51 protein-coding genes (2 of these 51 cut by a window edge) are annotated in these 56,901 nt (G+C 67.7%); 10 read left to right on the top strand and 41 right to left on the bottom strand.

The features are described from left to right. The 6 genes from ACTG4X_RS06685 to ACTG4X_RS06660 all read right to left on the bottom strand — a co-directional run. A protein-coding gene (locus ACTG4X_RS06685) for a 3-deoxy-7-phosphoheptulonate synthase (RefSeq protein WP_093173032.1) crosses the window boundary here: on the bottom strand, positions 1–757 show its 5' portion. Its footprint begins 362 nt before the window's first position; only the first 757 of its 1,119 coding nucleotides appear in the window; it begins with the start codon at positions 755–757; the stop codon falls past the left edge of the window. A 235-nt stretch (positions 758–992) separates the two neighbouring features. After that, on the bottom strand, positions 993–1,532 hold the full coding sequence (locus tag ACTG4X_RS06680; RefSeq protein ID WP_093056225.1) for a hypothetical protein: 540 nt from the start codon (positions 1,530–1,532) through the stop codon (positions 993–995). Positions 1,533–1,574: 42 nt separating this feature from the next. After that, on the bottom strand, positions 1,575–3,035 hold the full coding sequence (gene tldD, locus ACTG4X_RS06675) for a metalloprotease TldD (protein WP_097200124.1): 1,461 nt from the start codon (positions 3,033–3,035) through the stop codon (positions 1,575–1,577). 58 nt (positions 3,036–3,093) lie between these two features. Continuing rightward, on the bottom strand, positions 3,094–4,248 hold the full coding sequence (rodA, locus tag ACTG4X_RS06670; RefSeq protein WP_093056229.1) for a rod shape-determining protein RodA: 1,155 nt from the start codon (positions 4,246–4,248) through the stop codon (positions 3,094–3,096). Positions 4,249–4,280: 32 nt separating this feature from the next. Next, positions 4,281–6,131 (bottom strand): sensor histidine kinase, encoded by a 1,851-nt coding sequence (locus ACTG4X_RS06665; protein WP_440533492.1) that lies wholly within the window; start codon positions 6,129–6,131, stop codon positions 4,281–4,283. 6 nt (positions 6,132–6,137) lie between these two features. Continuing rightward, on the bottom strand, positions 6,138–6,884 hold the full coding sequence (locus ACTG4X_RS06660; RefSeq protein ID WP_093056233.1) for a response regulator transcription factor: 747 nt from the start codon (positions 6,882–6,884) through the stop codon (positions 6,138–6,140). A 385-nt stretch (positions 6,885–7,269) separates the two neighbouring features. Between ACTG4X_RS06660 and ACTG4X_RS06655 the strand changes: the two genes are divergently transcribed. From ACTG4X_RS06655 to mtgA, 5 genes are read left to right on the top strand one after another with little or no spacing between them, the layout of a single operon-like run. After that, complete coding sequence (locus tag ACTG4X_RS06655) at positions 7,270–7,863, top strand: YqiA/YcfP family alpha/beta fold hydrolase (protein WP_093056235.1); 594 nt, start codon at positions 7,270–7,272, stop codon at positions 7,861–7,863. 47 nt (positions 7,864–7,910) lie between these two features. Beyond that, positions 7,911–9,977: a ribonuclease catalytic domain-containing protein gene (locus ACTG4X_RS06650; protein WP_097200126.1), complete on the top strand. Its 2,067-nt coding sequence runs from the start codon at positions 7,911–7,913 to the stop codon at positions 9,975–9,977. 49 nt (positions 9,978–10,026) lie between these two features. Next, positions 10,027–10,881 (top strand): energy transducer TonB, encoded by an 855-nt coding sequence (locus ACTG4X_RS06645; protein ID WP_093056238.1) that lies wholly within the window; start codon positions 10,027–10,029, stop codon positions 10,879–10,881. Between the two features lie 30 nt (positions 10,882–10,911). Then, positions 10,912–11,760, top strand: coding sequence for a shikimate dehydrogenase (gene aroE / locus ACTG4X_RS06640; protein ID WP_097200127.1), 849 nt, complete (start codon positions 10,912–10,914; stop codon positions 11,758–11,760). Further along, the gene (gene mtgA / locus ACTG4X_RS06635) at positions 11,757–12,500 is read left to right on the top strand and encodes a monofunctional biosynthetic peptidoglycan transglycosylase (protein ID WP_097200128.1); all 744 of its coding nucleotides are present in this window, start codon (positions 11,757–11,759) and stop codon (positions 12,498–12,500) included. Before aroE ends, mtgA begins: the two co-directional genes overlap by 4 nt. Here mtgA and ACTG4X_RS06630 read toward each other — a convergent pair. After that, complete coding sequence (locus ACTG4X_RS06630; RefSeq protein ID WP_093056389.1) at positions 12,466–12,885, bottom strand: DUF2809 domain-containing protein; 420 nt, start codon at positions 12,883–12,885, stop codon at positions 12,466–12,468. The two genes, mtgA and ACTG4X_RS06630, sit on opposite strands and share 35 nt — an antisense overlap. Before the next feature lie 9 nt (positions 12,886–12,894). Between ACTG4X_RS06630 and ACTG4X_RS06625 the strand changes: the two genes are divergently transcribed. After that, positions 12,895–13,773 (top strand): lysophospholipid acyltransferase family protein, encoded by an 879-nt coding sequence (locus ACTG4X_RS06625; RefSeq protein WP_097200129.1) that lies wholly within the window; start codon positions 12,895–12,897, stop codon positions 13,771–13,773. Positions 13,774–13,777: 4 nt separating this feature from the next. Beyond that, the gene (locus tag ACTG4X_RS06620; protein ID WP_093078616.1) at positions 13,778–14,767 is read left to right on the top strand and encodes a phosphatidate cytidylyltransferase; all 990 of its coding nucleotides are present in this window, start codon (positions 13,778–13,780) and stop codon (positions 14,765–14,767) included. A gap of 6 nt (positions 14,768–14,773) precedes the next feature. Here the strand turns inward: ACTG4X_RS06620 and ACTG4X_RS06615 are convergent, their stop codons facing one another. Further along, a complete protein-coding gene (locus ACTG4X_RS06615; RefSeq protein WP_097200130.1) occupies positions 14,774–16,837 on the bottom strand; it encodes a tetratricopeptide repeat protein in 2,064 nt (687 codons plus the stop codon). 150 nt (positions 16,838–16,987) lie between these two features. Between ACTG4X_RS06615 and ruvC the strand changes: the two genes are divergently transcribed. Next, positions 16,988–17,536 carry a crossover junction endodeoxyribonuclease RuvC gene (gene ruvC, locus ACTG4X_RS06610; protein WP_440533491.1) on the top strand — a complete coding sequence of 183 codons (549 nt, stop codon included), beginning with the start codon at positions 16,988–16,990 and terminating at the stop codon, positions 17,534–17,536. A gap of 1 nt (position 17,537) precedes the next feature. Here the strand turns inward: ruvC and glyA are convergent, their stop codons facing one another. Then, positions 17,538–18,860, bottom strand: coding sequence for a serine hydroxymethyltransferase (gene glyA / locus ACTG4X_RS06605; protein ID WP_440533490.1), 1,323 nt, complete (start codon positions 18,858–18,860; stop codon positions 17,538–17,540). Between the two features lie 117 nt (positions 18,861–18,977). Between glyA and ACTG4X_RS06600 the strand changes: the two genes are divergently transcribed. Further along, on the top strand, positions 18,978–19,937 hold the full coding sequence (locus ACTG4X_RS06600) for a LysR family transcriptional regulator (protein WP_097200131.1): 960 nt from the start codon (positions 18,978–18,980) through the stop codon (positions 19,935–19,937). A gap of 6 nt (positions 19,938–19,943) precedes the next feature. Here ACTG4X_RS06600 and ACTG4X_RS06595 read toward each other — a convergent pair whose 3' ends face one another. From ACTG4X_RS06595 to dksA, 22 genes are all read right to left on the bottom strand, one after another. Then, entirely contained in the window at positions 19,944–20,423 is a 480-nt protein-coding gene (locus tag ACTG4X_RS06595) for a hypothetical protein (protein WP_097200132.1), read from the bottom strand. A gap of 69 nt (positions 20,424–20,492) precedes the next feature. Continuing rightward, positions 20,493–20,669: a hypothetical protein gene (locus tag ACTG4X_RS06590; RefSeq protein WP_179830483.1), complete on the bottom strand. Its 177-nt coding sequence runs from the start codon at positions 20,667–20,669 to the stop codon at positions 20,493–20,495. A gap of 23 nt (positions 20,670–20,692) precedes the next feature. Then, on the bottom strand, positions 20,693–21,616 hold the full coding sequence (gene lpxC / locus ACTG4X_RS06585; RefSeq protein ID WP_176928810.1) for a UDP-3-O-acyl-N-acetylglucosamine deacetylase: 924 nt from the start codon (positions 21,614–21,616) through the stop codon (positions 20,693–20,695). Positions 21,617–21,871: 255 nt separating this feature from the next. Continuing rightward, positions 21,872–23,086, bottom strand: coding sequence for a cell division protein FtsZ (gene ftsZ / locus ACTG4X_RS06580; protein ID WP_093056258.1), 1,215 nt, complete (start codon positions 23,084–23,086; stop codon positions 21,872–21,874). A gap of 170 nt (positions 23,087–23,256) precedes the next feature. Further along, positions 23,257–24,486, bottom strand: coding sequence for a cell division protein FtsA (ftsA, locus tag ACTG4X_RS06575; RefSeq protein ID WP_007832444.1), 1,230 nt, complete (start codon positions 24,484–24,486; stop codon positions 23,257–23,259). Positions 24,487–24,516: 30 nt separating this feature from the next. Next, entirely contained in the window at positions 24,517–25,305 is a 789-nt protein-coding gene (locus ACTG4X_RS06570; RefSeq protein WP_093078611.1) for a cell division protein FtsQ/DivIB, read from the bottom strand. A 2-nt stretch (positions 25,306–25,307) separates the two neighbouring features. Then, the gene (locus ACTG4X_RS06565) at positions 25,308–26,279 is read right to left on the bottom strand and encodes a D-alanine--D-alanine ligase (RefSeq protein ID WP_093056262.1); all 972 of its coding nucleotides are present in this window, start codon (positions 26,277–26,279) and stop codon (positions 25,308–25,310) included. Then, the gene (gene murC / locus ACTG4X_RS06560) at positions 26,276–27,745 is read right to left on the bottom strand and encodes a UDP-N-acetylmuramate--L-alanine ligase (RefSeq protein ID WP_440533489.1); all 1,470 of its coding nucleotides are present in this window, start codon (positions 27,743–27,745) and stop codon (positions 26,276–26,278) included. The genes ACTG4X_RS06565 and murC overlap by 4 nt, the downstream gene beginning before the upstream one ends. Beyond that, a complete protein-coding gene (gene murG, locus ACTG4X_RS06555; protein WP_440533488.1) occupies positions 27,742–28,803 on the bottom strand; it encodes an undecaprenyldiphospho-muramoylpentapeptide beta-N-acetylglucosaminyltransferase in 1,062 nt (353 codons plus the stop codon). Before murG ends, murC begins: the two co-directional genes overlap by 4 nt. Beyond that, entirely contained in the window at positions 28,800–30,098 is a 1,299-nt protein-coding gene (gene ftsW / locus ACTG4X_RS06550) for a putative lipid II flippase FtsW (RefSeq protein WP_440533487.1), read from the bottom strand. Before ftsW ends, murG begins: the two co-directional genes overlap by 4 nt. Beyond that, positions 30,095–32,203 (bottom strand): UDP-N-acetylmuramoyl-L-alanine--D-glutamate ligase, encoded by a 2,109-nt coding sequence (gene murD / locus ACTG4X_RS06545; protein WP_440533486.1) that lies wholly within the window; start codon positions 32,201–32,203, stop codon positions 30,095–30,097. Before murD ends, ftsW begins: the two co-directional genes overlap by 4 nt. A 7-nt stretch (positions 32,204–32,210) precedes the next feature. Then, positions 32,211–33,389, bottom strand: coding sequence for a phospho-N-acetylmuramoyl-pentapeptide-transferase (mraY, locus tag ACTG4X_RS06540; protein ID WP_093056272.1), 1,179 nt, complete (start codon positions 33,387–33,389; stop codon positions 32,211–32,213). A gap of 15 nt (positions 33,390–33,404) precedes the next feature. Then, positions 33,405–34,841, bottom strand: a complete 1,437-nt coding sequence (locus tag ACTG4X_RS06535) for a UDP-N-acetylmuramoyl-tripeptide--D-alanyl-D-alanine ligase (protein WP_440533485.1) — start codon at positions 34,839–34,841, stop codon at positions 33,405–33,407. Next, entirely contained in the window at positions 34,838–36,397 is a 1,560-nt protein-coding gene (locus ACTG4X_RS06530) for a UDP-N-acetylmuramoyl-L-alanyl-D-glutamate--2,6-diaminopimelate ligase (protein ID WP_440533484.1), read from the bottom strand. The genes ACTG4X_RS06535 and ACTG4X_RS06530 overlap by 4 nt, the downstream gene beginning before the upstream one ends. Positions 36,398–36,399: 2 nt before the next feature. Further along, positions 36,400–38,154 carry a peptidoglycan D,D-transpeptidase FtsI family protein gene (locus ACTG4X_RS06525; protein ID WP_093056277.1) on the bottom strand — a complete coding sequence of 585 codons (1,755 nt, stop codon included), beginning with the start codon at positions 38,152–38,154 and terminating at the stop codon, positions 36,400–36,402. Next, positions 38,151–38,507: a cell division protein FtsL gene (gene ftsL / locus ACTG4X_RS06520; protein WP_440533483.1), complete on the bottom strand. Its 357-nt coding sequence runs from the start codon at positions 38,505–38,507 to the stop codon at positions 38,151–38,153. The genes ACTG4X_RS06525 and ftsL overlap by 4 nt, the downstream gene beginning before the upstream one ends. Positions 38,508–38,509: 2 nt before the next feature. Then, complete coding sequence (gene rsmH / locus ACTG4X_RS06515; protein WP_093078604.1) at positions 38,510–39,433, bottom strand: 16S rRNA (cytosine(1402)-N(4))-methyltransferase RsmH; 924 nt, start codon at positions 39,431–39,433, stop codon at positions 38,510–38,512. A gap of 8 nt (positions 39,434–39,441) precedes the next feature. Next, a complete protein-coding gene (gene mraZ, locus ACTG4X_RS06510; RefSeq protein WP_081270207.1) occupies positions 39,442–39,870 on the bottom strand; it encodes a division/cell wall cluster transcriptional repressor MraZ in 429 nt (142 codons plus the stop codon). A 271-nt stretch (positions 39,871–40,141) separates the two neighbouring features. After that, positions 40,142–41,464, bottom strand: a complete 1,323-nt coding sequence (hslU, locus tag ACTG4X_RS06505; protein ID WP_093056283.1) for an ATP-dependent protease ATPase subunit HslU — start codon at positions 41,462–41,464, stop codon at positions 40,142–40,144. 2 nt (positions 41,465–41,466) lie between these two features. Beyond that, positions 41,467–42,012 (bottom strand): ATP-dependent protease subunit HslV, encoded by a 546-nt coding sequence (hslV, locus tag ACTG4X_RS06500; protein ID WP_042578379.1) that lies wholly within the window; start codon positions 42,010–42,012, stop codon positions 41,467–41,469. A 56-nt stretch (positions 42,013–42,068) separates the two neighbouring features. Then, a complete protein-coding gene (locus tag ACTG4X_RS06495; RefSeq protein WP_440533482.1) occupies positions 42,069–43,751 on the bottom strand; it encodes an STAS domain-containing protein in 1,683 nt (560 codons plus the stop codon). 49 nt (positions 43,752–43,800) lie between these two features. After that, on the bottom strand, positions 43,801–44,775 hold the full coding sequence (gene dksA / locus ACTG4X_RS06490) for an RNA polymerase-binding protein DksA (RefSeq protein WP_256216869.1): 975 nt from the start codon (positions 44,773–44,775) through the stop codon (positions 43,801–43,803). 383 nt (positions 44,776–45,158) lie between these two features. On the opposite strand from dksA, the gene ACTG4X_RS06485 reads away from it, so the two are divergent. Further along, positions 45,159–46,676, top strand: a complete 1,518-nt coding sequence (locus ACTG4X_RS06485) for a YdgA family protein (protein WP_440533481.1) — start codon at positions 45,159–45,161, stop codon at positions 46,674–46,676. 76 nt (positions 46,677–46,752) lie between these two features. Here the strand turns inward: ACTG4X_RS06485 and ACTG4X_RS06480 are convergent, their stop codons facing one another. The 10 genes from ACTG4X_RS06480 to ACTG4X_RS06435 form a co-directional block, all read right to left on the bottom strand. Beyond that, on the bottom strand, positions 46,753–47,805 hold the full coding sequence (locus tag ACTG4X_RS06480; RefSeq protein ID WP_093056291.1) for a CobW family GTP-binding protein: 1,053 nt from the start codon (positions 47,803–47,805) through the stop codon (positions 46,753–46,755). Positions 47,806–47,935: 130 nt separating this feature from the next. Then, complete coding sequence (locus ACTG4X_RS06475) at positions 47,936–49,150, bottom strand: class I SAM-dependent rRNA methyltransferase (protein ID WP_440533480.1); 1,215 nt, start codon at positions 49,148–49,150, stop codon at positions 47,936–47,938. Between the two features lie 10 nt (positions 49,151–49,160). Next, positions 49,161–50,177, bottom strand: a complete 1,017-nt coding sequence (locus tag ACTG4X_RS06470; RefSeq protein WP_097200905.1) for a tyrosine recombinase XerC — start codon at positions 50,175–50,177, stop codon at positions 49,161–49,163. Continuing rightward, positions 50,161–50,796, bottom strand: coding sequence for a YdcF family protein (locus ACTG4X_RS06465; RefSeq protein WP_440533479.1), 636 nt, complete (start codon positions 50,794–50,796; stop codon positions 50,161–50,163). Before ACTG4X_RS06465 ends, ACTG4X_RS06470 begins: the two co-directional genes overlap by 17 nt. Next, positions 50,793–51,497, bottom strand: coding sequence for a DUF484 family protein (locus ACTG4X_RS06460; protein WP_093056297.1), 705 nt, complete (start codon positions 51,495–51,497; stop codon positions 50,793–50,795). Before ACTG4X_RS06460 ends, ACTG4X_RS06465 begins: the two co-directional genes overlap by 4 nt. Then, entirely contained in the window at positions 51,494–52,369 is an 876-nt protein-coding gene (gene dapF / locus ACTG4X_RS06455) for a diaminopimelate epimerase (protein ID WP_097200145.1), read from the bottom strand. Before dapF ends, ACTG4X_RS06460 begins: the two co-directional genes overlap by 4 nt. A gap of 72 nt (positions 52,370–52,441) precedes the next feature. Then, the gene (locus ACTG4X_RS06450) at positions 52,442–53,263 is read right to left on the bottom strand and encodes an alpha/beta fold hydrolase (RefSeq protein WP_440533478.1); all 822 of its coding nucleotides are present in this window, start codon (positions 53,261–53,263) and stop codon (positions 52,442–52,444) included. A gap of 53 nt (positions 53,264–53,316) precedes the next feature. After that, positions 53,317–54,918, bottom strand: a complete 1,602-nt coding sequence (locus ACTG4X_RS06445) for an MFS transporter (RefSeq protein ID WP_093078593.1) — start codon at positions 54,916–54,918, stop codon at positions 53,317–53,319. Next, complete coding sequence (locus ACTG4X_RS06440) at positions 54,911–55,309, bottom strand: DoxX family protein (RefSeq protein ID WP_093056393.1); 399 nt, start codon at positions 55,307–55,309, stop codon at positions 54,911–54,913. The genes ACTG4X_RS06445 and ACTG4X_RS06440 overlap by 8 nt, the downstream gene beginning before the upstream one ends. Positions 55,310–55,311: 2 nt before the next feature. After that, positions 55,312–56,901, bottom strand: the 3' portion of a protein-coding gene (locus tag ACTG4X_RS06435; RefSeq protein WP_440534368.1) for an amidohydrolase. 306 nt of this gene lie beyond the right edge of the window; the window shows 1,590 of its 1,896 coding nt (coding positions 307–1,896); its start codon lies off the right edge, out of view — the gene reads right to left on this strand; the stop codon is at positions 55,312–55,314.

Below are 56,901 nucleotides of genomic sequence, written 5' to 3'. Positions count from 1 at the left end.
CGCGCAGGATCACGTGGCAGTCGCGGTTGCCGTTGGTCTGCACGATCGCGACCTGGCCATTCTTGTGCACCGACAGGAAGTGATGGCCGCGCGCCGCCGCCTGGATGGCGTCGGTGGCGATGCGGATGTTGCCGTCGGTGCCGTTCTTGAAGCCGATGGGCGCCGACAGGCCCGAGGCCAGCTCGCGGTGCACCTGGCTTTCGGTGGTGCGCGCGCCGATGGCGCCCCAGGAGATCAGGTCGCCGATGTACTGCGGCGAAATCACGTCGAGGAATTCGCTGCCCGCCGGCAGGCCGATGCGGTTGATGTCGATCAGCAGCTGGCGCGCGATGCGCAGGCCTTCGTCGATGCGGAAGCTTTCGTCGAGGTACGGATCGTTGATGAGCCCCTTCCAGCCGACAGTCGTGCGCGGCTTCTCGAAGTACACGCGCATCACGATTTCCAGCGTGCCGGCGTATTTCTCGCGCTCGACCTTGAGGCGGCGGGCATATTCGAGCGCGGCAGCCGGGTCGTGGATCGAGCAGGGACCCATGATCACCAGCAGCCGGTCGTCCTTGCCGGCCATGATGTTGTGGATGTTGCGGCGCGTGCCTTCGATCAGGGTTTCGACAGGCGTGCCGCGGATCGGGAAAAAGCGGATCAGATGTTCGGGAGGGGGCAGCACGTTGATGTCCTTGATGCGTTCGTCGTCGGTCTTGCTGGTTTTTTCGACGCTCGCATACCAGCTGTCGCTGGCGGGGGCTGTGTTCGTGCTCATGGTTGCTTCCTTGTCTGTCGGGTTTGAGTGGATATCGCAGGGGCAAAAAAAAACCGCCGGGGCTCAGGGCACCGGCGGTTTTGGGAGGGTGTTCGTTTGCTTTACGCGCTCGCCTCTCGTCCGCCGGAAACCGGGAACCAAAAGTAGGCAAAGAAATAAGCGCGGAGGGCGGACATGTGCGCGAAATGTAGCACGGAAAGCAAAAACCCGGTCAAGCGGCCGGGTGCGGTGTTGTTTACCGGTAGCCCGACTCGTTGGCGTTGTGGATGATCCAGATCAGGTTGCCGCTGGTGTATTCGCCCATGCCGCCGCCCGCGAAGATGAGGCGGCCCTGGCCCTTGTAGGTCATCTCGAAACGATGGCGGTCGCTGCCGAAATAGAACGGAATGAAGGCCTTGCCCGTCACGTACGCGCCCTGATCGGTCGGCGGCCCCGCGAGGTCGGTGACCTGCCTGGCGCTCATGCCGATCTGCAGGCGCGCGAACTTGCTGTTGCGCGCCGGGTTGCCGGTGATCTCGCCTTCGTAGCCGTTCAGGCCCTTGACGGTGCGGCCGCTGCCGGCTTCGACCTTCGACGAGTCGACCACGTTGCCCTGGGCATCCATGCCGGCTTTCGCGCCGCCGCGCGCCGGTGCCGCGGGGGCGGCTGCGGGTGCCGGCGCAGCCGCGGGCTGGCTGCCGCCGGAACCGCCGCGCGACGCGCAACCTGCGCTTGCCAGCACCACCACGGCAGTCACGGCCCACAGAGCCGCGGACGAATTGATCCTGATCCTCATCGAACGCTCCTTGTTGTGAAAGGAGCGCAGCTTAACAAGCCCTCAGGCCGTACCGCCTACGGTCAAACCATCGATGCGCAACGTCGGCTGGCCGACGCCCACGGGCACGCTCTGGCCTTCCTTGCCGCAGGTGCCGACGCCCGAGTCGAGCGCCATGTCGTTGCCGATCATGGTCACACGGGTGAGTGCGTCGGGGCCGTTGCCCACGATGGTCGCGCCCTTCACCGGGTACTGGATCTTGCCGTTCTCGACCCAGTAGGCCTCGCTGGCGGAAAACACGAACTTGCCGCTCGTGATGTCGACCTGCCCGCCGCCGAAGTTGGTGGCGTACAGGCCCTTCTTGATGCTCGCGACGATTTCCTTCGGGTCCTTGTCGCCGCCGAGCATGTAGGTGTTGGTCATGCGCGGCATCGGCACGTGGGCGTAGCTTTCGCGGCGGCCGTTGCCGGTGGGCTTGACCTTCATGAGGCGCGCATTGAGCGCGTCCTGGATGTAGCCCTTGAGGATGCCGTCCTCGATCAGCACGTTGCGCTGGCTGGCGTTGCCCTCGTCGTCGACGTTGAGCGAGCCGCGGCGGTCGGCGATGGTGCCGTCGTCGAGCACCGTGACGCCCTTGGCCGCCACGCGCTGGCCGATGCGGCCCGAGAACGCGCTCGAGCCCTTGCGGTTGAAGTCGCCCTCGAGGCCGTGGCCGATGGCTTCGTGCAGCAGGATGCCGGGCCAGCCGGAGCCGAGCACCACGGTCATTTCGCCGGCCGGTGCCGGGCGTGCGTCGAGGTTGGTCAGGGCGGCCTTCACGGCATGGTCGACGTACTCGGCGATCTGCTCGTCGGTGAAATAGGCCAGGCCGAAACGCCCGCCACCGCCGCCGGAGCCGATTTCGCGGCGGCCATTCTGCTCGGCGATCACGGTGACCGACAGGCGCACCAGCGGACGCACGTCGGCGGCCAGCGTGCCGTCGGCACGTGCCACGAGCACCACGTCGTACTCGCTCGCCAGGCCCGCCATGACCTGCGCCACGCGCGGATCGCGCGAGCGGGCCAGCTTTTCGACCTTTTCGAGCAGCTTCACCTTGGTGGTGCTGTCGAGTGTGGAAATGGGGTCGATGCCGTCGTAGAGCGAGCGGCTCGATGCGATCTTGCGGGCCGGCGTCTTCACGCGGCCCATGCGGCCTGCGGAGGAAATGGAGCGCACCGTGCGCGCCGCGTCGAGTAGCGAGGCCTCGGAAATGTCGTCCGAATAGGCAAAAGCGGTCTTCTCGCCACTGACCGCGCGCACGCCGACGCCCTGGTCGATGCTGAAGCTGCCGGTCTTGACGATGCCCTCTTCGAGGCTCCAGCCCTCGCTGCGCGTGTACTGGAAGTACAGGTCGGCGTCGTCCACCCGGTGCGCGGTGATCTCGGCCAAGGCCTTGCTCAGGTGCGATTCGTCGAGGCCGAACGGCGTGAGAAGGAGCTGTTGCGCCGTGGCGAGGCGCTCGATGGTGGGTTCGCGAGAGATCATCGCGACATTCTAGGCAGCCGCCCTCTTCCGCGCTGCCCCAAAGGGCACTCGGGCGCTACTAGTTCTGCGCCAGCTTCCTTGCCCGGGCGATCGACATCAGGATCCCCAGCCCCAGCCCCAGCGTCACCATGGCCGTGCCGCCATAGCTGATGAACGGCAGCGGCACCCCCACGACCGGCAGGATGCCGCTCACCATGCCCATGTTCACGAAGGCATAGGTGAAGAAAATCATGGTGACCGCCCCCGCCAGCAGGCGCGAGAACAAGGTTGCCGCATTGGTCGCGATCACCAGTCCCCGGAAGATCAGCAGGATGAAGGCCGAAATCAGCGCCAGGTTGCCCATCAGCCCGAATTCCTCGGAATAGGCGGCAAAGATGAAGTCGGTGGTCCGCTCGGGAATGAATTCGAGGTGCGTCTGCGTACCCTGCATGAAGCCCTTGCCGCCCACCCCGCCCGAACCGATGGCGATCATCCCCTGGATGATGTGGAAGCCCTTGCCCAGCGGGTCTTTGCTCGGGTCGAGCAGCGTGCACACGCGCTGCTTCTGATAGTCGTGCAGCACCCGCCAGTCGACCCCGTCGGCGCACAGCCTCGACTCGAAACCCACGATCAGCGTCACGGCCACCGCGCCGATCAGCACCGGCGGCACGATCAGCTTCCACGGCAGCCCGGCAAAGAAGATCACCGCCAGCCCGGCGGCCAGCACCAGCAGCGAGGTGCCCAGGTCGGGCTGTTTCATGATGAGCCCGACCGGCACCGCCAGCAGCACCGTCGCCACCACGAAGTCGAGCGGCCGCAACTGGCCTTCTCGTCGCTGGAACCACCAGGCCAGCATCAGCGGCATCGCGATCTTCAGGATTTCGCTGGGCTGGATCACCACGCCCACGTTGATCCAGCGCTGTGCGCCCTTCTTGGTGATGCCGAACAGCGCCACCGCCACCAGCAGCGCCACGCCCATCGTGTAAAGCGGCACGGCGGCCAGCATCAGCCGCTGCGGCGGCACCTGCGCCACCACGAACATGATGAAACCGGCCAGCAGCATGTTGCGGCCATGGTCGACGAAGCGCGAGCCATGGTCGTAGCCCGAGGAATACATGGTCAGCAGCCCGGCGAACGCGAGCAGCAGCACGGCGAAGGCCAGAAAGCCGTCGAAGCCCTGGAAGATGGGCGCAATGCGACGCGCCAGGGAGGGCTGATTGAACACGGCAGACATGGGGGCGGATTATCCCCGCCCTGCCTGCGACCTCAATCGAATTCGAGTTGAACGACCGTGCGTCCAGGTCGGCTTTCAACCGTCAGCCGGGCCCCGATGGCCCCCGAGCGCTCCGCCAGCGACCGCGGCCGATGCTTCACGGCGTCGAAGCCCTTGCCGTTGTCGATCACCCGCAGTTGCACCGTCGTGCCCTGCATCCCGGCCTCGAATCGCAACACTGTGGCCTGGGCGTGCTGCAGCACGTTGGAGATCGCCTCGAACAGCAGGAACTGCAACTGCCGCATGCCTTGCGCGCCGAGCCGCTCTACCGGCTCCACCTCGTCCACCGCCCATTCGAACTCGATGCCCGAAGACGCCAGGCGGGGTTCCAGCCGGTAGCGCGCCGCCGCCAGCAGCGCACCCACGTCGCCCGGCGGCAGGTGGATCGAATCGATCTGCAGCTTGAGCTGGTCCAGCGAATCGCGCAGCGTGCGCAGCAGGTCGCCCGAGCTGGTCTGGCCCGACTGCAGCTGCCGGATCGCCGAAGTGATGTGCGAGCCCATGCCGTCGTGCATTTCGCGCAGGATGCGTTCGCGCTCGTGGGTGCGCGCCTGGTCGCGCGCCGCGGCCTCGAGTTCGGCATACGTGGCCGCCAGCTCGCGTTCGCGCTGGGCCACCCGCTCGGCCAGGGCCGCGACCGATCCGCGCGCCAGCACGCTCGCCGCACGAAAGCGCCGCAGCACGATCAGCAGCAGCGCCACGCCGAAGAACACCGACGAATAGCGCACCCAGGTGGTCTCGCCATAGGCATCGCTGAGGCGGATCACCAGCCAGTCGCGCACGCCGAACATCACTGTCACCAGAGCGGCGCCGGCCACCAGCAAACGCTCGGCGCTCGGTTTGCGCAGGGTGTCGACGGCGAAGGCGCTGACGAAGGCCAGGACGAACACGATCTGGACGGCAAGCCAGCCGGTGAGCCACATCGGCTCCTCGCGCTGCAGCGACAGCGCGCTGAACAGCACCGTAGCGACCACGATGCCCGCAATAGGCCAGCGCACCCACTGGTAGCGGCGGTCGCGCCCCCACCCCGCGAGGTGGTAGACGAACATCATGGAAGAGGCAGCCCAGCCCGCATAGCAGGCGGCCATCAGCACGCCCCATGGCCCCCAGGACAGGGGCGGCTCGGCGATGACGCCGTCGGCCACCCGCACCGCCCAGCAGAACTCCGCCAGCGCGGCCCAGAAGTAGATGCCGTCGCGCCGCTGGGCGCCCTTGGCATCGGCGTCGACCTGCGTCAGCCACAGCGCCAGCGCGATGCCGCCGACGATCAGGCTGAACGCCATCAGCAGCACCGAGCCGGTGAAGCGCCATGCATAGGCGCTCTCGAAGAGTTCGGTGCGAACCGGCGCGGCCGGCCCGATGACCACTTGAGACAGCCCCGCGCGCCGGGCGGTGTCGGCGTGCAGGCGGATCTGCAGGAGGTTGTCACCCTTTCGCAGCAGGCGCCCGGGCACCGGCACGTAGATGGGCGCCTTGGCGTAGTCGGCGTCGTTGCTGCGGTCCAGGTCGCCGTAGACCTGCAGCAGCGCGTCGTTCAACTGCACCTCGAAGACGTTGCCGACGCGCGGAATGAAAATGCCCCAAGGCGTCTCGGGCTCGGCCTCGAGCGTGAACGGCAGGTCGAAGCTCGCCATGCCCGGGCGGCCGTTGTGCTGGCGGTCCCAGTGGTAGGACAGCTCGACCGGCTCGGTGCGCGTGACGCCGCCGACCGTGGTCGTCACGGTGCCCTGGCGCAGTTCGATCGGCGCCTCGGACGCGGCCGTGGCCGCGCTGGAGGCTCCGGCAATACCCGCGAAGAGCATCGCCAGCCATAGCATCAGCAGCGACGCCCATTTTGGTCGCATCTGTGCTCAGCCCGGATGAGACAACAGGCCGAGCCGCGTCGCTTCGAAAACGGCCTCGCTCTTGGAATGCACGGCGAGCTTTCCGTAGAGATTCTTGATGTGGGTCTGCACGGTGTGCACGCTCAGGCCCTTGAGCCGCGCGATCTCCGCGTACGAAAAGCCACGCGCGATCAGCGTCAGCACCTCGTGTTCGCGAGCCGACAGCAGGCCGCGGTCGGATTCGTCCGCGGCTGCTTCGGGCGCAGCACCCGGCGGCGCGCCGGGAACGGCCGCCGATTGCAGGCTGCGGTACTTCGCGAGCACGCGCCGCGCGATCATGGGCGAGATCGGCGAGGCACCGGCCTTCATCTCCACGATGGTCTGCGCGATGTCCTCCGGCGCGGCGTCCTTGTGGATGTAGCCCACGGCACCCGCCTCGATGCTGGCGAGCACGTTCTCTTCGTCGCCGAAAACAGACACTACCAGCGGCTCGCAGCCTGGAAAGCGCGCAACGGCGTCGCGGATCACGTCGAGCCCGGTGCCGTCGGGCATGCCGAGATCGACCAGAAGCACGTCGGGAATGGTGGTGGTGCGGGACAGCCAACCCAGCGCTTCCTGCACCGTGCCCGCACTGCCGAGCCAGAAAAGGCGCGGGCTGCGCTGCACGCTGGCCTCGAAAAAGGCACGCGCGCGGCTATCGTCTTCGACGACCAGCACACCCCAGCGGCGTAGCGTCGCGTCGTCCTGAGCCTCAGTGTTCATGGGCATGAGCATAAGCCCCGGCGCGCACCGGGAATCCATACACGCCTCCCCCGTTCATGGGATGCCCACGATGAAGCATCGCCGCGAAACTTTCGCCGCTTTTTTGCAGGGCATATCCCCCTTCCCATGCAAATTAAGTAACCCGAACGTAGGCCATTCATGCCGCAGTGGTCAAGGCCTTAGTACTTTTGAATTCCCGACGCACGGCACACCCCGAACCGGGGCACGCGAAATGCCGGCGCGCCTCGGGCTCTCAGTAAGCTATGGCCTTACCGAAGAACCTCGTCCGGCGGGTTTTTTGTATGTTGGAAGCGGCCTCGCGAGAACAGACCTCATGCAGAATTACCCGTTCCCGGCAAGCGAGGTGCGACGCCCGCACCTCCCGTCTTTTCCTCGCATGGATCCGCAAACCACACACCTGCTTTACCTGCACGGTTTCCGTTCTTCGCCTCGTTCGACCAAGGCCCGGATCGTCGCGGAGCGCGTGGCGCGGCAGCATCCGAATCTGCAGTGGTGGTGCCCGCAATTGCCACCGTCGCCGCACGATGCCATCGACATGGTGATGAAGGGCATCGCGCACTGGCCGCGCAAGTCGATGGCGGTGGTGGGCTCGTCGCTCGGCGGCTACTACGCCACCTACGTGGCCGGCATGACGCGTTGCCGCGCGGTGCTGCTCAACCCGGCCGTGCATCCCGCGCGCGACCTCACGCGCTACATCGGCGACCAGACCGTCTGGCACGACCCCGCCGAGCATTTCTACTTCCGTCCCGAATACATCCACGAGCTTCGTGCGATGGAAGTCGGCCCGCTCACGCGGCCCGAACGCGTGTTCGCGATCATCGCCAAGGGCGACGAGGCGCTCGACTGGCACGAAATGTCCGCGCGCTACCCCGACAGCAACATCAAGCTGCTCGAGGGCAGCGACCACGCCCTGTCGGATTTCGAAAAGGCCCACCTGGACGACGTGATGGCCTTCATCAACCCGGTCTGAGCACAGCCGGGCCGAGCGGGCCCATCCTGCATGGGACAATCCGCGCCATGTTTGTATTGTTTGAAGAAGCCGGCAAGTACCTCGGCGGCCGCGTGCTGTCGGAGGCCGAAGCATCGGCACAAGTCGAGCTCGAAACCGGCAAGCGCGTCAAGGTCAAGGGCGCCAACATCGTGCTGCGTTTCGAGAAGCCGTCGCCCGCCGATCTGATCGCCGAGGCGCGCTCGCTCGCCGCCGCCCTCGATCTCGACCTCGCCTGGGAGTTCGCGCCCGAGGGCGAATTCGCCTTTGCCGAGCTGGCCGCCGAATATTTCAGCGAAAAGCCCTCGCTCGCCCAGCAGGCCGCAGCCCTGTTCGCGCTGTTCGAGGCGCCGCACTACTTCCGCCGCGCGGGCAAGGGGCGCTTCAAGAAGGCACCGGCCGAGATCGTGCAGCAGGCGCTGGCCGCCATCGAGAAGAAGAAGGTCATCCAGGCGCAGATCGCCGAGTGGGCCGCGCAGCTGGCCGAGGGCATTTGCCCCGCGCCCGTGCGCGAGCAGCTCTACAAGATCCTGTTCCGCCCCGACAAGAACGCCCCCGAATACAAGGCCGTGGTCGACGCCGCGCGCGCCACGCAGCGTCCGCCGCTCGACCTGCTGGAGCGCGCCGGCGCCATCGACTCGCCCTACCAGTTCCACTGGCGGCGCTTCCTGTTCGAGAACTTCCCCAAGGGCACCGGCTTCCCCGCGCTCGCGGCGCCCGCCATCGTGGACGACCTGCCCGTGGCCTCCGAGGTGCAGGCCTTCTCGATCGACGATTCGCAGACCACCGAGATCGACGACGCCCTCTCCGTGCAGGGCCTCGGCACCGGCACCGTCACCGTCGGCATCCACATCGCCGCGCCGGCCCTGGCGCTCACGCCGGGCAGCGCCATCGACAACGTGGCGCGTGCGCGCATGTCGACGGTCTACATGCCGGGCTACAAGATCACGATGCTGCCCGACGAGGTGGTCAACACCTACACGCTGCTCGAAGGCGGCGACCGGCCGGCCGTGTCGCTGTACGCGCGCTTCGACGAAGCCACGCTGGAGCTGCAAGGCACCGAAACGAAGCTGGAACGCGTGCCCATCGTGGCCAACCTGCGCCACGACCAGCTCGACACCGTCGTCACGCAGCCATGGCTCGAAGACGCGTCCTTCCAGAGCGACAACACGCCCGCAGCCGCCGCCAGCCTGCGCGCCCCGCTCTCGTTCCTGTTCCGCCTTGCCAAGCAGCTGAAGGCGCAGCGCGAAGTGGTGCGCGGCAAGCCCGAGAACTTCAACCGGCCCGACTACAACTTCCGCCTCGTCGGCAACGAGGGCGAGCCCACCGGCAGCGAGCAGGTGCAGATCAGCACGCGCCAGCGCGGCGCGCCGCTCGACCTGATCGTGTCCGAAGCGATGATCCTGGCCAACAGCAGCTGGGGGGGCTGGCTCGGCGAGCTGGGCGTGCCCGGGCTCTACCGCAGCCAGGCCAGCCTCGCGCCCGGCATCAAGGTGCGCATGGGCACGCGCGCACTGCCGCACGCGGGCCTTGGCGTGAAGAGCTACGCCTGGAGCACCTCGCCGCTGCGCCGCTACACCGACCTCGTGAACCAGTGGCAGATCATCGCGGCCGCGCGCCACGGCAAGACCGCCGCGCTGGCCGCGCCCTTCAAGCCGAAGGACGCCGACCTGTTCTCGATCCTCTCTGGCTTCGACGCGGCCTATGCCACGTACAACGCCTACCAGGGCGGCATGGAACGCTTCTGGACGCTGAAGTACCTGCAGCAGCAGGGCATCACCGAGCTCGAAGCCACCGTCATCAAAGACCTGCCGAACGGCGCGCTGGTGCGGGCCGAAACGCTGCCGCTGGTATTCCCCGTGGCCGGCCAGCAGGAACGCGGCGCCCGCCTGCGCGTGAAGCTCGGCGAGATCGATGAGATCGCGCTCGACGTGAGCGGCACGGTGCTCGAACGCCTCGACACGCCGAAGACCGATGCGGCCCTCGCGGACGAAAGCGATGAGGGCGACGAAGAAGAAGTGGTCGCAGGCCCGATCGCCATTGCCGTCGACCTGAGCGACAGCGAGGCTGCTGCGCCCGAAAACACACCCGCATGAATTTCGGCGGATCGTCCGAAGAAATGCGGCCCCTGGAGGAGTTTCGAGAATGAACTTCAAGGACCTCAGCACGCTGCAGATTGCACTGGGCGTGTCGGTCATTGCGCATGCCGCACTGCTCGCGGTGCGCTTCGTCGATCCCGAATCGTTCAACAAGGTCTTCAGCGACACACCGCTCGAAGTGATCCTGGTCAACAGCAAGACCAACGACAAGCCCGACCCCAGCGCCCGGCTGCGGGCCCAGACCTCGCTTGCAGGCGGCGGCGACCTCGACAAGGGCCGCGCAACCAGCCCGCTGCCACCGTCGAGCTTCACCACCGTCGGCGATTCGTTCGAAGATGCGCAGCGCAAGGTCGACGCGATGCAGACCGAGCAGATGCAGATGCTCACCCAGCTCAAGCGCGACCTCGCCGCAATGCCCGCGCCCGACCCGCGCAACCCCGGGGACCCGACCGAGGCCACGGCGCAGGAAGAAAAGCGCCGCCAGATGATCAATCTGCTGGCCGAGATCGAGCGGCGCGTGAACGAAGAAAACGCACGCCCGAAGAAGCGCTTCCTGAGCCCCTTCACGCGCGAAGCGGCCTTCGCCACCTACGTCGATTCGCTGCGCCGCCGGGTGGAAGCGCAGGGCACTGCCAACTTTCCGACGCTCGCCGGCAAGAAGCTCTACGGCGAGCTGACGATGACCATCACGGTCAACTTCGACGGCCGCCTGCTCTCGACGGTGGTCGATGAAAGCTCGGGCATTGCGCTGCTGGACAAGCGCGCCCAGGCCATCGTTGCCAGCGTCGGCAACTTCGGCACCTTCACCGACGCGATGCGCAAGGAGCACGCCGACCAGATCGTGATCCGGCCGCACTTCCGGTTCGCGCACGACGGGTCGGTCGAACTCTCCTCGCAGTAGAAGCAGACGCAACAAAAGAAGGCAGACGCCATGGACCTGTACTGCGTCATGGGCAACCCCGTCGAGCACAGCCGCTCGCCGCGCATCCACGCGCGTTTTGCCGAGCTCTGCGGCCAGCAGATGGACTACGGCCGGCGGCTGATTCCGCTCGGCGCGTTTGCCGAAGGCATTGCGGCCTTTCGCAGCGAAGCCGCCGAACGCGGCGACACCGCGCGCGGCTGCAACATCACCGTGCCCTTCAAGTTCGAAGCCGCTGCGCTCGCGCAGCACACCAGCGAACGCGCCCTGCTCGCGCAGGCGGTCAACACGCTGCGCTTCGACGCCGACGGCAGCATCCATGCGGACAACACCGACGGCATCGGCCTGGTCAACGACATCGTTCGCAACGCGGCCGTGCCGCTGCAAGGCAAGGCGCTGCTGCTGATCGGCGCGGGCGGTGCGGCGGCCGGCGTGCTCGGCCCGCTGCTCGACGCGGGCGCTTCGCGAGTCGTGGTGGCCAATCGCACCGTGGGCAAGGCCGTCGAGCTGGTTCGCCGCCATGCGGCCATTGCGCTGCGCCACGGCGCGTCGCTCGAAGCCTGGGCGCTCGACGAAGTGCCGGGCGCCTTCGACGTGGTGGTCAACGCCACCGCCTCCAGTCTCGCGGGCGATGCAGTGCCCGTGAAGGCCCGCGTGCTGCGCGCCGGCGGACTCGCGGTCGACATGATGTACGGCCCTGCGGCGGCGGGCTTCATGGCCTGGGCCGAGGCGCATGGCGCGGTCGCGCGCGACGGACTCGGCATGCTGGTCGAGCAGGCTGCCGAGTCCTTCGAAATCTGGCGCGGCGTGCGGCCTCCTTCCGCGCAAGTGCTGGCTGAAGTTCGAGCCGAGCTGAAATGAAGGCAGTGCTGCGCCTGATCGCCTGCCTCGTGGTGGCGGGCGTGGCACTCGAGTTGTTCTTCGTGGTGCGCATCGCGGCGATGACCGTGCTCGATCCGCAGAGCACCGCGTTCCAGCGCTCCGAGGCTTTTCAGATCGCCATTCATCAGGGCAGCGGAGCCGGCTGGCGGCAGGAGTGGGTGCCCTACGCGCAGATCAACGACACGCTCAAGCGCGCCGTCATCGCGAGCGAGGACGCCGGCTTCGTCGACCACAACGGCGTGGAGTGGGAAGCCATCGAGCGAGCACGCCAACGCAACGCCAGGGCCGAAGAACTCGCCGCCAAGCGCGCAGCGCGCGCGGTGGCGCGCGGCAAGCCGGTACAGCCGGTGCGCCTGCGCGGCGGCTCCACCATCACGCAGCAGCTTGCGAAGAACCTGCTGCTGTCCGGCGAGCGCACCTTGCTGCGCAAGGGCCAGGAGCTGGTGCTTGCCACGCTGCTCGAAGTGCTGCTCGACAAGCGGCGCATCCTCGAGATCTATCTCAACAACGTCGAGTGGGGCGAAGGCGTGTTTGGTGCCGAGGCGGCCTCGCAGTACTACTTCCGCAAGCCGGCCTCGCGCCTTGGTACCAACGAGGCCGCGCGCCTGGCGGTGATGCTGCCCAGCCCCAAGTTCTTCGAGCGCCGGATCGGCTCGCCCTACCTGAGCGGGCGGGCGTCGACGGTCATGGCGCGGATGCCTGCGGCCGAGCTGCCCTGACGACCGCATCGCGCAGGCCCTCGATGGCCAGCACGGCAGCAAAGCCGATCACGTAGGCCAGCACGTCCCACCAGTCGGCCGTGCTGCCGAGCACGATGCGCAAGGCGCGGTTCGGAATGTGCAAGTGCCACGCCGCCGCAAGGTACTGCCCGAGCTCGACCGCGAGGCCCACGCCCAGCGCAGCCAACGCCAACGGCAGCACGCGCGCGCCGATCACCGTCCTGAAGACGAAGTAGACCCACACCACGGCCAGCACGTCGCCGAAGAAGCTGCGCAGCCAGCCCCAGCGCGCGCCGACGGTGGCCAGCAGCACGAGAACGAGAAACAGGGCCACCGCCCACACGAGTGAAAGAGGATCGAAACGCCATCGCATGGCCCGTATCATCGCGCCCATATGCTGGCAAAGCTCACGGGTTGGTTGTTGTTGGGAATCGTCCGGTTGCTCACTGGCGCGCAGGCGCGCTGGTATGGCTGTCCGCCGAAAGCCGAGCAGCGCATCTATTTCGCCAATCACCAGAGCCACGCCGACCTCGTGATGATCTGGGCGGCGCTGCCCGAAGAGTTGCGCAGCATCACGCGGCCCATCGCGGCGCGTGACTACTGGGCCAACACGCCGGTCAAGCGCTGGATCACGACGGAGGTGTTCAACGCGGTGTACGTGGAGCGACAGGCGTCGGCGCCTGCTGCAGCGGCGGCACCTCCTGTACCCGCACCCGTGATGGCCGAAGCCCTGCCACCGCAACGCCCGCCGATGCCTGCCGAGCGCATCGAGCCCTCGATGGAACCTCTGCTGCCCTTGACGCCGCCGGCACCACCCGCAGAGACCGCGCCCGAAGCGCAGGGCCGGCTCGACCTTCCCGAGCCGCCCGCTCCGCCACCGCCTCCTCCTCCAGAGCCGCCACCGCCCGCGGCGCCCGAAGAAGTCCCGGTCGCTGCACCGGCCCCAGCCGTCGATCCACTCGCCCCCCTCGTCGAAGCCTTGCGCAGCGGCGACTCCATCATCATCTTCCCCGAAGGCACGCGCGGCCACACGGGCGAGCCGCAGAAGTTCAAGTCGGGCCTCTACACGCTCGCCACCATGTTCCCCGACGTGGTGCTGGTGCCGGCATGGATCGACAACGTGCAGCGCGTGATGCCCAAGGGCGAGATCGTGCCGGTGCCCATCCTCTGCTCCGTCACCTTCGGCGCGCCGATCCGCGTCGAAGAAGACGAAGAACGCCGGCCCTTCCTCGACCGGGCGCGCGCCGCCGTGATCGCCTTGCGCGACGTCTGACGACATGAACCAGTTCCTGCGCAACCTCACCCCGACCCAGCAAGTCGCGGCGCTCTTCCTCATCATCTTCGGCGTGCTCGTGATCGTGAGCACCACCGCCTTCTTCCTGAGCTTCAGGGAAAAGCGCAACCCCGTGCACGACGCCACCTGGCAGGCCGAGCTCGCGCACTTTCGCGCGCTGCTGGGCACCACCTGGTTCATGGTCATCATTTTCTGGATCGGCTGGGCGCTGGGCGAAACCGTGGCCACGGTGCTGTTCGCGCTGATCTCCTTCTTCGCGCTGCGCGAGTTCATCACGCTCTCGCCCACGCGGCGCGGCGACCACCGCAGCCTGATCCTCGCCTTCTTCGTGGTGCTGCCGATCCAGTTCTGGCTGGTGGCCACGGCGCGCTTCGACCTGTTCACCGTGTTCATCCCGGTGTACGTGTTCCTCGCGATACCGGTGGCGAGCGCGCTAGCCAACGACCCGAGCCACTTCCTGGAGCGCAACGCCAAGCTGCAGTGGGGCATCATGGTCTGCGTCTACGGCATGAGCCACGTGCCGGCGCTGCTGCTGCTGAGCTTTCCGGGCTACGAGGGCAAGAGCGCGTTCCTCGTGTTCTTCCTGGTGTTCGTGGTGCAGACCTCGGTGCTGGTGCAGCACCTGATCTCGCGTCGCACCCAGCGCGCGCCCTTCGCGCCCAACGTGAGCCGCAGCTTCAACTGGACCAGCTGGGGCATCGGCATCGTGGTGGCGAGCCTGGTGGGCGCGCTGTTCTCGTTCATCACGCCGTTCAAGTTCGGGCAGGCGCTCGCGGTGTCGGTCATTGCCTGCATCGCGGGGTCGATGGGGCACCTGGTGATGAAGGCGCTCAAGCGCGACCGGGGCATTCCGAACTGGGGCCAGAAGGGCGTCGGCGTGACAGGAGCCAATGGCCTGCTCGACCGGGTCGACGCACTGTGCTTCGCCGCCCCCATCTTCTTTCACTCCATCCGCTGGTACTTCAACGCCTGAGCCTCATCAGGCCTTGCGGCGCACCACGCGGTCGAAGGCCTGCTTCGCCGCGCGCCCGAAGGCCTTGGCCTTCAGCGCCTGCAGCTCGCGCGTCAGCCGCGTGCGCTGCTCGGCCGACAACGCCGTGCCGAAACGGCCCAGCGCGGCTTCGAGCGCCGCGCGCTGCGCCTCCACGCGCCCCTGCCGGCCCTCGGCCTCGGCCAGCCATTCGCAGGCATTGGCGACGCGTTCGCGCAGCGCGGCATCGCCTGTATCGCCGAAGCGCGCAATGAGCGCGCGATAAGCCTTGGCCTGCCCCACGGGATCGCCGAGCTTGTCGAGCGCCTTGGCCTTGTTGATCATCGACTTGGCGGCCCACAGCTGCAGCGTGCCTTCCCTCGCGCCGGTGGTGCGCGCGATGGCCTCGTCGTAGCAGGCCACGGCCGCCTTGAGCTGGCCGGTCTGGCGCAGCGTGGCGCCCTTGCGAAACAGCGCGCCGACCACCCGCCCGCGCAGGTCCGGCAGCTCGGAGTTGCCCCAGCGCGCGACGATCTCGTCGTGCACCCGCATCTCGTCGTCGTGCAGGCCGAGGCGGTCGAGCGCGGTGCTCTTGTACTGCAGGCACAGCGCGACCGTCTCCTGCATCTCCGTCGATGGGTCGGCGCCGTAGCGCGCGTCCATCGCGTCGGCGGCGGCCATCACTTCGGCAAAGCGGTCCAGCGCGACCAGGCAGAAGGCCTTGTGGACGAGCGCCCGCGCGCACTGGCGGCGCAGCTCCGGGTGGGGCGATGCGGAATACGCGGCCAGCACTTCGTCGAACAGTGCGATCGCCTCGCGCGACTCGCCCGCATCGCCGTGCTTGCGGCCCTGTTTGACCTTGTCGCGTACCTCGTCGCGCAGCTCGGGCGGCAGCTCCGTATCGGCCTTGCGCAACCGCTTCAGGCAGGCCTGGCGGCCAGCGTTGGCCTTGGACAGGGTGTCCTGCAGCTCGGGCGTGGGCGTGTCCTTCAGCTGCTTCGCGAGTTGCTCGTACACCGCGAGCGCTTCCTCGGGCCGGTTGAGCCGTTCGAGCAGCACGAAGCCCTTGTTGAGCAGTGCGCTCGCCACGGTGCGCTGCACGCCGGCGTCGGTGTCCGCACCGAAGGTGGCGAGCAGCCGCTCGCAGGCGGCCAGCGCAGCCTCTCCGTCGTCCTGCTCGCGCAACCCCACCGACCAGTCGTAGGCACGGCGCACGGCCATGCGGCGCACCTGCGACGACTCGTCGCGGCCGTAGCGGTCGAGCAGCCAGCCGACCAGCTCGGCGCGGTTCGCGTGCTCGTCGATGCCGAAGCCGTCGAAGAACAGCGTCAGCGCCCGCACGCCTTCGATGCGCAGCTCGGGCGCCGCGTCGGCAAGGCCGGCCTCGATCTGGTCGGCCACGGCCAGGCACATCACCTGGGCCTGCGCGTGCTGCGCCAGTTCGCGCAGGTTCAGCACCGAGGCCAGGCGCGCACGCGCCACGCGCAGCACCACGCCGGGGTCGGTGCTGCCGTCGAAGCGCTCGATCACTGCTTCCAGCGTGGCGAGCGCGTCTTGCGGCAGGCCGCGATGGTGTTCGATCTCGGCCTTGAGCAGCCGGGCCTCCACGCGCCACGCGTCGAGCGCGGCATCGGGCTGGCTGTCGAGCAGATCGCTCATGGCATCGCAGGCTTCGCAGCGCGCCTCGGGCTCGTCGATCCACCAGGTGCGCTGATACAGCGCATGGGCGATGTGCTCGCGGATCGCAGGCTCGCTGCGCTGGCCGTGCGCGGCGATCAGGCGGTCGAGGGTGGCGAGCGCGTCGGCGGGGCGATGCATCTGGCGCAGCATGTGCGCCAGCAGGCGCAGCGCCTGGCAGCAGGGCACGACCACGCCGACGTCGGGCCTGGCTGCGTACTCGTCGAGCAGACGGGTACAGGCGGCCAGTGCCTCGTTGCGGCGGCCCAGGTCGTTGAGCAGTTCGATGCGGCGGAAGCTCGCGGCCGCGCGCTCGGCGGGGTGCTGCTGCAGGCGTTCGATCAAGGCTTGCGCCTCGTCCAGTTGCCGCTGCGCGGAGGACTCGACTACATTCACATTCGCTTCCTTGTGTGGCGCGCCCTGCGGAAAGCGGGGCAGACTGTACGAATCGGCACGGATTCTGCCCGCGATAGCACTGCTTTCGAGCGATAGTTCGGTCCCTTCTCTCTCCTCTTTGCACTGGCGTAAGCCTTTTCGCTTCCTTTCATGCGCATTCTTGGCATCGACCCCGGCTTGCAGACCACCGGCTTCGGCGTGGTCGACGCGGACGGCCATGCGCTGCGCTACGTGGCCAGCGGCACCATCAGTACCCGGCACCTGGGCACCGGCAACCTGCCGGCGCGCCTGAAGGTGCTGTTCGACGGCATCGCGGAGATCACCGCGCGCTACCAGCCCGATGCGTCGGCGGTCGAAATCATCTTCGTCAACGTCAACCCGCAGTCGACGCTGCTGCTGGGACAGGCACGCGGCGCCTGCGTGACCGCGCTGGTGAGCAACAACCTCTCGGTGGCCGAGTACACCGCGCTGCAGATGAAGAAGGCGGTGGCCGGCCACGGCCAGGCCGCCAAGGCGCAGGTGCAGGAGATGGTGCGGCGGCTGCTCGAGCTGCCAGGCTTGCCGGGCGCCGACGCGGCGGATGCGCTGGGCATTGCCATCACGCATGCGCAGGTGGGGCGGTCGATAGCGCGGCTCGCTGAAGCGGCCGAACTGTCGAAGACGCATGCCGGCACCTACCGGCAAGGGCGCTCGCGCTGACTCAGCGCACGATGTAGCGCAGTTCGCCGAGGCGCTTGCGGCGCTCTCGCACTTCAGCGGCGACGGTGGCCGCATCGCCTGCCAAAGCTCGCGCGATCCAATCGGCCAGCTGCGGCATGTCGTCGGGCGTGAAGCCCAGGCGCACGATCTCCGGCACGCCGAGCCGCAGGCCGTTGATGTCGCCGTCCACGGGTGCGATCGGCAGGCCGATGCCGCAGGCCAGCAGGCCGCCCTGCGCGAGCTTCTTCGCCGCACGCTGCCCGCCGCCCCAGTGCGCCGCTTCGGCCGCGAGCTGATGCGACTGCGTGAAGCCGCGCGCCTTCGCGAACACGGGCAGGCCTTGCGCATCGAGCGCACGCGCCAGGGCCTGCGCGGTCTCGCGCATCGCGGCCGCATAGGCAACGCCATGCACCTTCCAGTCGAGCAGCCCGCGGGCCAGCGCGGCGGTGCGGCCCGCATCCGAGTTGGCCGTGAGGCCGGGGTAGGCGATGGCGTCGATGCGCTCCATCAGCGCCGCGTCGTTCGACACGATCAGCCCGCCGGCCGGGCCGCCCAGGCTCTTGTAGGTGCTCATGGTGATCGCATGCGCGCCCTGCTCGAGCGGCTGCGGCCACGCCTTGCCGGCCACCATGCCCGAGAGGTGCGCAGCATCGAACAGCAGCTTCGCGCCCACGCTGTCGGCGATCTCGCGGATCGCGGGCACCGGGTGCGGGAACAGGTTCAGGCTGCCGCCGATGGTGATGAGCTTGGGCTTCACCTCGCGCGCCAGCTTCGCCAGCGCAACCACATCGACCGTGTAGCCGTCGGCATCCACCGGCGCGGAGACAGGCTTCAGGCCATAGAGCCCGGCCGCGCCCGCCGCATGGTGCGTGACGTGGCCACCGATGCTGGGCGGCGGCACGATGATCGTGTCGCCGGGCTGGCAGGTCGCCATGAACACGTAGAGATTCGACAGCGCGCCGGAGCTCACGCGCACTTCGGCGAACCTCGCGCCGAACACCTCGGCTGCGAGCTCGGCCGCGACGACCTCGATGCGCTCGATGGCTTCCAGCCCCATCTCGTACTTGTCGCCGGGATAGCCGAGCGACGGGCGCGAGCCGAGCCCGCGCGACAGCAGCGCTTCGGCGGCCGGGTTCATCACGTTGGTGGCGGGGTTGAGGTTCAGTCCCTCGACATCGTGGATGCGGTGGTTGTCGGCCACCAGCCGTTCGATCTCGGCGGCGACGCCCACCGCGTCGCGCGCAGCGGCATCGGCGGCAATGGAGAGCACGTGGTCTTCGCTGGCGGCGGGAACCCAGGGGCGACGTTGCAGGGCGGCTGGCATGCGGTGGATCTCGCTGGAAGTGGTGAATGGCCGCATCGTCGCCTGCCGCCGCCGGACGGGCAAACCGGATAATCTGGGCCTGAGCCCTAGAAAAACTTGGCCTGAAGGATTGCTCCGATGCCGCTCGCACCGCCCCGCCCCCGCCTGCCGCCGCACACGGCCGTGCGCGCCTTCGAGGCAGCTGCGCGCCACGGCAGCTTCGCGCGCGCAGCCGAAGAACTCTTCGTCACGCCGGCCGCCGTCGCACAGCAGATCAAGACGCTGGAGACATGGGCCGGCGGCGCGCTGTTCGAGCGGCACAGCCAGGGCATCCGCCTCAGCGCACACGGGCGGCGCGCGCTGCCGGCGCTCAGTGCGGCCGTCGACCAGCTCGGCCTGGCAGTGCAGGCGCTGCGCCACGAGACGCAGACCGCCGCACGCCGCAGCACGCTGCAGGTGGCCGCCCTGCCGGCCATGGCGCAGCTGTGGCTGTCGCCACGGCTCTCGCGGCTGAAGGCCGCGCTGCCCGGCGTGCAGGTGTCCGTCACCGCGTTGGAGCAGCCGCCGAACTTCCGCCGCGAGCCTTTCGATCTCGGCTTGTTCTATGCGCGGGCCGGTGAGCACATCGAGGCTGCCGTCGGTGCGCAGGCGATTCCGCTCGTGCGCGACCGGCTGCTGCCGGTGTGCAGCCCGCGCCTGCAGCAGCCGTTGCCCAGCGGGCGTCCTCGCTCGCTCGATGACATGGCGGATCTGCTCGCGCGCTGCGGCGGTTTGCACGACACCGTGTGGCGCGACGATTGGCCGCGTTGGCTGCAGGCTGTTCGCCCCGGCTTCACGGCAGCCGAAGCCGAAGCGATGGCTGCCGGGCCGGACTTCTCGCTCTACAGCCTCGCGCTGCAGGCCGCGCTCGATGGCGAAGGCGTGTTGATGGGCCGTGAGCGGCTCGTTGCGCCATTGCTTGCGCAAGGCAAGCTGCATGCGCCTTGGGGACGGCCGAAGGCACTGGGAGACACGGTCATGCTGCTGGTGCCTGCGCACCGCAAGGGGCCGCTGCTCGCACAGCAAGTGCAGGCCCTGCAGGCACTCGCCGCAGCCTGAGCAGCCCTATCGCCGGAAATCCAATCGCCCGTTGGGCCAGCGGCCGTCGATCCGGCGGTTGTCGACGATCAGGCCCACCCAGGGCTGCGTGATGGCCGGATTGCTCAGGTTGATGTAGCGGCCCACAAGCATGTCGGGATCGACATAGCGGACATCGAGCAGGGCCTGCCGCGCGCCGCCATCCCAGTCGAACAGCAAATAGAACCGGCTGCCGGCCACCCGCACGGTGGCCTTGCCCTGCTTCCACGCAGCTTCGGAGTCACCGGGGATCGTCGGATCGGCGCCGCCATTCCAGCGGCTGGACCATGCGCCGACGATCGAGGACGACGCGTCGTTCACCGGCGTGCCCCACGCAGGCGCGTTCGGGTCATCGGGCCCGCCGTGCAATTCGATGCTCTCGGCAAACGCTTCGACATCTGCGCCCTCCGGGTCGGGCGCATCTTCAACGCCGAATGGATTCCGGCTGGGGGATGTGTTGGTGTTCATGGCGCCATCGTGCGCCGGAGTGTGCTGCCACGCATGCCGTTTCCGGACATGCGAACGAAGACGCAAAGGCTACGCGACGCGCTCGGCGATCAGCACCGCGAAGAAGCCGAACGCCGCCAGCAGCGTCCACTTCAACACGATCCACCCGATGCGCCGGTACTTGGCCTGCCCCGTGCCCGCATAGTACGCAAAGCACACGCCTGCCACCAGCAGAAGCAGCAGGATGGCCCAGCGGAAAAGAAGCATGTGGGACTAAAAGCGGACGTGGCCTACCAGGCGCGGGCGACTTCGCCGAAACCGCGCGGTGCGCGCTTCTCGTCCTCGAAGGTCACGACTTCATAGGCGTCGCTGTGCGAAAGCAGTTCGCGCAGCAGCTTGTTGTTGAGCGCATGGCCCGAGCGGAACGCGGTGTAGGCCGCCAGCAGCGGCTTGCCGATGATGTACAGGTCGCCCATGGCATCGAGGATCTTGTGCTTCACGAACTCGTCGTCGTAGCGCAGGCCGCCCGCATTGAGCACCTTGGTGTCGTCCATCACGATGGCGTTGTCGAGGCCGCCACCGAGCGCGAGGCCCTTGCTGCGCATGTACTCGACTTCCTTGGTGAAGCCGAAGGTGCGCGCGCGCGCGATGTCGCGGCTGTACGAGTCGGTGCCTAAATCGAACTCCACGCGCTGGCCGGTGGAGTTGACCACGCGGTGGTCGAAGTCGATCTCGAAGCTCAGCTTGTAGCCGTGGTACGGCTCCAGGCTCGCCCACTTCTCGTTGGCGCCCTCGCCTTCGCGCACCTCGACCTTGCGGGTCACGCGGATGAAGCGGCGCGGCGCCTTCTGCAGCGCGATGCCCGCGCTTTGCAGCAGGAACACGAAGGACGAAGCCGACCCGTCGAGGATCGGCACTTCGTCGGCCGTGATGTCGATGTAGAGGTTGTCGATGCCCAGCCCAGCGCAGGCCGACATCAGGTGTTCGACGGTCTGCACCTTGGCGCCGCCGGTGGAAACGGTGGATGCAAGGCGCGTGTCGGTGACCGCCTCAGCGGTCATGCGGATCTCGGCCGGCTCGGGCAGATCGACACGGCGGAACACGATGCCCGTGTCGGCCGGGGCCGGCCGCAGGGTCAGCTCCACGCGTTGGCCGCTATGGAGCCCCACGCCCACGGCGCGGCTGATCGACTTGAGGGTTCGTTGTTGCAGCACGGCCGGGATTTTAGGCGCGCGACGGGCATGGCGCCCTATGCCCCTCGCTATGGCACCGATAGACATGGGTTCTATGCAATCCCGCCAAAATGGCGCGAAATGGACGCAAAGGGCACGAGGTGAGCGCAGCGCCTAGAGCCAGCAGACGTCCCTTTCAGGTCGTCCCTGTGCCCCTTGCGAACCCTCGTGCCCTCTGCGTCTGGTCGAGTTCACCCCGCGATGGTCTCCAGCGAGACCATCGAATGGGGTGTCCTCTTAATCTGCCTGGCGGCGCAGGAAGGCCGGGATCTCGAAGTCGTCCATGCCGCCCGAAGACAGCGCGTCCACCTTCGCTGCAGCCATCGTGCGGTTGGTGCGCCACACGCTGGGAACGGCCATGCCGTCGTAGTTGGGCTGGCTGTGGCCGCCACCACTGGCGTGCCCCGTACCACCGAGCGTCGGCACGTTGAACGGGATGTTGTCGGTGCCGGTGCGGATCACTTCCAGCGTCGGTGCCTGGCGGCGGGCATCGGCACGCGACAGGCCGGTGGCCACCACGGTCACGCGCATCTCGTCGCCCAGGCTGTCGTCGTAGGCAGCCCCGTAGATCACGTGCGCATCCGGCGAAGCGTAGGCACGGATGGTGTTCATCGCGAGCTTCGATTCGTTCAGCTTCAGCGAGCCCTTCGACGCCGTCACCAGCACCAGCACGCCCTTGGCGCCCGAGAGGTCGATGCCTTCGAGCAGCGGGCAGGCCACGGCCTGCTCGGCTGCGATGCGCGCGCGGTCCGGTCCAGCTGCGGCAGCGGTGCCCATCATGGCCTTGCCGGGTTCGCCCATCACGGTGCGCACGTCTTCGAAGTCGACGTTCACGCCGCCGTACTCGTTGATGATTTCCGAGATGCCGCCCACGGCGTTCTTCAGCACGTCGTTGGCTTGCGCAAAGGCTTCGTCCTGCGTGACGTCTTCGCCCAGCACGTCGAGCAGCTTCTCGTTGAGCACCACGATCAGCGAGTCGACGTTGGCTTCGAGCTCGGCCAGGCCGGCGTCGGCGTTAGTCATGCGGCGACCGCCTTCCCAGTCGAAGGGCTTGGTCACCACACCCACGGTGAGGATGCCCATTTCCTTCGCGACGCGCGCGATGACCGGAGCAGCGCCGGTGCCGGTGCCGCCGCCCATGCCGGCCGTGATGAACAGCATGTGCGCGCCGTCGATGGCCGCGCGGATGTCGTCCACCGCGAGCTCGGCCGCTTCACGGCCCTTGTCGGGCTTGCTGCCCGCACCCAGGCCGCTGGTGCCGAGCTGGATGATCTTGTGCGCGCTGCTGCGCTGCAGTGCCTGTGCGTCGGTGTTCGCGCAGACGAACTGAACGCCCTGCACACCGCGTTCCATCATGTGGGCGACCGCATTGCCGCCGCCACCGCCAACACCGATCACCTTGATCTGCGTGCCCTGATTGAACTCTTCGACTTCGATCATTTCGATGGTCATTTTTAACTCCTTGAATCTTGCAGTTGCCGTTTTGTGTCTATGAATAATTCTTGTGCCGTGACGAGATCAACGATGCGTCCGTCACGATGGTGGACCTGTTCGTCGCCATCGCTCGTTGAAATGCAATGGGGGGCTGCCACGCGCGAGCCAGAGTGGAGACTTGATCATGGCTAGAAATTCCCCACGATGAAGTCTTTGAAACGTCCGAATGCAGTCTTTACCGACCCATTCTTCTGCGCGACCTTGAAGCCACGCATGCGCGCGAACCGTGCTTCTTCGAGCAGGCCCATCACCGTCGCTGCGCGAGGCTGCGCGACCATGTCTGACAGCGCGCTCGAATACTTCGGGATGCCTCGGCGCACGGGCTTCAGGAAGATGTCCTCGCCGAGCTCGACCATGCCGGGCATCACCGCGCTGCCGCCCGTGAGCACCACGCCCGACGACAGCACCTCTTCGTAGCCCGACTCGCGCACCACCTGCTGCACCAGCGAGAAGATCTCTTCGATGCGCGGCTCGATCACGCCGGCCAGCGCCTGCTTGCTCAGCATGCGCGGGCCGCGGTCGCCGAGGCCCGGCACTTCGACTTGCGTGTCGGGGTCGGCCAGCAGTTGCTTGGCATAGCCGTTCTCGACCTTGATGTCTTCCGCGTCCTTCGTCGGCGTGCGCAGCGCCATGGCGATGTCGCTCGTGATGAGGTCGCCCGCGATCGGGATCACGGCCGTGTGGCGGATCGCGCCGTTGGTGAAGATCGCCACGTCGGTCGTGCCCGCGCCGATGTCGACCAGCACCACGCCGAGTTCGCGTTCGTCCTCGGTCAGCACCGCCTGGCTCGAGGCCAGCGGATTCAGCATCAGCTGGTCGACTTCGAGGCCGCAGCGGCGCACGCACTTGATGATGTTCTCGGCCGCGCTCTGCGCACCGGTCACGATGTGCACCTTGGCCTCGAGCCGCATGCCGCTCATGCCGATCGGCTCCTTCACGTCCTGGCCGTCGATCACGAACTCCTGCGGCTCCACCAGCAGCAGGCGCTGGTCGCTGGAGATGTTGATGGCGCGCGCCGTCTCCACCACGCGGGCCACGTCGGCGGGCGTCACTTCCTTGTCCTTCACCGCCACCATGCCGCTCGAATTGATGCCGCGGATGTGGCTGCCGGTGATGCCGGTGTAGACGCGGCTGATCTTGCAGTCGGCCATCAGCTCGGCCTCTTTCAGGGCCTGCTGGATGCTCTGCACGGTGGCGTCGATGTTCACCACCACGCCGCGCTTCAAGCCGTTGCTCGGCGCAATGCCGAGGCCGGCCAGCTTGAGCTCGCCTCCGGGCAGCACTTCGGCCACGACCACCATCACCTTGGCGGTGCCGATGTCGAGTCCTACGACCAGGTCTTTGTATTCTTTAGGCATTGAGATATGTCCTCGATTTCTCGATGAGCGCTACTTGATTTTTCTTGGGGCCTCTGGCGAGACCGTGGTGACGCCGCGCAGCCGCAATGCATACGCGTCGTTGTGTCGCAGGTCGGCGCCCTCGACGTCGGCCATCGTGCGGCGGTACTGGCCCGCGACCTGGGTCACGGTCTTCAGGAACCGCTGCAGTCGTGCCGTCACCTCCTCGCTCTGGCCGCGGCCGAGCTCTATCTCGGCACCGCTGTCGAGCACCACCTTCCAGCTGCCCCGGCTCGACAGCGTGAGCTCGTCGATGCTCATGTCGTAAGGCTGGAACTGCGGCTGCAGCACGCGGTACATCCCCAGCACCTGGCCGGCCTGTTCGATCGGGCCGTCCAGGCGCGGCAGGTTGTCGTCCACCTCGGCCACGTTGGCCTCGAACACGTCGCCGAAGCCGTTGATCAGCTTCGAGCCCGCGTCGTCGCCCCAGTTGGCCACCGGCACCTGCTCGGTCAGCGTCACGCGCAGCTTGTTCGGGAACTCGCGCCGCACCACCGCGCTGCGCACCCACGGCACCGACTCGAAGGCGGCGCGTGCGCGCCCCAGGTCGATGGTGAAGAAGTTGCCCGTGAGCTGCGGCGCCACATTGGCGCGCAGCGTGACTGCGTTGTTGTGCGTGACCTCGCCGTCCACCTTGATGCCGCCGATGGGGAAGAAAGGCTGCCGCAGCACCCACCACGCACCCGCCGCCAGCAGCATGAGCGCCACCATCGCGAAGGCAATGTTCGCGACGATGTTCATGAGCTTGACGTCGAAGGGAGCGGGGATGCTGTCGGCCATGGCTATAGCGAGCCTCCCGTTGCGTCGAGCGCGGCCGAGGCCAGCACCCGCAGGCACAGGTCTTCGTACGCGATGCCCGCGGCGCGGGCCGACATCGGCACCAGCGAATGGCTGGTCATGCCGGGCGAGGTGTTCATCTCCAGCAGGAAGGGCTTGCGGTCGCTGGCGCGGATCATCACGTCGGCGCGGCCCCAGCCGCGGCAGCCGAGCGTGCGATAGGCAGCCAGCGTGATGCGCTGGATCTCGTGCTCTTCCGCTTCGGGCAGGCCGCTCGGGCACTGGTACTTCACGTCGTCGGTGAAGTACTTGTTCTGGTAGTCGTAGGCGCCTTCGGGTGCGGAGATGCGCACCACCGGCAGCGCGCGCGCGTCGAGCCCGTGGCCGAGCACCGCGCAGGTCACTTCCTCGCCTTCGATGAATTCCTCGCAGAGCACGTCGGCGTCGTACTTGGCCGACAGCGTGATCGCGTCCTGCATCTGCGAGTAGCCCTCGACCTTGGTCACGCCGATGGAGGAGCCCTCGCGCGGCGGCTTCACGATCAGCGGCAGGCCGAGCACGTCGGGCACGGCCATGATCTGCTCGCGGCTTTGCTGGTCGAAGGCCAGGCGCACGTACTTGGGCGTCGGCAGGCCATCGGCCTGCCAGATGCGCTTGGTCATGACCTTGTCCATGGCCACGCTGGAAGCCATCACGCCCGAGCCGGTGTAGGGAATGCCGAGCAGTTCGAGCGCACCCTGCACCGTGCCGTCCTCGCCATGACGGCCGTGCAGCGCGACGAAGCAGCGCGCGAAGCCTTCGCGCTTCAGGTCGGCCAGATCGCGCTGCGAGGGGTCGAAGGCGTGCGCATCGACACCGCGCGAGCGCAGGGCTTCGAGTACGCCGGTGCCCGACATCAACGAGATTTCGCGTTCGGCGGAACTGCCGCCGAACAGGACGGCAACCTTGCCGAAGAGTTTGGGGTCCTGAAGGCTCATGAGGCCCTCCCTTTGCGCAAATCGCGCTGCGATGTTGAGGGTGCGACGGCGGTGACAGCCGCTGCGCCGAGTTCGACGACCTTGCCCGGTACCGCGCCGATGGAGCCGGCGCCCATGGAAAGCACCACGTCGCCCGCGCGGGCGTTGTCGAGAATGGCTTGCGGCATGGCGGCGATGTCGTCGACGAACACCGGCTCGACCTTGCCGGCCACGCGCAGCGCGCGCGCCAGTGTGCGGCCATCGGCCGCCACGATGGGCGCCTCGCCCGCGGCGTAGACCTCGCCGAGCAACACGGAGTCGGCCGTGCCGATGACCTTCACGAAGTCTTCGAAGCAGTCGCGCGTGCGGGTGTAGCGGTGCGGCTGGAAGGCCAGCACCAGCCGGCGGCCCGGGAACGCGCCGCGCGCGGCGGCGATGGTGGCCGCCATCTCGACGGGGTGATGGCCGTAGTCGTCGATCACGGTGAAGGTGCCGGCAGCGGCGTCGCCTTGCACAGCCACGTCGCCGTAGCTCTGGAAGCGTCGGCCCACGCCCTTGAAGCCCGCAAGGCCGCGCTGCACGGCTTCGTCGGGAATGCCGAGCTCCACAGCCACCGCGATCACCGACAGCGCATTGCGCACGTTGTGCTCGCCCGGCAGGTTCAGCACGATGGGCAGGTCGGGCAGCGTCACGCCGTTGCGGCGCTGCGCGGTGAAGTGCATCTGGCCGCCGACGGCGCGCACGTCGATGGCGCGCACCTGGGCATCCTCGCCGAAGCCGTAGCTGGTGACCGGGCAGGTCACATCAGCCACGATCTCGCGCACCGCCGGATCGTCGGTGCAGAGAATGGCCACGCCGTAGAACGGCATGCGGTGCAGGAAGTCGACGAAGGCTTTCTTGAGCTTCGCGAAGTCGTGTCCGTAGGTTTCCATGTGGTCGGCGTCGATGTTCGTGACCACCGCCATCACGGGCAGCAGGTTCAGGAACGAGGCGTCCGACTCGTCGGCCTCGACCACGATGTAGTCGCCGCTGCCGAGTTGCGCGTTGGCGCCGGCGCTGTTGAGGCGACCGCCGATCACGAAGGTCGGGTCGAGCCCGGCGGCGTCGAGCACGCTCGCCACCAGGCTGGTGGTGGTGGTCTTGCCGTGCGTGCCGGCAATGGCAATGCCCTGCTTCAGGCGCATCAGCTCGGCCAGCATCAGCGCGCGCGGCACCACGGGAATGCGCTTCTCGCGCGCGGCCAGCACTTCGGGGTTGTCCGGCTGCACGGCGGTGGAGGTGACGACCGCGTCCGCGCCGTCGATGTGCGCGGCGGCGTGGCCCACGAAGGTGCCGATGCCCAGGCCCGCGAGCCGGCGCAGCGTGGCGCTGTCGGACAGGTCGGATCCGGTGATCTTGTAGCCCAGGTTCAGCAGCACTTCGGCGATGCCGCTCATGCCGGAACCACCGATGCCCACGAAATGGATGTGACGAATAGCGTGCTTCATTTGGCAAGCTCCTCGCAGGCGCGGACGACGGCCTCGACGGCTTCGGTCTTCTGCATGGTCTTGGCCTTTGTGGCCTTGTCGATCAGCGCGGTGCGCTCGGTTTTCTGTAGCAAGTCAGCCAGCAATTCAGGAGTGAGGTCGGCCTGCTGCACGAGCCATCCGCCGCCCGCGTCCACGAGGAAGCGCGCGTTGGTGGTCTGGTGGTCGTCGACCGCCGAGGGGAAAGGCACGAACAGCGCTGCTGCGCCGACGGCCGCGATTTCTGTGACGGTGCTGGCGCCGGCGCGCGCGACGATGATGTCGGCGTCGGCATAGGCCCGCGCGGTGTCTTCGATGAAGGGCGTGAGCTCGCCTTCGACGCCGGCCGCCGTGTAGTTGGCGCGCAGTTCGTCGATCTGCTTGGCGCCGCTCTGGTGCAGCACCTGCGGGCGCGTGGCCGGCTCGATGCGCGCCAGGGCCTGCGGCACAACAGTGTTGAGGCCGCGTGCGCCGAGGCTGCCGCCCACCACCAGCAATTTCAGCGGACCGGTACGGCCCGCGAAACGCGTGGCCGGATCGGGCTGCGAGGTGAAGGCCGCGCGCAGCGGGTTGCCCACCCATTGCGCCTTCTTGATCACGTTCGGGAAAGCCGTGAACACGCGGTCGGCCACGCCCGCCAGCACCTTGTTGGCGAGGCCGGCGACCGAGTTCTGCTCGTGCAGCACCAGCGGCTTGTTGAGCAGCACGCCCATCATTCCGCCCGGAAAAGTGATGTAGCCGCCAAGGCCCACCAGCACGTCGGGCTTCACGCGGCGCACCACGCGCAGGCTCTGCCAGAAGGCGCGCAGCAGCTTCAGCGGCAGCAGGAACAGCGTGAGCGGGCCTTTGCCGCGCACGCCGCCGAACTGCACGGGCTCGAAGGCAAAGCCGCGCGGCGGCACGAGTTTTTCTTCCATGCTGCCGGGCGCGCCCAGCCAGTGAACCTGCCAGCCGCGCTCGCGCAGGGCCTCGGCCACCGCGAGCCCCGGGAAGATGTGGCCGCCCGTGCCGCCTGCCATGACCAAAGCGGTACGCGTCATACGCGACCTCCGCGCATGAGCACACGGTTTTCGTAGTCGATGCGCAGCACGATGGCCAGCGCCACGAGGTTCATCAGGATGGCCGAACCGCCGAAGCTCATCAGCGGCAAGGTCAGGCCCTTGGTCGGCAGCGCGCCCAGGTTCACGCCCATGTTGATGAAGGTCTGGAAGCCGAGCCACACGCCCACGCCTTGGGCCACGAGGCCCGAGAACACGCGGTCCAGCGCAATCGCCTGGCGGCCGATGTGCATGATGCGGCGCGTGAGCCAGAGGAACAGGCCGATGATCAGCAGCACGCCGACCAGGCCGAACTCTTCGCCGATCACGGCCAGCAGGAAGTCGGTGTGCGCCTCGGGCAGCCAGTGCAGCTTCTCGACGCTGCCGCCCAGGCCCACGCCGAAGATCTCGCCGCGCCCGATGGCGATCAGCGAGTGCGACAGCTGGTAGCCCTTGCCCAGCGCGTGCTCTTCGCTCCACGGATCGAGGTACGCAAAGATGCGCTCGCGGCGCCACGGGCTGCTCGCGACGATGGTGCCGAAGGCCACCACCACCAGCGCGGCGATCACGAAGAACATGCGCGCGTTCACGCCGCCCAGGAACAGGATGCCCATGGCGATCACGGCGATCACCATGAACGCGCCCATGTCGGGCTCGGCCATCACCAGCATGCCGACCACCACCACCGCGATGCCCATCGGCAGTACGGCGCGGAAGAAGCGCTCCTTGATCTCCATCTTGCGCACCATGTAGCTGGCGGCGTAGAGCACCATCGCGAGCTTGGCCAGCTCCGAGGGCTGGAAGCGCATGAAGCCCATCGGCAGCCAGCGGCGCGCGCCGTTCACGTTGATGCCGATGTGCGGAATGAGCACGGCCACCAGCAGCAGCAGCGAGGCCACGAAGAGCCAGGGCGCGGCGCGCTCCCAGGTCTTCATCGGGATCTGGAAGGCGAGCAGCGCGGCGATGAACGCGAAGATCACCGAAGCCGCGTGCCGCGTGAGGAAGTACGAGGCGCTGTAGCCCGCGCGTGCGAAGCGCGGGTTGTCGGGCAGCGCGATGGAGGCCGAATACACCATGATCAGGCCCCAGGTCAGCAGCGCGACCGTGACCCAGACCAGCGCCTGGTCGAAACCCAGCACGCGCATCGGCGTGGCTTTTGTCTGCGCGATGCCGGCGCCGCCCAGCCGCACGGGCAGGTGCACCGGCAGCGAGTCGATCCCGCTGCGGGCGCGCCTGAACCAGCTGCCGAAGCGGCTGGTGGATGCGTTGGGCGTGGCGCCTGAGGCGGCAGAGTTCAAACCGTGTCCTCCGTCGTCGAACCGCCCATGCCGCGCGGGCTGTCCTCGTAGGCCTGCACGGCCTCGCGGAACACCTCGGCGCGGTGCGCGTAGTCCTTGAACATGTCGAAGCTCGCACAGGCCGGTGACAGCAGCACGGCGTCGCCGGGGTTGGCGCGCGCGGACGCGAGCTTCACCGCCTCGTCCATCGAGGCGGCATGTAGCAGCGAGACGCCGGTCGATGCCAGCGCGGCTTCGATGAGCGGTGCGTCGCGGCCGATGAGCACCACGGCGCGCGCGTACTGGCGCACGGGTTCGGCCAGCGGTTCGAAGTCTTGTCCCTTGCCATCGCCGCCGAGGATGACGACCACGCGGCGCTCTTCGCCCAGGCCGATCAACGCGGCCACGGTGGCGCCGACGTTGGTGCCCTTGCTGTCGTCGAAGTACTCGACCTCGTCCACGATGGCGATCGGCTCCACGCGGTGCGGCTCGCCGTGGTATTCGCGCAGGCCGTAGAGCATGGGGCCCAGCGGGCAGTCGGCGGCGCTGGCCAGCGCGAGTGCGGCCAGTGCGTTCATTGCGTTGTGGCGGCCGCGGATGCGCAGCGCGTCGGCGGGCATCAGGCGCTGCAGGAAGATTTCTTCTTCCACCACGGCGCCGCGCTTGCGTTTCTGCGTTTCGTCGGCTTCCAGCGCGCGCACCAGCCAGGCCATGCCGTTGACGCGCTCGATGCCGTAGTCACCCGGGCGCAGCGGCATGGCCGCGCCGAAGGTGACGTGCGTGCGGATCTGCGGGCGCTGCAGCTTGACCCTGACGGGCGCGGGCAGCATCGCCATCACGCCGGCATCGTCGCGGTTGAGGATCATCAGCCCGTGCGCGCCGAAGATACGCGCCTTGGCCGCCGCGTAGGCCGGCATGTCGCCATGCCAGTCGAGGTGGTCCTGCGTGAGGTTGAGCACGGTGGCGGCCGTGGGCTCGAAGCCCTGCACGCCGTCGAGCTGGAAGCTGGACAGTTCGAGCACCCACACGTCGGGCAGCGTGTCGGCATCCATGTGCGCCGAGAGCGTGTCGAGCAGCGTCGGGCCGATGTTGCCGGCCACGGCCACAGTCTTGCCCGCACGCTCGACCAGCTGGCCGGTGAGCGAGGTGACGGTGGTCTTGCCGTTGGTGCCGGTGATGGCGAGCACCGCGGGCGCATAGCCCTTGGGGGCTTCGGGCTCGACGGTGGGCGCCAGCTCGAGCTGCGGCGATTCTTCTTCGACGGCGGCCGAGGCCGGGTTGGTGGCGGAGATTTCGGCGATCTTGGCGACGAACTCCGCGGCTTCCCTGGCGGCGGTCGGGACGTAGGGCTTGCCGGTGACGGGCAGGCGGGAAGCGGTGGCGGATGCAGGAGCCGAAGCCTCGGAGGACTCGGGGACAACGGCGGGCACTTCCGGCGCGGGCTCGGCCGCCGGCTCGATGACTTCTGCGGCCTCGGGCGACAGCGGCACGGCGACACTCATCGACGGATCGCGCGGCATCGCTTCAGCCTGCGCGGGCACGGTCGGCTCGGGCACGGTTTCGGCGGGGACTTCGGGCGCTTCGGCTTCGACAGGCTCGGGCGGCTGTGGCTGTTGTACCGGCTCGGCCACGGCTTCAGCCTGCTCGACGTGCGCGGGCTCGTCCAGCGGCAGTTGCGCCTGCGCCTGCGGCTCGGCGGCTTCCACGGGCGCTTCGGCTGCCGGCTCGATGGGTGCTTCCGCCTCGGGTTCCGGCTCGGCCTCGACCACCGGCACTTCCACCGTCCGCAGGTCCAGCAACGCACGCGCGAACAGATCCAGCTCGCCACCGACCGGCAGGCCGACAGCACGCGCCGCTTCCACCACCGGCGCAATGGTCGCGGGCGACAGCCCCGGCGAGCGATACACCGCGCGGATCGGCGTGCCTTCGACCAGTGCAGCCGTGAACGGCCCGCCGACGAACGTCACCCCGGGCAGCTCCGCCTGCAGCGTCGCGAGCAATGCCGGCGCCTCGCGCGTGTCGGCCACGGTCACGACGGCGCCGTGGCGCGCGCACCAGCGCGTCATCGCCAGCCCGGACGCACCGAGGCCGAGGATGAGAACGGGGAGGTCTTTCAGATGCCGCATGGTTCCGTTACCGCAGCTTCAGCGTCGAAAGACCCACGAGGCACAGCAGCATCGTGATGATCCAGAAGCGCACCACGACCTGCGTCTCGCGCCAGCCGCTCTTCTCGAAGTGATGGTGCAGCGGCGCCATCTTGAGCACGCGGCGGCCTTCGCCGTAGCGCTTCTTCGTGTACTTGAAGTACATGACCTGCGCCATCACCGAGATCGCCTCGACCACGAAGATGCCGCCCATGATGAAGAACACGATCTCCTGGCGCACGATGACCGCGATGGTGCCCAGCGCGCCGCCCAGCGCCAGCGCGCCCACGTCGCCCATGAAGACCTGTGCCGGGTGCGTGTTGAACCAGAGGAACGCGAGCCCCGCGCCGGCCATGGCCGAGCAGAACACCAACAGCTCGCCCGAACCCGGGATGTTGGGGAACAGCAGGTACTTGGAGTACACCGCGCTGCCCGTGACATAGGCGAACACGCCCAGCGCCGAGCCCACCATCACCACCGGCATGATCGCCAGGCCGTCGAGGCCGTCGGTCAGGTTCACCGCATTGCTCGCGCCCACGATCACGAGGTACGTGAGGATCACGAAGCCGATGCCGCCCAGCGGGTAGCTCACTTCCTTGAAGAACGGCACCAGCAGGTTGATCTTGGGCGGAAAGTCGAGGTCGAAGCCCGACTGCACCCACGCGAAGAACAGCTGCACCACGCGCCAGTTGGAGCTCTCCGAGATGCTGAAGAGCAGGTAGAAGGCCGCAATCAGGCCGACCACCGACTGCCAGAAATACTTCTCGCGCGAGCGCATGCCTTCCGGGTCCTTGCGCACCACCTTGCGCCAGTCATCGACCCAGCCGATGGCGCCGAAGCCCATCGTGACCCACAGCACGATCCACACGAACCGGTTCGAAATATCGAACCACAGCAGCGTGGCGAAGGCGATGGCGAACAGCACCAGCACACCGCCCATGGTGGGCGTGCCGCTCTTGGTCAGGTGCGTTTCCATGCCGTAGCCGCGAATCGGCTGGCCGATCTTGAGCGCGGCCAGGCGGCGGATCACGTACGGGCCGGCCACCAGGCCGACCACGAGCGCGGTCAGCGCAGCCATCAGCGCGCGGAAGGTGAGGTATTGAAAAACGCGCAAAAACCCGAACTCGGGCGAGAGCGTCTGCAGCCATTGGGCCAGGGTCATCAGCATGTGGTTTCGCGCGGCTCATGCGTCATGACCGGCCTCCTTTTGTTGTTGTGGTTGTGCTTGCGCCTCGACGACCTGCACCACGCGCTCCATCTTCATGAAGCGCGATCCCTTGACGAGCACGCTGCCGAGTTGCGGCAGGCGCGCGAGCACGGCCGCGCCGAGCGCGTCGAACTCTTCGAAATGGCGTCCGTCGGCACCGCCGAAGGCAGCGGTGGTGTGCGCCGTCGCGGCGCCCAGCGTGTAGACGGACTCGATACCGCGCTGGCGCGCCCACTCGCCGACTTCGGCGTGGAACTCGGGCGAGCGGTCGCCCACCTCGCCCATGTCGCCGAGCACCAGCAGGCGCGGGCCCGGCAGGGCGGCGAGCACGTCGATGGCGGCAATCACGGAATCGGGGTTGGCGTTGTAGCTGTCGTCGACCAGCGTGAGCGCATGGCCACCGGCCAGCACGATCTCGTTGGCGCGCGAACGGCCCTTGACCGGCTCGAAGGCCGACAGGCCCGCTGCAATGGTCTCGACCGACACGCCGGCCGCGAGCGCACAGGCCGTGGCGGCCAGCGCATTGACGACGTTGTGCCGGCCCGCGATGTGCAGGCGCGCATCGAAGGCGCCGATCGGCGTGCGGATGCGCACGGCCCAGGCGCCCTGCTTCCATTCGGCGCTGTCGAGCGAGATGTCGGCATCTTCCGATTCGCCGAAGGTCATGCAGCGGCGCGAGCCACCGGCGTGCGCCATGTCGGCCCACAGCGAGGTGAAGGCGTCGCCGTAAGGGAACACGGCCGTGCCGCCTTCGGGCAGCACCGCGAACACGGCGGCGTTCTCGACGGCCACCGCCTCGACGGTGGCCATGAACTCCTGGTGCTCGCGCTGGGCGTTGTTGACGAGTGCGATGGTCGGGCGCGAGATGGCGGCCAGCCGCGCGATCTCGCCCGGATGGTTCATGCCCAGTTCGAGCACCGCGCGCTGGTGCTGCGCACGCAGGCGCAGCAGCGTGAGCGGCACGCCGATCTCGTTGTTGAAGTTGCCGGCGGTGGCCAGCGCGCGTTCGGCGCGGAAGGCGAACAGCACGGCCGCGATCATCTGCGTGACCGTGGTCTTGCCGTTGCTGCCGGTCACGGCGATCAGCGGCAGTTCGAACTGCGCGCGCCAGCCCGCGCCGAGTGCGCCGAGCGCGGCCAGCGAGTCGGGCACTTCGACGCCGCTGAGGCCGGCGGCCTCGAGGCCCTGGTGCGCAATGGCGGCCACGGCGCCGCGCTTCTTGGCGTCCGCCAGGAAGTCGTTGGCGTCGAAGCGCTCGCCCTTGAGCGCGACGAACAGGTCGCCCTGCGCGAGCGTGCGCGTGTCGGTGTGCACGCGGGCGATGACGGTCGAAGCGTCACCCACCAGGCGCGATCCCGGAATCCATTGCTGCACCTGGGCCAGCGTGATGTTGAGAGGCGTCGTGTCGGTCATGCCGCGGCCCCCCGCTTTGCCAGCGCCTGCAGCGCATGGGTCTTGTCTGAAAATTCGATGCGCTGGCCGGCGATTTCCTGCCAGGCCTCGTGGCCCTTGCCGGCGATCAGCACCACGTCTTGCGGGGCGGCCTGCGCGAGCGCATCGGCGATGGCGGCTGCGCGGTCGGGCTGCACCTGAGCGGCTTCGGGACTGGAGAAGCCGCGCAGCACCTGGCTGATGATCGCGTCGGGCTTTTCGCTGCGCGGGTTGTCGCTCGTGACGACCACGCGGTCGGCCTGGCGCTCGGCGACGGCGGCCATCATCGGGCGCTTGATCGGGTCGCGGTCGCCGCCGCAGCCGAACAGGCACCAGAGCGCGCCGCCGCGCTGCTTTGCCAGCGGGCGCAGGCCGATCAGGGCCTTGTCGAGCGCGTCGGGGGTGTGGGCATAGTCGACCACGGCGAGCGGCGCGCCTTCGCCGCTGCCTGCGCGGTCCATGCGGCCCGGCACGCTGGTGAGGTTGGCGCAAGCGGCCACGGCCTGGGCGAGCGTGAGGCCCAGCGCGCGCAGCGTGCCGAGCACGCCCAGCAGGTTGGCCACGTTGTACTGGCCGATCAGGCCGGTCGACAGGCGCTCCACCGCGGCGGTGCCGTGCTCTGCCACCGAGAACTGCAGGCCCTGCGCGTCGTAGCCGACGTCGCGCGCCACGAGGCGGGCCGGCTTGCCGCCGGCCGAGACGGTCCACACGTCGAGCGCGCCGATGCCGGCGTCGATCAGGTTCGCGCACAGGCTGGCGCCGTGCGTGTCGTCGATGTTGATCACCGCCGCGCGCAGGCCGGGCCAGCGGAACAGCTCGGCCTTGGCTTGCCAGTAGGCGTCCATGCTGCCGTGGTAATCGAGGTGGTCCTGCGTGAAGTTGGTGAACACGGCCACGGCGATCTGCGCGCCGTCGAGGCGGCGCTCGGCGATGCCGATGGACGAGGCCTCGATGGCGCAGGCACCGAAGCCGCGCGTGACCAGCGAGCGCAACTCGCGCTGCATCATCACCGGGTCGGGCGTGGTGAGGCCGGTGTAGGTCAGCTCGGGCGGCACGCCGATGCCGAGCGTGCCCATCACCGCGCAGGGCGACGGCGCATCGCGCTGCATGGTGCCGTCGGGCCGCATCGCGCGCACGCCACCCGCCGCGCGCAGCGTGGAGAGCGATTCGGCCAGCCACCAGGCGGTGGAGGTCTTGCCGTTGGTGCCGGTCACGGCCAGCACGTCGAGCAGGGCCGAGGGGTTGTCGTAGAAGGCCGAGGCGATCGGGCCGGTGGCGGCCTTCAGGCCGGGGTAGCTCACGATGCGGTCGTCGCCTTCAAAGCCGAAGGCGTCGACGCCCTCGCGCTCCACCAGGCAGACCGCCGCGCCACGCGCCAGCGCGGCCGCCACGTGCTTGCGCCCGTCGGTGGCGGCGCCGGGCCAGGCGATGAAAACGTCGCCCGCGCCCACGGCACGGCTGTCGGCGTGCAGCGCGGCCTGCGGCACGCGCTCCTTGAGCCAGGCCGCGGCGAGTTGAGGTGAAGTGAAGGTCAGCATGTTCAGAAACTCTCGTCGACGCCCTGCGTCATCACAAGCGGTTTGACCGCCAGATCGGGCGGTACGTTCATCATGCGCAAGGTCTGCTGCACGACTTCGCTGAACACGGGCGCCGCGGCGACGCCGCCGAAATACTGGCCGTCGCTGGGCTCGTCGATCATCACGGCGACGATGATGCGCGGCTTGTCGATGGGCGCCATGCCGGTGAACCAGGCGCGATATTTGTTACTCGCGTAACCCTTGCCGACCTGCTTGTGGGCCGTGCCCGACTTGCCGCCGACCGAGTAGCCGACCGTCTGCGCGCGCGTGCCGGTGCCGCCGGGGCCGGCGGCCATCTGCAGCATCTTGCGCACCGCCAGCGCGTTCGACGGCGAGAACACGCGCACGCCGACCGGCGGCTCGGAATTCTTCAGGATGGTGACCGGAATGATCGAGCCGTCGTGCGCGAACGAGGTGTACGAATGCGCCATCTGGAACAGCGACGCCGACAGGCCGTAGCCGTAGGCCATGGTGGCCTGCTCGACCGGCTTCCAGGTCTTCCACGGGCGCAGCCGGCCCGTCACGGCGCCGGGGAACTGGATCTGCGGCTTCTGGCCGTAACCGAGCGCGGTGTAGGTGTCCCACATCTCGTGCGGGGTCATCTTCTGGGCGATCTTGAGCGCGCCGACGTTGCTCGACTTCTGGATCACGCCTTCGACCGTCAGCGTGCCGTAGTTGTGGGTGTCGCTGATGGTGAAGCCGCCGATCTGGAATCGGCCGGGGCCGGTTTCGATCAGGGTCGAGGGCTTCACGCGGCCGGCTTCGAGCGCCATGCCCACCGTGATCGGCTTCATGGTCGAGCCGGGCTCGAAGGTGTCGGTGAGCGCGCGGTTGCGCAGCTGCTCGCCGGTGAGGTTCTGGCGCTTGTCGGGCACGTAGCTCGGGTAGTTGGCCAGCGCCAGCACTTCGCCGGTGACGGAGTCGAGCACCACCACGCTGCCAGCCTTGGCCTTGCGCGCGGTCACGGCATCGCGCAGCTTCTGGTAGGCGAAGAACTGCACCTTGCTGTCGACGCTGAGCTGGATGTCCTTGCCGTCAAGCGGCGGCACGGTTTCGCCCACGCCCTCGACCACGCGGCCCAGGCGGTCCTTGATGACCCGGCGCGACCCGGCCTTGCCGGCCAGCTCCTTGTTGAATGCGAGCTCGATGCCTTCCTGGCCGTTGTCTTCCACGTTGGTGAAGCCCACCACGTGCGCGGCGGCCTCGCCCTCGGGGTACTGGCGCTTGTATTCCTTGCGCTGGTAGATGCCCTTGAGGTTCATGGCCGCAATCTGCTTGGCGATGGGCTCGTCGACCTGGCGCTTGATCCAGACGAAGGTCTTGTCCTCGTCTTCGAGCTTCTTGTCGAAGTCCTTCTGCGACATCTCCAGCAGCTTGGCGACCTGCTTGAGCTTGGCGCGCACCTCGGGGTCGTCGCGCTCGATGTCTTCCGGAATGGCCCAGATGCTGGGCGCCACCACGCTGGAAGCCAGGATGAGCCCATTGCGGTCGAGGATGCGGCCGCGGTTGGCCGGCAGCTCGAGCGTGCGCGCGAAACGCACTTCGCCCTGCCGCTGGAAGAAGCTGTTGTTGAGCACCTGCACATAGGCCGCCCGGCCCGCCAGCATGACGAAGCCGAGCGCAATGCCCGCGACGATGAACTTGCTGCGCCACACCGGCGTCTTGCTCGCGAGCAAGGGGCTGGTGGTGTAGCGCACGCTGCGGTTGCCCCGGTTCATCGTGCGGCCCTCGCTGCGGTGACTGGCTTGGCCGCCGGCTTGGGCGCGGTCGGCGCAGGCGCCACCGGCGCGACCGCGGGGATCACCGTGCCGTCAGGGCGCACGTACTGCGTGATCGCCGGCGAAGTGGTGCGCATCTGCAGCTGCTCCTTGGCGAGCTTCTCGACGCGCAGCGGCGTGGCCTGTGCGCGCTTCTCGACCTGCAGGCGGTCGCGATCGGTCTCCAGGCGACGGGCTTCCTGCTGCACGCGGTCGAGCTCGGTATAGAGCTGACGCGACATGTACTGCGTGTGCACGAGGTACAAAGCCGTCGCAATGACGGCCAGCAGCAGCAGGATGTTGAGGCGGGCCATGATCAGCTGGCCCCGGTGCGTTCTGCGACGCGAAGAATGGCGCTGCGCGAGCGCGGGTTGCCGCCCACCTCGGCGTCGGACGGCTTGATGCGCTCCAGCGCGCGCAGTTTCATGACCTTCGGGGCGGCAAACGGCGCGCGGCGGTCGTAGACCTCCTTCGAGTGCTTGGCGATGAACTGCTTCACGATGCGGTCTTCCAGCGAGTGGAAGCTGATCACCGCGAGCCGCCCCTGGGGTTTGAGCACGGACAGACTCGCTTCTAGCGCCTGTTGCAGCTCTTCAAGCTCGGCGTTGATGAAAATCCGAAAAGCCTGAAATGTGCGCGTTGCAGGGTTCTGGCCCTGCTCGCGGGTTTTGACCGTGCCAGCCACGAGCTCGGCCAGTTCGGTGGTGGTTGAAATTGGGCCCCGTTCTTGTCGGCGAGCAACAATCGCCTTTGCAATCTGAACAGCAAACCGTTCTTCGCCATAGTCACGGATCACCTCTGCAATCTGCTGAAGTTCGGCCGTTGCCAGCCATTCGGCCACGCTCTCGCCGCGCGTGGTGTCCATGCGCATGTCGAGCGGGCCGTCGAAACGAAAACTGAAACCGCGCACCGGGTTGTCGATCTGCGGCGAACTCACGCCCAGGTCCATCAGCAGGCCGTCGACGCTCGCGTCGGGCAGCTCGCCCAGCGAGCGGAATCCCTGGTGACGGATAGAAAAACGCGCATCGGAGATGCGCGCTGCTTCGGCCACTGCTTCCGCATCCTTGTCGAATGCGATCAGCCTGCCTTCCGGCGCCAGCCTGGAGAGGATTGCACGCGCATGCCCTCCCCGCCCGAAGGTGGCGTCCACGTAGGTGCCGGTTGCCGCCGTGCTGCCGGAAAGAAGGGCTTCCACCGCTTCGTTCAGCAAGACGGTCGTATGGGTCCATGGGGTGTTCACTTGGGTCCTCAGAACGCAAAGTCCTGAAACACATCCGGCATCTCGCCCTGGGTGGCCTCGGCCTCCTTGGCCTCGTACGTGGCCTTGTCCCAGAGTTCGAAGTGGTTGCCCATGCCCAGCAGCAGCGTCTCTCGCGTGATGCCGGTGGCCGCGCGCAGTTCGGGCGACACCAGGATGCGGCCGGTGCCGTCCATCTCGACGTCCATCGCGTTGCCCAGGAAGACGCGCTTCCACCACTGCGCCGACATCGGCAGCGCGGCGATGCGCTCGCGGAATTTTTCCCATTCGGGACGGGGGAACACCATCAGGCATCCGTGCGGATGCTTGGTGATCGTGAGCTGGCCGCCTGCCGTCGCGCTCAGGACGTCACGATGCCGGGTCGGCACGGAGAGCCGCCCCTTGGCATCCAGACTGAGCGATGAAGCGCCTTGAAACACGACCACGAACCCCTGTGTTGGGAGTGCTGCGGCACCCGAAAGGGGCGCTACCCGCACTTTTTCCCACTTAACTGCACTTTTTTGCACTGTAGCAGGAAACACTTCGGAAGCAACTGGCCGTTTGGGCTATTTTTTGTAATGGAATCAACGACTTAGCGCCGATTCCAAAACCATGGAATCGGCGAATTTCGTTGAAAATGAAGTACTTAGCTCACGCAATGAATGTGATGCGTGAAGGATTCCCCCGTTACAGGGGGAAGGAGAAGCGGCTTCAGAGAATGAAGCGCGAAAGGTCTTCGTCGTGACTTAGTGCCGCAAGGCGCTGGTCGACATAAGCGGCATCGATGCGGATCGATTGCCCTTCGAGGCGGGTCGCGTCGAAGCTTACCTCATCCAGCAGGCGTTCCATCACGGTCGACAAACGGCGTGCGCCGATGTTCTCGGTGCGCTCGTTCACCTCGAAGGCGATGGCGGCCAGCCGGTTCACGCCTTCGGGCGTGAATTCGAGCGTCACGCCCTCGGTGGCGAGCAGCGCCTGGTACTGCTTCACCAGCGACGCGCGGGTCTGCGTGAGGATGCTTTCGAAGTCCGCCACCGAGAGCGACTGCAGCTCCACGCGGATCGGAAAGCGCCCCTGCAGCTCGGGGATCAGGTCGCTCGGCTTGCTCAGGTGGAAGGCGCCGCTCGCGATGAACAGCATGTGATCGGTGCGCACCACGCCGTATTTGGTGGTGACGGCCGTGCCCTCCACCAGCGGCAGCAGGTCGCGCTGCACGCCCTGGCGCGACACGTCGGAGCCCTGCGCTTCGCTGCGCGTGGCAACCTTGTCGATCTCGTCGATGAAGACGATGCCGTTCTGCTCGGCATTGGTGATCGCCTGCGTGCGGATCTCGTCCTCGTTCACCAGCTTGGCCGCTTCCTCGTCGATCAGCAAGCGCAGCGCCTCGGCGATCTTGAGTTTGCGCGTCTTGCGCTTGCCGCCGCCGATCTGGCCGAACATGCCGCGCAACTGCTCGGTCATTTCCTCCATGCCGGCCGGGCCCATGATTTCCAGCGGGGTGCGGGTCTCGGCGAGGTCGAGTTCGATCTCCTTGTCGTCGAGCTGGTGCTCGCGCAGCTTCTTGCGGAAGGCCTGGCGGGTGGCGTTGCCCGTGTCGGCCACCGCGCCATCGGCACCGCGTGCGGGGGGCAGCAGCACGTCGAGGATGCGGTCTTCGGCGGCGTCTTCGGCACGCGCGCGCACCTTGGCGCTTTCCGATTCGCGGGTCTGCTTGACGGCGATTTCGGCGAGGTCGCGAATGATCGAATCGACGTCCTTGCCCACGTAGCCGACCTCGGTGAACTTGGTGGCCTCGACCTTGATGAAGGGCGCGTCGGCCAGGCGCGCGAGGCGGCGGGCGATTTCGGTCTTGCCCACGCCCGTGGGGCCGATCATGAGGATGTTCTTCGGGGTGATCTCGTGGCGCAGCTTGTCTTCGACCTGCTGGCGGCGCCAGCGGTTGCGCAGGGCAATGGCCACGGCGCGCTTGGCGGCGGGCTGGCCGACGATGTGGTTGTCGAGCTCAGAGACGATTTCCTGGGGGGTCATGGACATGGTCAGAGCGCTTCCACCGTGTGGTTCATGTTCGTGTAAATGCAGATTTCTCCGGCGATCGCCAGCGATTTGCGCACGATCTGCTCGGCCGAGAGGTCGGTGTTGTCGATCAGCGCCTTGGCCGCCGACTGGGCATACGCCCCGCCCGAACCGATGGCGATCACGCCGTCTTCGGGCTCCAGCACGTCGCCATTGCCGGTGATGATGAGCGAGGTGGTAGCGTCGGCCACGGCGAGCATGGCCTCGAGCTTGCGCAGCACGCGGTCGGTGCGCCAGTCCTTGGTGAGTTCGACTGCCGCGCGGGTCAGGTGCCCCTGGTGCTTTTCGAGCTTGGCCTCGAAACGCTCGAAGAGCGTGAAGGCGTCGGCCGTGGCGCCGGCAAAGCCAGCCAGCACCTTGCCGTGATAGAGGCGGCGCACTTTGCGCGCCGTGCCCTTGATGACGATATTGCCGAGAGTGACCTGCCCGTCCCCGCCAATGGCGACCTGGTCGCCTTGGGGGGTCTTGCGGCGCACGCTCACGATGGTGGTGCCGTGAAACTGTTCCATCGCAGCCATCTGGGGGTGCGCCGCGGCAATGCAACCGCCATCGGGCGGCGCAGGTTTTAGTTTTTCCTAACCGTCACTGTCGAATGATCGGCAATGCCTACCAGGTTGAACAGCGCAGCAATCAACCGGTGCGCATCGACGAACTGCACGCGCTCGCCATTGGCATCGCGTGCGCGCACCCAGCTCAGCAGCGTGCCCACGGCGGCCAGGTCCATACGCAGCAGCGCGGCACACGAAATGACCGGGGCCGTGGTGTGGCGCAGGTCGTTGTCCAGCCGTTGCCAGCTCGACAGCGACTCGCCCCGCAGATCGCCCGCCAGCGCGGCAAAACCGCTGTCGGTGGACGGAAAGCTCTCCGAATCGCCACCGACCGACAGCAGCGACCACACCGAGCTGGGCCGGCTCGCGGGCGGCGCGGCCAGCGTGGTGCACTCGCCCTTCGGGTCCTGCCAGGAAGGCGGCGACACCTCGTAGGTGATGCAGTAGTTGAGCGCCACCAGCTCGAAGTCGTCGGGCAGGTGCATCAGGCGCAGCGCCGCAAGGTGCAGCTGCCACCAGATGTCGTCGGTGCCACGCTCGTTGTTGGGTGCGGCCTCGGACAGCACGGCCAGCAGCTGCGCCGAGCCCATGAAGCGCAGCTGCACCGGCGAATCGGCCCAGTGGGTGAACAGCACGCGCAGCGGCGCGGCAGCCTCAGGCTCGACGGCGTGCAGCCCGCGCCAGTCCAGCGTCCACACCGAGCCCGCCTTCGACAGCGCACGGGTGAGCTCCATCAGGCCTTCGCGCGCCAGGCGCGTAGGACAGGTCCAGTCGGCATGGGCGCTGCTGCCCTCGGCGGCGGCCCCGGCCGCCTCTTCGCTGGCAGTGACGGCCTTGACGCTGCGGGCCAACTCATCGAGCGAAACCCAGTCGGGGCCCATGCGCCGCATGCGCTGCGCATAGCGCATGCGGGCGGCTGCGAACTTGGCGGCGTCACCGGTTGCGCGGTACAGATCGAACAGGGCGCGCCAGCGGTTGTCGTCGCGCTCGGCCGCGGCGTCGTGCCCGCCCTCGGTGGGCGTCGTGCCTTCGGTGGAGGCCAGGGCCTGCAGCAGGATGGCTTCGGCGCCGGTGTCGTCGCCGTGCGCGAAGCGGATCACCGCCTCTTCCAGCGCGCCGTCGTGCGCAAGGCGCGACGACAGCAACGGCACGCTGGCGGCCACCGCCGGGGCATCGTCACCAGCCTCGGCTGCAGCCGCTGGCGGGATGACGGGCAACACGGCGGGCTCGGACAGCAGATCGTCGGTATGCACCGGCGGCAGCGTCTCGGCGCCGGCGTCAGGCGGCGGGTTGACCAGCGTTTCGCCGTTCGGGCCCCGCCCCTTCCACCACTGCTGCGACATCTGCTGCTCGATCTCGTCGATCTTCTTGAGCGTGAGCGCGCGGCCTTCCGATTTCTCGGAGGTGCTGTTGATGTTGAAGGAAGACGGCGTGACCGTCGCCTCGAAGGCGTGGGCGGCGGCCTCGCGCTGGCGCAGCTTGCGCAGCATGTCGAACTCGCGCCGGCGCACGAAATCGTTGCGCTGGCGCCGCTCGATCATCTCCTTCAGCATCTCGCGGCTGTAGGTCTGCTGGGCGGGCAGCGAGGAGTCCGAGGTCGAGGCGGAGGCAGGGGCATCCAGCTCCGACCAATCCTTCAGGGGATTGCGGACAAATTTGGCCACCTTGGAAAAAAGGCGGCCCGATTCTTCCTTAGGCATTCGGCGAAGGCTATCGAAGTCGCTGGGTTCTATCTACCTTGACCCTGTTTCAATCCCCGAACATCTTTTGCTTGAGTTCGCGGCGCTGTTGCGCTTCGAGCGACAGCGTGGCCGTCGGGCGGGCCAGCAGGCGGCCGACACCGATGGGTTCGCCGGTTTCGTCGCAGTAGCCGTAGTCGCCGGCGTCGATGCGCTGGATCGACTGCTCGATCTTCTTGAGCAGCTTGCGCTCGCGGTCGCGGGTGCGCAGTTCGAGGGCGTGTTCTTCCTCGATGGTGGCGCGATCGGCCGGATCGGGCACGACCACCGTGTCTTCACGCAGATGCTCGGTGGTCTCGCCGGCGTTCTCGAGAATGCCGCGCTTGAGTTCTTCGAGCTTCAGGCGGAAGAACGCCATCTGCTTTTCGTTCATGTACTCGTCGTCGGGCATGGCGATGACTTCAGCGTCGCTCAGCTCGGAAGGAGTCTTGGTCTTCCAGTTGTTGGCCAGCTTCGGGTCTTTCTTCACGGCCAGGGGCGGCGGCGGCACCAGCGCGGTGGAAGGCGCCTGCGAGAAGCTGGACTTGGCGGCGGTCGATGCGACAGATTGCGGCATCGAGGGCACGGTCAGTTGCGACAGCCGGGACACGCGGCCACCACGCGCGGCGGGTGCGGGCGTGGGGGTTTGAACGGGCATCGAGGGTGTCGCCGGGGCGGAAGTGGAGGCGGCAGCCGTTTTTTTCATGGGGATCGAGGGGGCAGAAGGAACGGCAGCAGGGCGGCCGACGGGTTTGGATGACGATGAGCCCGCGCCTGCGGTCTTGGTGGCGGCAGTTGCAGGCTTGGCGGACTTCTTGGTCGCAGCGGTCGCGGCCTTGGCCGGTGGTGCTGCGGGCTTTTTGGACGGCGCGCTTTTCTCCTTCGCTGCGGGGCCATGTGCGGTGGCGGAAACCTTTTTGGCCGCAGGTACAGCCTGCTTCGCAGCCGGCGCCTTCTTTGTGGCGGGCTTGGGTGCTGGCGTGGCCTTGGCGGCGGGTTTCTTCACGGTGACTGGCTCCTTGGTCGAACTGGAACGCGCTTTCACTGGGTGTCTCCTCCCATGGGAGCCACTTGCGGCTTTCAGACCACGCAGGCTCCCCGTTGTCGGGGTGCTCGCCAGTGGCGAACCCCGGGGTTATACCCCCGAAAGCCCACCAGGAACGTGCGGCGCCCCGTGCCGGAAGTCACATCTTGTCCACGAGAACTGGACATGGCTGCCGGAACAGGCGCGCGATTGTATAGAGAACTCGCAGGCGCGGGCGATGTCCAGGCGTGCCGGCCAACTCCGTTAGCATCGCGCGGCGCTGTCTGTGGGAGCAGCGCGGCCCCGGGCCTTTGTCCATATGGCGCAGGGGGCCTATCCGTTCATTCGCAAAAAGAAAGCAAGTCTTGAACAAGAAAGTAGTTTTGGGAGTCCTGGCCGCGGCTATCGCCGTCGCCTACGGCGGCAGCACCTGGTGGGCCGGCACGCAAATCAAGTCGCGCTACGACATCGCCTTCGACGAGCTGCCGAAGCAGACCGCGCTGGTGCGCGTGACCGAGCGCAAATATGAACGCGGCTTCTTCGGTGCCGTCAGCACCGTGACGCTGGAAATCGGCTGCGCAGCCGATGCCGCCGCCCCGGCAGCAGCAGCACCCGCCGCCGCCGACAAGCCCGCCGAGGGCGAGGAAGCCGAGGCAGACGAAGAGGAAGACGCAGGCGGCACCAAACCGCCCAAGCAGCTGCGCCTGACCATCCGCGACACCATCCATCACGGCCCGCTGGCCGGCGGCACGCTGGCAGCGGCCACCATCGACAGCGAACTGGTGCTCGACGAGAAGACGCAGGCCGCGGCGAAAAAGCTGTTCGGCGACGCCAAGCCCCTGAGCGCGCGCACCAAGGTCGGCTTCAGTGGCGCCTTCACGACCGACCTCACCGTCGCCCCCGCCAAGCTGGTCGAAGAAGGCAAGGGCCGCCTCGACTGGCAAGGCGTGCAGGCCCGCCTGGAAGTCAACGCCGCGCGCACCCAGGCGCGCTACGACCTGACCGTGCCCGGCCTGGACTTCAGCGAAGCACGCAGCGGCGTGACCATGAAGATGGGCAAGCTCGCCGCCAAGGCCGACATGGACATGAGCGCCGGCTGGTTCCTGGCCACCGGCAAGACCGAAGGCCGGCTCGACACCCTCGAGTTCGCCGTCAAGAAGAAGGCTGCCGAGGACGGCGCCGCACCGGCAGAACCACCAAAGGCGCTGCCGGCAGTCGTGCTCCAGAACATCGAACTGGTCGGCGAAGCCGGCACCAAGGACGGCCTCTATGCGTCGAGCGGCACGTTCAGGGGCACCGGCAAGATCGGCGAGACGAAGATCGACAAGTTCGAACTGACCAGCAGCGCACGCCGCATCCATGCCGCCGGCTACAAGAAGCTGGCCGACGCCTGGATGCAGTCCAGCGCCGCCAGCGGCTGCGGCAAGGGCAGCAGCAAGGCATCGCAGGCCGCCATGCAGGCGCTGGCCGAGCAGCTCGCCCCCGACCTCAAGGCCATGGCGAAGTACGGCCCCGAGGCCGGCCTCGACAAGATGCTGGTCGAAATCGACGGCAAGCGCGCCGAAATCGGCTACACGGTCAGCATGGCCGGCGTGACCGACGAAGACCTGCAGATGCCCGGCACCGCGCTGCTCATGAAGCGCGGCGTGCTCAAGGCCCACGCGCGACTGCCCATGAAGTGGATCGAGAAGCTGGCCGAAACCGGTGCAGAGAGCGGCCAGACGCCGCCGCCCGAAATGGTGGCCGGCCTGGTCGAGCAAGGCGAGCAGAGCGGGTTCGTCAAGCGTGACGGCGACGACGTTACCGCCCAGGTCGAGTACAGCGAAGGCAGCCTGAAGGTCAACGGCAAGCCGCTGGGCGGGATGGGCGCAACCGGCAAGTAAGCCGGCCCCGGCCCGAATGAAAAACGGCGCTGGCCTTTTGGGGCCAGCGCCGTTTTTATTTCAGCAAGCCTTCAGCTCAGACCAGGCACTGCTCCAGCCCCTGCTCGAGAATTTCGCGCGGCAGCTCGATGCCGATGAACACCATGCGGCTCTGGCGCGCCTCGTCCTTGCCCCACTCGGGGCCCAGGTCGCTGCCCATCAGTTGGTGCACGCCCTGGAAGATCACCTTGCGCTCGGTGCCCTTCATGTTCAGCACGCCCTTGTAGCGCAGCATGCGCGGGCCGTAGATGTTGACGATCGCACCCAGAAAGTCTTCCAGCTTGGCCGGATCGAAGGCGCGGTCAGCCTTGTAGACGAAGCTCTTGACGTCGTCGTCCGTGTGGTGATGGTGGCCGTGGCCCTCGTGCTTGTGCGAGGGGTGGTCGCACGCCTCGCCATGCGCGTGGTCATGGTCGTGATGGTCGTGGTCGTCTTCCTTCAGGAAGTCGGGGTCGATGTCGAGCTTGGCGTTCAGGTTGAAGCCGCGCAGGTCGAAGATGTCCTTCAGCGGCACGTCGCCGAAATGCGCCTTCTGCTGCGGCGCGCGCGGATTCATGTGCTTCAGGCGATGAATGAGCGCGTCGGTCTCTTCGGCCGACACCAGCTCGCTCTTGCTGATGAAGATCTGGTCGGCAAAGCCCACCTGGCGGCGCGCTTCCTGGCGGTCGTTGAGCTGCTGCGGCGCGTGCTTGGCGTCGACCAGCGTGAGGATCGAGTCGAGCAGGTAGCTCTCGGCGATCTCGTCGTCCATGAAGAAGGTCTGGGCCACGGGGCCGGGGTCGGCCAGGCCCGTGGTCTCGATCACCACGCGGTCGAAATCGAGCAGGCCCTGGCGCTTCTTGGCGGCCAGCATTTGCAGCGCTTCGCGCAGGTCTTCGCGGATGGTGCAGCAGACGCAGCCGTTGCTCATCTGCACGATCTGCTCCTTCGATTCGGTCACGAGGATGTCGCTGTCGATGTTCTCTTCGCCGAACTCGTTCTCGATGACCGCGATCTTCTGGCCATGGGCCTCGGTCAGGATGCGTTTGAGCAGCGTGGTCTTGCCCGAGCCGAGAAAGCCGGTGAGGATGGTCGCGGGAATGAGGGCCATGGGGATAGTGCTCCGGAAGCGGAAAACAGGAGATGGGGGCGGGAAATGGGACGAAAAGGGGACGAAAAGGCGTGGCCCGGCAGTTTAGCCAATGCCACTGAGTTGCGTTGGCGGCAGGGTCAAGAAGGCGTCAGGCGGGCTTTCTGACCACCACCAGGCCCTTGAGGTACTCGCCCTCGGGAAACTCGATGGTCATCGGATGGTCGGGCGCGGCGCCCAGGCGCTCGGCGATGTAGCCGTCCACGCCCGCATCGAGCCCCGCCGAGGCCACGATCTTGTGGAACAGGTCGGCGCTGATGCCGCCCGAGCACGAGAAGGTCAGCAGCACGCCGCCCGGCTCCAGCAGCTTCAGCGCCAGCCGGTTGATGTCCTTGTAGGCCCGCGCCGCGCGCTCGGCGTGCGCCGCCGTGGGCGCGAACTTGGGCGGATCGAGCACGATGGCGTCGAAGGTGCGGCCCTGGTCGATGAACTCGCGCAGCACGGTGTTGACGTTGGCATCGAGAAACTCGGTCTGTATGCCCTGCCCTTCGAAACCATTGAGCGCAAGATGACCACGCGCCCGCTCCAGCGCGGGCAGCGACGAATCGACCGACACCAGCTGCACGCCTTCGAGCGCGCCCGCGGCCTTCAGCCCCGCCAGCGCCGCGACGGTGAAGCCGCCCGTGTAGCAGAAGCAGTTCAGCACGCGCCGGAAGCGCCGGTGCTGCGCCAGCTCGGCAAAGCGCTGGCGGCTGTCGCGCTGGTCGAGGTAGAAGCCGGTCTTGTGGCCGGTCGCGATGTCGAGCGAGAGCTTCCAGCCGTGCTCGCGAATGATGATTTCGGTGGGGCCATCGCCGCGCAGCCAGCCCGTGACGGGCTTCAGGCCTTCGCGCTCGCGGCCGCTGGCGTCGGAGCGTTCGTAGAGCTTGCCCAGGCCCGTGGCCTTGAGCAGCGCGTCGGCCAGAACATCTTTCCAGCGCTCGACGCCGGCCGAGAGAAACTGCGCCACCAGCGTGTCGCCATAGCGGTCGACGATCAGCCCCGGCAGGCCGTCGGCCTCGCCGTGCACCAGCCGCACGCCGTCGCTCTGCAGGTCGAACAGGCCGCGGGCGGCCACGGCGCGGGCGCACACCGAGGCGAAGAAAGCAGCGTCGATGCGCTGCGTTTCGATGAAGCTCCAGGCCCGCGCGCGGATCTTGGAGATGGGGCTGAAGGCCGCCCATGCGAGGAAGGCGCCCTCATGCGACTCGACACGCACCGTCTCGCCGGAATCGGCGCCACCGCGCGCGATGGCCGATTCGAAGACCCATGGGTGGCGGCGCTGCATCGAGCGCTCTTTGCCGGGTTTGAGGCGAAGTGTTTTCATTGTTCTTTGCTTACTTGTCGTTCTCTGGCTTGGCCTTGGCACGTGAGGACTCGGGGCGCGCCTTCGCGCGCGGATGTGCCGCGTCGTAGACCTTGGCCAGGTGCTGGAAATCCAGCCGCGTATAGACCTGCGTGGTCGCGATGTTGGCGTGGCCCAGCAGCTCCTGCACCGCGCGCAGGTCGCTGCTCGATTGCAGCACGTGGCTCGCGAAGGAATGGCGCAGCATGTGCGGATGCACCGGCGCCGCGAGGCCGGCCTTGAGGCTGCGCTCGCGCAGCAGCTTCCACACCGCCTGCGACGACATCCGCATGCCCTTGGCGCTGATGAAAAGCGCAGCCGCCGCTTGCGGGTCGCGCAGCCGGGCGGTGGTCAGCCCGGCGCAATCGTCGCGCACCGCGAGCCAGTCGCGCACCGCCTCGGTCGCCTTGCTGCCCATTGGCACGATGCGGCGCTTGCTGCCCTTGCCGAGCACGCTGGCTTCCATCGCATCCAGATCGACCCAGCCCCGCGCCGTGTTGCTCGCCTGCGCATCGAGCCCCGTGAGCTCGCTCACACGCAGGCCGCAGCCATAGAGCACTTCGACGATGGCGCCATCACGCGCTTCGGTCCATGGGTCGGCCTCGGGGTCGTACAGTTCGGCGAGGCGCACCGCGTCGTCCACGCCCAGTGCCTTGGGCAGCGGCCGGCCGGCCTTGGGTGCGTGCACGTCCTGCACGGGATTGAAGCCGATCAGCCCTTCATTGCCCAGCCAGCGGTAGAAGCTGCGCCAGCACGACAGCACCAGCGCAATGCCGCGCGGCTCGCGCCCGGCGCTGTGCAATTGCGCCATCCAGCGGCGGATGTGGGCGGTCTGCACGCGGTCCAGCGGCAGCTTTGCCTCGGCGGCACGCTCGCGCAGGGCCTGCAGGTGAAAGGCGTAGAGCTCGACCGTGCGCGCCGCGAGCCGGCGCTCGACGCGTACATGCTCCAGGTATTTTTCGATCCAGTCCGGGGGAGTGGATGCGACCGGCTCAGAAGAGATAGCCATGGCCGGCATTGTTGATTACTGCCGCCGGCTCGCGCAATGCGCCTTTCGAGAACGGGCCCAAGGCCCGCCAGCACGACGTGGGCGCCGCCGCGTACTGCACGTCGAAGCTCTGGTCGAAGCCGCTCTTCTTCACGAGCCGCTCGATGCGCCACAGATGGAAGGGCTCCGACACGATGACCACGCTGCGCACGCCGGCTGCCAGCAGCAGCGGACGCGACAGCGACAGATTCAGCCGCGTGGAGGTCGATGCCGGCTCGAGCACCATCGGCCCCGCAAAGCCCGAGGCCACCGCGTGTTCCCCCATCGTGATGGCCTCGATGCGGCTGTCCTCGGAATCCACGCCACCCGAAAAAGCCAGCTGCCTGACCAGGCCGGCTTTCGCCATTGCCAGGGCCACGTCGACCCGCCCCGTGAGGCACGGATGCGGCTTGCCGTCGAGGTACGCGCGGCTGCCGAGCACCAGCGCCGCATCGGCCGGGCGCTGCGGCGGATGCGCCAGCAGCTCTTCGGCATGCCAGCAGAGGAAGGCTCCGATGGCCGCATACACCACCGCCACGGCCAGCACCCCGCCGGCCAGCACGACCTGCCAGGGCCGCCGCAACCAGCGCGGGCGCTTCAAGGACGAAGCCGCGAAAGTCCGCCCGAGGCCAGCTCGGCGATGCGCTCGAGAAAGTCGGTGCCCATCTCGGCGTTGAAGCGCTGCGCGTCGGGCGACGCCAGCACCAGCATGCCGAAGGCCGGCGACTCGGCATCGGGGCGCAGCGGAATCAGCGCGATCGACATCGCGGCCTGCGGCTCGGGCAGCCAGTTGGCCGCCTCGAAGCCCGAATTGAGCCCGCAGTACGGCGAGGTCAGCGAGGTGGCCAGCGCCTTCACGTCGTCGCTCACCCACTGGGCATAGGCCTCATTGAGGTATTCGCTGCCGCAGTCCCACACCTTGATGGCGGTCTGCGGCACCAGGAACAGCGACTGCAGGTCGACCGCGATGCGGTACGGCAGGCTGCGCGGGTCGCGCGTGGTCAAGAGGCCCTTGGTCCAGCGCTGCAGGCGGTCGGCAATGACGACGTTCTCGGTGCCGTGGCGCACCATGTCCATCAGGCGGTGCTCCAGCGCCTTGATTTTTTCGCGCAGCATCTCGGCCTGGCGCTCCTGCAGGCTCACGGCACGGTTGCCGTGCGGGCTGGTGAGCTGCACCTGCGCCAGCAGCTGGGCATGGCGCTCGAAGAAGTCGGGCGTGTTCGCCAGGTAGTTGGCGATGTCGTCTTCGGTGATCGGGTTCATGGCGTTGGCGTCGTTGTTGTTCGTGAAGTTGGTCGTCATGGCAGCTCCGGCACCTCGATGTCGCCTTCGAAGACTGTGGTGGCCGGCCCGGTCATCAGCACCGGCTGCCCTTCTCCCTGCCACTCGATCGTGAGAATGCCGCCGTGCGTCTGCACGTCGACCCGGCGCTCCAGCAGGCCAAGGCGAATGCCCGCCACCACCGCCGCGCAGGCCCCCGTGCCGCAGGCCAGCGTTTCGCCGGCGCCGCGCTCGAACACGCGCAGCCTGATGTGCGAGCGGTCGACCACCTGCATGAAGCCCGCATTCACCCGCTGCGGAAAGCGCGGATGGTGCTCGATCTGCGGGCCCTGCTCGGCCACCGGGGCGGTGTCGACGTTGTCGACCACCTGCACGGCGTGTGGGTTGCCCATCGACAGAACCGCTACCGAAACGATAGCGGTGCCCGCGCGCGTGCCAAGGGCAAGGTGCCACTTGTGCCAGGCGCCTTCGGGCTGCGGGTCGAGCCCGGCGATGTCGAAAGGCACGCGCTCGGTTTCGAAGACGGGGGCGCCCATGTCGACCGTCACGCGGCCATCGGCGCCCATGCGCGGCTCGATCACGCCGGACAGCGTCTGCACGCGCACTTGCGTCTTGTCGGTCAGGTGGTGTTCGTTGACGAAGCGCATGAAGCAGCGCGCGCCGTTGCCGCACTGCTCCACCTCGCCGCCGTCGGAGTTGTGGATCACGTATTGAAAGTCGATGCCTGCCGCAGGCGAAGGCCGCACGGTCAGGATCTGGTCGGCGCCGACGCCGAAGTGGCGGTCGGCCAGAAAGCGGTATTGCGCGGCACTGAGGCCCAGCGTGCCGCGTGTTTCGTCCAGCACGACGAAATCGTTGCCGGCTCCCTGCATCTTGGTAAAGCGGATTCGCATCCCGGGATTATCGCCACCGGCACTACCCTTGGCGACCACGGGCCCAAGCCCGTGGCCACGAAGACGGAACGATCAGGCCTGGATGAACGCCAGCAGATCGGCGTTCACCTGGTCCTTGTGGGTGGTGCAGGTGGCGTGCGGCGCACCTGCGTAGACCTTGAGCTGGCTGCCCTTGATCATCCCGGCCGCAAGCTTGCCGGTGGCCTCGAAGGGCACGACCTGGTCGTCATCGCCGTGGATCACGAGCGTGGGCACGTCGATCTTCGCCATGTCGGGGCGGAAGTCGGTTTCCGAGAACGCGGTCACGCAGTCGATGGTGGCCTTGATCGAGGCCTGCAGCGCGATCTGCAGCGTCTGCTTGAAGACGCCCTGCGACACCTTGGCGCCGGGGCGATTGGTGCCGTAGAAGAGCGTGCTGAAGTCGTCGAGGAACTGCGGGCGGTCGGCGGCCAGGCCGGCGCGGATGCCCGCGAACAGCGAGGCGTCGGGCCCCACGGGGTGGTCGGCCGTCTTCATGAACAGCGGCGTCACGGCGCTGATGAGCGCGAGCTTGGCCACGCGAGCGCTGCCCTTGCGCGCGATGTAGCGCGTCACGTCGCCGCCGCCCATCGAGAAGCCCGCGAGGATCACGTCCTTCAGTTCGAGTTTTTCGATCAGCTCGGCGATGTCGTCGGCGAAGGTGTCATAGTCGTAGCCGGTCCAGGGCTGGCTCGAGCGGCCGAAACCGCGGCGGTCGAACGCGATGGTGCGGTAGCCACGCTCCGCGAAGAACAGCATCTGGGCGTCCCACATGTCGGCGCTGAGCGGCCAGCCATGGCTGAAGAGAATGGGCTGGCCCGAGCCCCAGTCCTTGTAATAGAGCTCGGTGCCGTCGCGCAGTGTGAGTGTGGTCATGGTTTTCCAGTGGAGTGAAAAAAAAAGAAAGAAGGAAGGAAGGGAAGGAAAAATCAGATCGCAAGAAAGTGATGCACCTCGGGCTTGCCCGGCCCGATGTGAAAGCGCAGCGCCTCGCCCTGCAGGTCGGCATCGGCCTTCGACACGCGATGGTGCTGGCGCAGATGCTCCGCCCACGATTCGACGAGGAACCACTCCATCACCCGCTCGGGGTCGGCCGTGTGCTCGTGCACGCCCCAGGCATAGGCGCCGTCGCGGCGGCGTTCCAGAGACAGGCGCTTCATCGCATCGAGAAACGCAGGGCGGTCTTCCTTGCGGATGCGGTACTCGACCTGGATCATCACCGGCCCGCGGTCGTTCGCCACCGGTTCGGCGAGCAGCGGCTCAGGCCAGTGGTTCGATGCCTGCAGGTCAGCCTCGCCGGCCGGCAGCCGCACGCGATGGAAGACCAGCCCGGCCACCACGAGCCCCACAGCCCCCGCCACCAGCGTGGCCGGCACGCCGATCTGCTGCGCCACCAGGCCCCAGCCCAGGCTGCCCGCAGCCATCGCGCCGTTGAACACCGTGAGGTACACGGCCAGCCCTCGCCCTCGCACCCAGTTCGGCAGGATCGACTGGGCCACGCCGTTGAGCGTGGTCAGCGCAACGATCCAGCCCAGGCCCAGCAGCAACAGCAGCAGCACCGCCAGCCACTTCGGCGGCGCGAAGACCAGGCTGCCCATCACGGCCGCGGTGAGCAGCGCGGCCAGCAGCAGCATGCCGTCCGCGTCGAGCCGGGCGCGCAGGCGCGGCAGCACCAGCGCGCCGCCAATGGCGCCCGCGCCCACGGCGCCGAGCAGCACGCCATAGAAGCCCGCGCTGCCGCCGAGCATCTGCCGCGCCACCAGCGGCAGCAGCGCCCATACCGAACTGGCGAACAGGAAGAACACCGCCGCGCGCAGCAGCACCACGTGCAGCTCCTTGCTGGCGCGTGTGTAGCGCAGGCCGGCGCGGAAGGCGCCGAAGAAGTTTTCCGACAACCCGCTGTCGACCGGCGCTGGGCGCTTCCACCACAGCAGCGCCGCGATCACGAACACGTAGCTCAGCACGTCGACGCCATAGGTGGCGGCCGCGCCGAAGCTCGCAAGAATCAGCCCGCCCGCAGCCGGGCCGATGGAGCGCGCGATGTTGATGCCCAGCGAGTTCAGCGCCACCGCGCTCTTCAGATCGCTGCGCGGCACCAGCTCCGGCACGATCGATTGCCAGGTCGGCCCCATCAGCGCCGCGCCGATGCCGCCCACGAAAGTCAGCGCGATCAGGTATTCGACCGTCAGCGCGCCTGTGTGCGAAAGCACCAGCAGCGCACCGCTCACGGCCGCGAGCACCACCTGCACGAAGATCAGGAAGCGCCGCCGGTCGAGGATGTCGGACAGCACCCCCGCAGGAATCGCAAGCAGGAAGATCGGCAGCGTGGCCGCCGTCTGGATGAGCGCCACTGCCGTCGGGTTGGCCGACAGGTCCGTCACCAGCCACGAGCTGGCCACGTCGCGCATGAAGCTGCCGATGTTGCCGAGCACGGTAGCAGCCCAGAGCACCGCGAACACCGGCTGGCGCAGCGGCGCGAAGGCGCCGGGTTGCGGTGCCGGTGCGACCGCACTGTGCGAAGGTTCAGACATGGGCGCGCTCCTTCAGGTCATGCCAGGCGACGAGCAGAAAGCCGCCGACCAGCCCGAGATGTTCGAAGAAGGAGTTTGCCGCCATGAAGCGCTCCTGCCCGATCGGCATCTGCCAGAAGCGCAGCGCCACGAAAGTCGCCATCAGCGTGAAGCCCGCAAGCGCCAGCGCACCGAGCCAGCGCAGGCGACCGGCGAGGATCAGCGCCGAGGCCCCGAGCTCCAGCACGATGACCGCCACGGCCAGCGGGCCGGCGGGCGACAGGCCGAAGTGGTTCATCTCCGCGAGGGCCGAGTTGAAATCCATCGCCTTGTTCAGCCCGCCCTGAAGATAGGCGGCGCACAGCAGCAGCAAGGCGATCCAGCGAATCGCAGGCGAAGTGGTCCAGCGCATCGTCACACCGCCCAGCAGGCGCAGCCGAGCGCGCCCCAGAAGCTCTTCAGGTCGGCAATGGGCAGCTTGCTGCTCCAGGCCGTGGCGTGCTGGTGGCCGTGCACGTTGCAGTTGTTGGCGCAGGCGCAGGCCGCGGCCGCGTTGCGCAGAACCTTCTGCATCGGCGCGCCTTCGGCGGTGTCGGCCCAGCCGGCATAGCCGCCGAAGGTGCGCGCGGGCGACCAGTCGGGCATGGCCGGCGGCGGCGCGCCTTCGTCGTGCGCGGCGAAGGCGCCGGCGCCGTAGACCACCTTGCCGCCCACCATCGTGAGCAGCGCGGTGGTGTCGGCAATCTCCGATTCGGCGCAGGCGAAGAAGTCGCGGTCGGGCACCACGAGGTCGGCGAGCTGGCCGGCCTGGATGCGGCCCTTCTTGCCTTCCTCGTTCGAAAACCATGTGACGTTCTCGGTCCACATGCGCAGCGCCTGTTCGCGGTCGATCAGGTTGCGCTGCGGCGTGATCTGCAGGCCGCCCACCGTCTTGCCCGTGACCAGCCACGACAGCGACACCCACGGGTTGTACGAGGCCACGCGCGTCGCGTCGGTGCCGGCCGACACCTTCACGCCCTTCTCGAGCATGCGCTTCACCGGCGGCGTCGCCTCGGCCGCGCCCGGGCCGTAGCGCTCGACGAAATACTCGCCCTGGTAGGCCATGCGGTGCTGCACCGCGATGCCGCCGCCCAGCGCCGCGATGCGGTCGATCGACTGGTCGGAGATGGTCTCGGCGTGGTCGAAAAACCAGTTCAGGCCGGCCAGCGGCGTGTCCTGGTTGACGCGCTCGAACACGTCGAGCGAACGGCTGATGGTCTCGTCGTAGGTGGCGTGCATGCGCCAGGGCCAGCGGTTCTGCACCAGCACGCGGATCACTTCCTCCAGCTCGCCTTCCATCTCGGGCGCCATGTCGGGGCGCGGCTGGCGGAAGTCCTCGAAGTCGGCGGCGGAAAACACGAGCATTTCGCCGGCACCGTTGTGGCGGAAGTAGTCGTCGCCCTGCTTGTATCTGGATGTCGCGGTCCAGTTCAGGAAGTCCTGCTTCTCCTGCTTGGGCTTCTGCGTGAACAGGTTGTAGGCCAGGCGGATCGTCAGCTGCCCGTCGTCGGCCAGCTTCTGGATCACGGCGTAGTCGTCGGGGTAGTTCTGGTTGCCGCCGCCCGCGTCGATGGCACCGGTCACGCCCAGCCGGTTGAGCTCGCGCATGAAGTGGCGCGTGGAATTGAGCTGGTAGTCGAAGGGCAGCTTCGGCCCCTTGGCCAGCGTGGCGTAGAGGATGGCCGCGTTGGGCTTGGCCAGCAGCAGGCCCGTGGGGTTGCCGGCGCTGTCGCGCACGATCTCGCCGCCGGGCGGCGCGGGCGTGTCCTTGGTGTAGCCCACCGCGCGCAGCGCAGCGCCGTTGAGCAATGCGCGGTCGTACAGGTGCAGGATGAAGACCGGCGTGTCGGGCGCGACGGCGTTCAGCTCCTCGATGGTCGGCAGGCGCTTTTCCACGAACTGGTGTTCGGTGAAGCCGCCCACCACGCGCACCCATTGCGGTGCCGGCGTGTTCGCAACCTGCCG

Source organism: Variovorax sp. YR566 (genome assembly GCF_051992195.1).
Classification (GTDB): Bacteria; Pseudomonadota; Gammaproteobacteria; order Burkholderiales; family Burkholderiaceae_C; genus Variovorax.
Note: the sequence above shows the minus strand (reverse complement) of the source record. Positions and strands in the feature narration are given on the sequence as shown.

Coding starts and splice junctions, on each gene's coding strand:
- ACTG4X_RS06680 (WP_093056225.1), bottom strand. CDS start 1,532: ATGAGGATCAGGATCAATTCGTCCGCGGCTCTGTGGGCCGTGACTGCC.
- tldD (WP_097200124.1), bottom strand. CDS start 3,035: ATGATCTCTCGCGAACCCACCATCGAGCGCCTCGCCACGGCGCAACAG.
- rodA (WP_093056229.1), bottom strand. CDS start 4,248: ATGTCTGCCGTGTTCAATCAGCCCTCCCTGGCGCGTCGCATTGCGCCC.
- ACTG4X_RS06665 (WP_440533492.1), bottom strand. CDS start 6,131: ATGCGACCAAAATGGGCGTCGCTGCTGATGCTATGGCTGGCGATGCTC.
- ACTG4X_RS06660 (WP_093056233.1), bottom strand. CDS start 6,884: ATGCTCATGCCCATGAACACTGAGGCTCAGGACGACGCGACGCTACGC.
- ACTG4X_RS06655 (WP_093056235.1), top strand. CDS start 7,270: ATGGATCCGCAAACCACACACCTGCTTTACCTGCACGGTTTCCGTTCT.
- ACTG4X_RS06650 (WP_097200126.1), top strand. CDS start 7,911: ATGTTTGTATTGTTTGAAGAAGCCGGCAAGTACCTCGGCGGCCGCGTG.
- ACTG4X_RS06645 (WP_093056238.1), top strand. CDS start 10,027: ATGAACTTCAAGGACCTCAGCACGCTGCAGATTGCACTGGGCGTGTCG.
- aroE (WP_097200127.1), top strand. CDS start 10,912: ATGGACCTGTACTGCGTCATGGGCAACCCCGTCGAGCACAGCCGCTCG.
- mtgA (WP_097200128.1), top strand. CDS start 11,757: ATGAAGGCAGTGCTGCGCCTGATCGCCTGCCTCGTGGTGGCGGGCGTG.
- ACTG4X_RS06630 (WP_093056389.1), bottom strand. CDS start 12,885: ATGATACGGGCCATGCGATGGCGTTTCGATCCTCTTTCACTCGTGTGG.
- ACTG4X_RS06625 (WP_097200129.1), top strand. CDS start 12,895: ATGCTGGCAAAGCTCACGGGTTGGTTGTTGTTGGGAATCGTCCGGTTG.
- ACTG4X_RS06620 (WP_093078616.1), top strand. CDS start 13,778: ATGAACCAGTTCCTGCGCAACCTCACCCCGACCCAGCAAGTCGCGGCG.
- ruvC (WP_440533491.1), top strand. CDS start 16,988: ATGCGCATTCTTGGCATCGACCCCGGCTTGCAGACCACCGGCTTCGGC.
- glyA (WP_440533490.1), bottom strand. CDS start 18,860: ATGCCAGCCGCCCTGCAACGTCGCCCCTGGGTTCCCGCCGCCAGCGAA.
- ACTG4X_RS06600 (WP_097200131.1), top strand. CDS start 18,978: ATGCCGCTCGCACCGCCCCGCCCCCGCCTGCCGCCGCACACGGCCGTG.
- ACTG4X_RS06595 (WP_097200132.1), bottom strand. CDS start 20,423: ATGAACACCAACACATCCCCCAGCCGGAATCCATTCGGCGTTGAAGAT.
- ACTG4X_RS06590 (WP_179830483.1), bottom strand. CDS start 20,669: ATGCTTCTTTTCCGCTGGGCCATCCTGCTGCTTCTGCTGGTGGCAGGC.
- ftsZ (WP_093056258.1), bottom strand. CDS start 23,086: ATGACCATCGAAATGATCGAAGTCGAAGAGTTCAATCAGGGCACGCAG.
- ftsA (WP_007832444.1), bottom strand. CDS start 24,486: ATGCCTAAAGAATACAAAGACCTGGTCGTAGGACTCGACATCGGCACC.
- ACTG4X_RS06570 (WP_093078611.1), bottom strand. CDS start 25,305: ATGGCCGACAGCATCCCCGCTCCCTTCGACGTCAAGCTCATGAACATC.
- ACTG4X_RS06565 (WP_093056262.1), bottom strand. CDS start 26,279: ATGAGCCTTCAGGACCCCAAACTCTTCGGCAAGGTTGCCGTCCTGTTC.
- murC (WP_440533489.1), bottom strand. CDS start 27,745: ATGAAGCACGCTATTCGTCACATCCATTTCGTGGGCATCGGTGGTTCC.
- murG (WP_440533488.1), bottom strand. CDS start 28,803: ATGACGCGTACCGCTTTGGTCATGGCAGGCGGCACGGGCGGCCACATC.
- murD (WP_440533486.1), bottom strand. CDS start 32,203: ATGCGGCATCTGAAAGACCTCCCCGTTCTCATCCTCGGCCTCGGTGCG.
- mraY (WP_093056272.1), bottom strand. CDS start 33,389: ATGCTGATGACCCTGGCCCAATGGCTGCAGACGCTCTCGCCCGAGTTC.
- ACTG4X_RS06535 (WP_440533485.1), bottom strand. CDS start 34,841: ATGACCGACACGACGCCTCTCAACATCACGCTGGCCCAGGTGCAGCAA.
- ACTG4X_RS06530 (WP_440533484.1), bottom strand. CDS start 36,397: ATGCTGACCTTCACTTCACCTCAACTCGCCGCGGCCTGGCTCAAGGAG.
- ACTG4X_RS06525 (WP_093056277.1), bottom strand. CDS start 38,154: ATGAACCGGGGCAACCGCAGCGTGCGCTACACCACCAGCCCCTTGCTC.
- ftsL (WP_440533483.1), bottom strand. CDS start 38,507: ATGGCCCGCCTCAACATCCTGCTGCTGCTGGCCGTCATTGCGACGGCT.
- hslU (WP_093056283.1), bottom strand. CDS start 41,464: ATGTCCATGACCCCCCAGGAAATCGTCTCTGAGCTCGACAACCACATC.
- hslV (WP_042578379.1), bottom strand. CDS start 42,012: ATGGAACAGTTTCACGGCACCACCATCGTGAGCGTGCGCCGCAAGACC.
- ACTG4X_RS06495 (WP_440533482.1), bottom strand. CDS start 43,751: ATGCCTAAGGAAGAATCGGGCCGCCTTTTTTCCAAGGTGGCCAAATTT.
- ACTG4X_RS06480 (WP_093056291.1), bottom strand. CDS start 47,805: ATGGCCCTCATTCCCGCGACCATCCTCACCGGCTTTCTCGGCTCGGGC.
- ACTG4X_RS06475 (WP_440533480.1), bottom strand. CDS start 49,150: ATGAAAACACTTCGCCTCAAACCCGGCAAAGAGCGCTCGATGCAGCGC.
- ACTG4X_RS06470 (WP_097200905.1), bottom strand. CDS start 50,177: ATGGCTATCTCTTCTGAGCCGGTCGCATCCACTCCCCCGGACTGGATC.
- ACTG4X_RS06460 (WP_093056297.1), bottom strand. CDS start 51,497: ATGACGACCAACTTCACGAACAACAACGACGCCAACGCCATGAACCCG.
- dapF (WP_097200145.1), bottom strand. CDS start 52,369: ATGCGAATCCGCTTTACCAAGATGCAGGGAGCCGGCAACGATTTCGTC.
- ACTG4X_RS06450 (WP_440533478.1), bottom strand. CDS start 53,263: ATGACCACACTCACACTGCGCGACGGCACCGAGCTCTATTACAAGGAC.
- ACTG4X_RS06445 (WP_093078593.1), bottom strand. CDS start 54,918: ATGTCTGAACCTTCGCACAGTGCGGTCGCACCGGCACCGCAACCCGGC.
- ACTG4X_RS06440 (WP_093056393.1), bottom strand. CDS start 55,309: ATGCGCTGGACCACTTCGCCTGCGATTCGCTGGATCGCCTTGCTGCTG.